This window comes from Actibacterium sp. 188UL27-1 (assembly GCF_016901225.1).
Taxonomy (GTDB): domain Bacteria; phylum Pseudomonadota; class Alphaproteobacteria; order Rhodobacterales; family Rhodobacteraceae; genus 188UL27-1.
Window position 1 is genome coordinate 278405 of record NZ_JAFEUL010000001.1, and the last position, 55837, is coordinate 334241.

The 55837-nt window shown below is 61.1% G+C and carries 59 protein-coding genes (2 of these 59 cut by a window edge); 30 read left to right on the forward strand and 29 right to left on the reverse strand.

Going from position 1 to position 55837, the window contains the following annotated elements:
• Positions 1 to 1191, forward strand: partial view of a hypothetical protein gene (locus IU397_RS01525; protein WP_204409896.1) — the 3' portion only. The gene continues 879 nt to the left of window position 1, outside the view; the window shows 1191 of its 2070 coding nt (coding positions 880-2070); its start codon lies beyond the left edge, outside the window; it ends in the stop codon at positions 1189 to 1191.
• A gap of 96 nt (positions 1192 to 1287) precedes the next feature.
• Here IU397_RS01525 and IU397_RS01530 read toward each other — a convergent pair whose 3' ends face one another.
• Together IU397_RS01530 and IU397_RS01535 are read right to left on the reverse strand one after the other, a co-directional pair.
• Positions 1288 to 1668 (reverse strand): VOC family protein, encoded by a 381-nt coding sequence (locus IU397_RS01530; protein WP_204409898.1) that lies wholly within the window; start codon positions 1666 to 1668, stop codon positions 1288 to 1290.
• 69 nt (positions 1669 to 1737) lie between these two features.
• Positions 1738 to 2568, reverse strand: a complete 831-nt coding sequence (locus IU397_RS01535) for an AraC family transcriptional regulator (protein WP_239479525.1) — start codon at positions 2566 to 2568, stop codon at positions 1738 to 1740.
• Between the two features lie 192 nt (positions 2569 to 2760).
• Between IU397_RS01535 and IU397_RS01540 the strand changes: the two genes are divergently transcribed.
• The gene (locus IU397_RS01540) at positions 2761 to 2997 is read left to right on the forward strand and encodes a hypothetical protein (protein ID WP_204409900.1); all 237 of its coding nucleotides are present in this window, start codon (positions 2761 to 2763) and stop codon (positions 2995 to 2997) included.
• The gene (locus IU397_RS01545) at positions 2994 to 3218 is read left to right on the forward strand and encodes a hypothetical protein (protein WP_204409902.1); all 225 of its coding nucleotides are present in this window, start codon (positions 2994 to 2996) and stop codon (positions 3216 to 3218) included. Before IU397_RS01540 ends, IU397_RS01545 begins: the two co-directional genes overlap by 4 nt.
• Before the next feature lie 61 nt (positions 3219 to 3279).
• On the opposite strand, the gene IU397_RS01550 is transcribed toward IU397_RS01545, so the two are convergent.
• The gene (locus IU397_RS01550; protein ID WP_204409904.1) at positions 3280 to 3642 is read right to left on the reverse strand and encodes a hypothetical protein; all 363 of its coding nucleotides are present in this window, start codon (positions 3640 to 3642) and stop codon (positions 3280 to 3282) included.
• 53 nt (positions 3643 to 3695) lie between these two features.
• A complete protein-coding gene (locus tag IU397_RS01555) occupies positions 3696 to 4406 on the reverse strand; it encodes a DUF599 domain-containing protein (protein WP_204409906.1) in 711 nt (236 codons plus the stop codon).
• 87 nt (positions 4407 to 4493) lie between these two features.
• Here IU397_RS01555 and IU397_RS01560 point away from each other — a divergent pair, with 87 nt between their 5' ends.
• The 6 genes from IU397_RS01560 (at position 4494) to IU397_RS01585 (ending at position 10924) form a co-directional block, all read left to right on the forward strand.
• Positions 4494 to 5942 (forward strand): FAD-linked oxidase C-terminal domain-containing protein, encoded by a 1449-nt coding sequence (locus tag IU397_RS01560; RefSeq protein ID WP_204409909.1) that lies wholly within the window; start codon positions 4494 to 4496, stop codon positions 5940 to 5942.
• 30 nt (positions 5943 to 5972) lie between these two features.
• The gene (locus tag IU397_RS01565) at positions 5973 to 7118 is read left to right on the forward strand and encodes an FAD-binding protein (RefSeq protein ID WP_204410575.1); all 1146 of its coding nucleotides are present in this window, start codon (positions 5973 to 5975) and stop codon (positions 7116 to 7118) included.
• The gene (locus IU397_RS01570) at positions 7115 to 7954 is read left to right on the forward strand and encodes a hypothetical protein (protein ID WP_204409911.1); all 840 of its coding nucleotides are present in this window, start codon (positions 7115 to 7117) and stop codon (positions 7952 to 7954) included. The genes IU397_RS01565 and IU397_RS01570 overlap by 4 nt, the downstream gene beginning before the upstream one ends.
• 24 nt (positions 7955 to 7978) lie before the next feature.
• Positions 7979 to 9298 carry a glycolate oxidase subunit GlcF gene (gene glcF, locus IU397_RS01575; RefSeq protein WP_204409913.1) on the forward strand — a complete coding sequence of 440 codons (1320 nt, stop codon included), beginning with the start codon at positions 7979 to 7981 and terminating at the stop codon, positions 9296 to 9298.
• A gap of 120 nt (positions 9299 to 9418) precedes the next feature.
• Positions 9419 to 10252 carry a serine protease gene (locus IU397_RS01580; RefSeq protein WP_204409916.1) on the forward strand — a complete coding sequence of 278 codons (834 nt, stop codon included), beginning with the start codon at positions 9419 to 9421 and terminating at the stop codon, positions 10250 to 10252.
• 213 nt (positions 10253 to 10465) lie between these two features.
• Positions 10466 to 10924, forward strand: coding sequence for an Hsp20 family protein (locus tag IU397_RS01585; protein ID WP_204409918.1), 459 nt, complete (start codon positions 10466 to 10468; stop codon positions 10922 to 10924).
• A gap of 84 nt (positions 10925 to 11008) precedes the next feature.
• Here the strand turns inward: IU397_RS01585 and IU397_RS01590 are convergent, their stop codons facing one another.
• From IU397_RS01590 to IU397_RS01650, 13 genes are all read right to left on the reverse strand, one after another.
• On the reverse strand, positions 11009 to 11509 hold the full coding sequence (locus IU397_RS01590; RefSeq protein WP_204409920.1) for a ClbS/DfsB family four-helix bundle protein: 501 nt from the start codon (positions 11507 to 11509) through the stop codon (positions 11009 to 11011).
• A gap of 69 nt (positions 11510 to 11578) precedes the next feature.
• Positions 11579 to 13573 (reverse strand): VWA domain-containing protein, encoded by a 1995-nt coding sequence (locus IU397_RS01595; protein ID WP_204409923.1) that lies wholly within the window; start codon positions 13571 to 13573, stop codon positions 11579 to 11581.
• The gene (locus tag IU397_RS01600; RefSeq protein WP_204409925.1) at positions 13570 to 14109 is read right to left on the reverse strand and encodes an RNA polymerase sigma factor; all 540 of its coding nucleotides are present in this window, start codon (positions 14107 to 14109) and stop codon (positions 13570 to 13572) included. The genes IU397_RS01595 and IU397_RS01600 overlap by 4 nt, the downstream gene beginning before the upstream one ends.
• A gap of 117 nt (positions 14110 to 14226) precedes the next feature.
• Entirely contained in the window at positions 14227 to 15219 is a 993-nt protein-coding gene (locus IU397_RS01605; protein WP_204409928.1) for an aldose epimerase family protein, read from the reverse strand.
• On the reverse strand, positions 15216 to 17123 hold the full coding sequence (locus IU397_RS01610; RefSeq protein WP_204409931.1) for a beta-galactosidase: 1908 nt from the start codon (positions 17121 to 17123) through the stop codon (positions 15216 to 15218). Before IU397_RS01610 ends, IU397_RS01605 begins: the two co-directional genes overlap by 4 nt.
• Entirely contained in the window at positions 17120 to 18055 is a 936-nt protein-coding gene (locus IU397_RS01615) for an SMP-30/gluconolactonase/LRE family protein (RefSeq protein WP_204409933.1), read from the reverse strand. The genes IU397_RS01610 and IU397_RS01615 overlap by 4 nt, the downstream gene beginning before the upstream one ends.
• A complete protein-coding gene (locus tag IU397_RS01620) occupies positions 18052 to 18657 on the reverse strand; it encodes a 2-dehydro-3-deoxy-6-phosphogalactonate aldolase (protein ID WP_204409935.1) in 606 nt (201 codons plus the stop codon). Before IU397_RS01620 ends, IU397_RS01615 begins: the two co-directional genes overlap by 4 nt.
• On the reverse strand, positions 18654 to 19565 hold the full coding sequence (locus IU397_RS01625; protein ID WP_204409938.1) for a 2-dehydro-3-deoxygalactonokinase: 912 nt from the start codon (positions 19563 to 19565) through the stop codon (positions 18654 to 18656). Before IU397_RS01625 ends, IU397_RS01620 begins: the two co-directional genes overlap by 4 nt.
• Positions 19562 to 20326, reverse strand: a complete 765-nt coding sequence (locus IU397_RS01630; protein ID WP_204409940.1) for an SDR family NAD(P)-dependent oxidoreductase — start codon at positions 20324 to 20326, stop codon at positions 19562 to 19564. Before IU397_RS01630 ends, IU397_RS01625 begins: the two co-directional genes overlap by 4 nt.
• Positions 20327 to 20471: 145 nt before the next feature.
• Positions 20472 to 22577, reverse strand: coding sequence for an alpha-galactosidase (locus IU397_RS01635; protein ID WP_239479526.1), 2106 nt, complete (start codon positions 22575 to 22577; stop codon positions 20472 to 20474).
• 3 nt (positions 22578 to 22580) lie between these two features.
• Positions 22581 to 23429: a carbohydrate ABC transporter permease gene (locus tag IU397_RS01640; protein WP_204409942.1), complete on the reverse strand. Its 849-nt coding sequence runs from the start codon at positions 23427 to 23429 to the stop codon at positions 22581 to 22583.
• Between the two features lies 1 nt (position 23430).
• Complete coding sequence (locus IU397_RS01645) at positions 23431 to 24363, reverse strand: carbohydrate ABC transporter permease (RefSeq protein ID WP_204409944.1); 933 nt, start codon at positions 24361 to 24363, stop codon at positions 23431 to 23433.
• 192 nt (positions 24364 to 24555) lie between these two features.
• Positions 24556 to 25824, reverse strand: a complete 1269-nt coding sequence (locus IU397_RS01650; RefSeq protein ID WP_204409947.1) for an ABC transporter substrate-binding protein — start codon at positions 25822 to 25824, stop codon at positions 24556 to 24558.
• Between the two features lie 167 nt (positions 25825 to 25991).
• Here IU397_RS01650 and IU397_RS01655 point away from each other — a divergent pair, with 167 nt between their 5' ends.
• Complete coding sequence (locus IU397_RS01655; RefSeq protein WP_204409949.1) at positions 25992 to 26807, forward strand: IclR family transcriptional regulator; 816 nt, start codon at positions 25992 to 25994, stop codon at positions 26805 to 26807.
• Entirely contained in the window at positions 26795 to 27853 is a 1059-nt protein-coding gene (locus IU397_RS01660; protein WP_204409951.1) for an ABC transporter ATP-binding protein, read from the forward strand. The genes IU397_RS01655 and IU397_RS01660 overlap by 13 nt, the downstream gene beginning before the upstream one ends.
• 78 nt (positions 27854 to 27931) lie before the next feature.
• Here the strand turns inward: IU397_RS01660 and IU397_RS01665 are convergent, their stop codons facing one another.
• The 4 genes from IU397_RS01665 to IU397_RS01680 form a co-directional block, all read right to left on the reverse strand.
• Positions 27932 to 29107, reverse strand: coding sequence for a hypothetical protein (locus tag IU397_RS01665; RefSeq protein ID WP_204409953.1), 1176 nt, complete (start codon positions 29105 to 29107; stop codon positions 27932 to 27934).
• A gap of 146 nt (positions 29108 to 29253) precedes the next feature.
• Positions 29254 to 29589: a DUF6525 family protein gene (locus IU397_RS01670; RefSeq protein ID WP_239479527.1), complete on the reverse strand. Its 336-nt coding sequence runs from the start codon at positions 29587 to 29589 to the stop codon at positions 29254 to 29256.
• Positions 29586 to 30221, reverse strand: a complete 636-nt coding sequence (locus IU397_RS01675; RefSeq protein WP_204409955.1) for a DUF1826 domain-containing protein — start codon at positions 30219 to 30221, stop codon at positions 29586 to 29588. Before IU397_RS01675 ends, IU397_RS01670 begins: the two co-directional genes overlap by 4 nt.
• On the reverse strand, positions 30218 to 31429 hold the full coding sequence (locus IU397_RS01680) for a GTP-binding protein (RefSeq protein WP_204409957.1): 1212 nt from the start codon (positions 31427 to 31429) through the stop codon (positions 30218 to 30220). The genes IU397_RS01675 and IU397_RS01680 overlap by 4 nt, the downstream gene beginning before the upstream one ends.
• Positions 31430 to 31533: 104 nt before the next feature.
• Between IU397_RS01680 and IU397_RS01685 the strand changes: the two genes are divergently transcribed.
• The 3 genes from IU397_RS01685 to IU397_RS01695 all read left to right on the forward strand — a co-directional run bounded on the left by IU397_RS01685 (position 31534) and on the right by IU397_RS01695 (position 34722).
• Positions 31534 to 31938 (forward strand): Rrf2 family transcriptional regulator, encoded by a 405-nt coding sequence (locus tag IU397_RS01685; RefSeq protein WP_204409959.1) that lies wholly within the window; start codon positions 31534 to 31536, stop codon positions 31936 to 31938.
• 112 nt (positions 31939 to 32050) lie between these two features.
• On the forward strand, positions 32051 to 33031 hold the full coding sequence (locus IU397_RS01690) for an ABC transporter substrate-binding protein (protein ID WP_204409961.1): 981 nt from the start codon (positions 32051 to 32053) through the stop codon (positions 33029 to 33031).
• Complete coding sequence (locus IU397_RS01695) at positions 33031 to 34722, forward strand: iron ABC transporter permease (RefSeq protein ID WP_204409963.1); 1692 nt, start codon at positions 33031 to 33033, stop codon at positions 34720 to 34722. The genes IU397_RS01690 and IU397_RS01695 overlap by 1 nt, the downstream gene beginning before the upstream one ends.
• On the opposite strand, the gene IU397_RS01700 is transcribed toward IU397_RS01695, so the two are convergent.
• The gene (locus IU397_RS01700) at positions 34719 to 35729 is read right to left on the reverse strand and encodes an ABC transporter ATP-binding protein (RefSeq protein ID WP_204409965.1); all 1011 of its coding nucleotides are present in this window, start codon (positions 35727 to 35729) and stop codon (positions 34719 to 34721) included. The genes IU397_RS01695 and IU397_RS01700 overlap by 4 nt on opposite strands.
• Positions 35730 to 35842: 113 nt before the next feature.
• A complete protein-coding gene (locus IU397_RS01705; RefSeq protein ID WP_204409967.1) occupies positions 35843 to 36829 on the reverse strand; it encodes an ester cyclase in 987 nt (328 codons plus the stop codon).
• A gap of 117 nt (positions 36830 to 36946) precedes the next feature.
• Between IU397_RS01705 and IU397_RS01710 the strand changes: the two genes are divergently transcribed.
• The 8 genes from IU397_RS01710 to IU397_RS01745 all read left to right on the forward strand — a co-directional run bounded on the left by IU397_RS01710 (position 36947) and on the right by IU397_RS01745 (position 45043).
• Complete coding sequence (locus IU397_RS01710) at positions 36947 to 38053, forward strand: ABC transporter ATP-binding protein (RefSeq protein ID WP_204409969.1); 1107 nt, start codon at positions 36947 to 36949, stop codon at positions 38051 to 38053.
• Positions 38054 to 38074: 21 nt separating this feature from the next.
• A complete protein-coding gene (locus tag IU397_RS01715) occupies positions 38075 to 39292 on the forward strand; it encodes an ABC transporter substrate-binding protein (protein ID WP_204409971.1) in 1218 nt (405 codons plus the stop codon).
• A gap of 61 nt (positions 39293 to 39353) precedes the next feature.
• On the forward strand, positions 39354 to 39683 hold the full coding sequence (locus tag IU397_RS01720; protein ID WP_204409973.1) for a hypothetical protein: 330 nt from the start codon (positions 39354 to 39356) through the stop codon (positions 39681 to 39683).
• Positions 39680 to 40702 (forward strand): carbohydrate ABC transporter permease, encoded by a 1023-nt coding sequence (locus IU397_RS01725; RefSeq protein WP_204409976.1) that lies wholly within the window; start codon positions 39680 to 39682, stop codon positions 40700 to 40702. Before IU397_RS01720 ends, IU397_RS01725 begins: the two co-directional genes overlap by 4 nt.
• Entirely contained in the window at positions 40702 to 41859 is a 1158-nt protein-coding gene (locus IU397_RS01730; RefSeq protein ID WP_204409978.1) for a carbohydrate ABC transporter permease, read from the forward strand. Before IU397_RS01725 ends, IU397_RS01730 begins: the two co-directional genes overlap by 1 nt.
• A gap of 305 nt (positions 41860 to 42164) precedes the next feature.
• Complete coding sequence (locus IU397_RS01735; RefSeq protein WP_204409981.1) at positions 42165 to 43079, forward strand: sugar ABC transporter substrate-binding protein; 915 nt, start codon at positions 42165 to 42167, stop codon at positions 43077 to 43079.
• Positions 43080 to 43153: 74 nt separating this feature from the next.
• Positions 43154 to 44266, forward strand: a complete 1113-nt coding sequence (locus tag IU397_RS01740) for an ABC transporter permease (RefSeq protein WP_204409984.1) — start codon at positions 43154 to 43156, stop codon at positions 44264 to 44266.
• Positions 44267 to 44269: 3 nt separating this feature from the next.
• The gene (locus IU397_RS01745; RefSeq protein ID WP_204409986.1) at positions 44270 to 45043 is read left to right on the forward strand and encodes an ATP-binding cassette domain-containing protein; all 774 of its coding nucleotides are present in this window, start codon (positions 44270 to 44272) and stop codon (positions 45041 to 45043) included.
• A 94-nt stretch (positions 45044 to 45137) separates the two neighbouring features.
• Here the strand turns inward: IU397_RS01745 and IU397_RS01750 are convergent, their stop codons facing one another.
• A complete protein-coding gene (locus IU397_RS01750) occupies positions 45138 to 46139 on the reverse strand; it encodes a polyprenyl synthetase family protein (protein ID WP_204409988.1) in 1002 nt (333 codons plus the stop codon).
• A gap of 57 nt (positions 46140 to 46196) precedes the next feature.
• On the opposite strand from IU397_RS01750, the gene IU397_RS01755 reads away from it, so the two are divergent.
• From IU397_RS01755 to IU397_RS01765, 3 genes are all read left to right on the forward strand, one after another.
• Entirely contained in the window at positions 46197 to 46418 is a 222-nt protein-coding gene (locus IU397_RS01755) for a DUF2007 domain-containing protein (protein ID WP_204409991.1), read from the forward strand.
• A 2-nt stretch (positions 46419 to 46420) separates the two neighbouring features.
• A complete protein-coding gene (locus IU397_RS01760; protein ID WP_370541592.1) occupies positions 46421 to 47164 on the forward strand; it encodes a tRNA1(Val) (adenine(37)-N6)-methyltransferase in 744 nt (247 codons plus the stop codon).
• A gap of 140 nt (positions 47165 to 47304) precedes the next feature.
• Positions 47305 to 47472 (forward strand): YdcH family protein, encoded by a 168-nt coding sequence (locus IU397_RS01765; RefSeq protein WP_204409993.1) that lies wholly within the window; start codon positions 47305 to 47307, stop codon positions 47470 to 47472.
• A gap of 21 nt (positions 47473 to 47493) precedes the next feature.
• Here IU397_RS01765 and IU397_RS01770 read toward each other — a convergent pair whose 3' ends face one another.
• The 4 genes from IU397_RS01770 to IU397_RS01785 form a co-directional block, all read right to left on the reverse strand.
• Positions 47494 to 48441, reverse strand: coding sequence for a transcriptional regulator GcvA (locus IU397_RS01770; protein WP_204409995.1), 948 nt, complete (start codon positions 48439 to 48441; stop codon positions 47494 to 47496).
• A gap of 296 nt (positions 48442 to 48737) precedes the next feature.
• Entirely contained in the window at positions 48738 to 49463 is a 726-nt protein-coding gene (gene phbB / locus IU397_RS01775) for an acetoacetyl-CoA reductase (protein ID WP_204409997.1), read from the reverse strand.
• A gap of 123 nt (positions 49464 to 49586) precedes the next feature.
• Positions 49587 to 50762: an acetyl-CoA C-acetyltransferase gene (locus tag IU397_RS01780; protein WP_204409999.1), complete on the reverse strand. Its 1176-nt coding sequence runs from the start codon at positions 50760 to 50762 to the stop codon at positions 49587 to 49589.
• A gap of 160 nt (positions 50763 to 50922) precedes the next feature.
• Entirely contained in the window at positions 50923 to 51750 is an 828-nt protein-coding gene (locus tag IU397_RS01785; protein ID WP_239479528.1) for an EAL domain-containing protein, read from the reverse strand.
• A 118-nt stretch (positions 51751 to 51868) separates the two neighbouring features.
• Between IU397_RS01785 and IU397_RS01790 the strand changes: the two genes are divergently transcribed.
• Together IU397_RS01790 and IU397_RS01795 are read left to right on the forward strand one after the other, a co-directional pair.
• On the forward strand, positions 51869 to 52438 hold the full coding sequence (locus tag IU397_RS01790; protein ID WP_204410001.1) for a DNA-3-methyladenine glycosylase I: 570 nt from the start codon (positions 51869 to 51871) through the stop codon (positions 52436 to 52438).
• Positions 52439 to 52714: 276 nt separating this feature from the next.
• A complete protein-coding gene (locus IU397_RS01795; protein ID WP_204410584.1) occupies positions 52715 to 53395 on the forward strand; it encodes a choice-of-anchor E domain-containing protein in 681 nt (226 codons plus the stop codon).
• 153 nt (positions 53396 to 53548) lie between these two features.
• Here the strand turns inward: IU397_RS01795 and IU397_RS01800 are convergent, their stop codons facing one another.
• A complete protein-coding gene (locus tag IU397_RS01800; RefSeq protein ID WP_204410003.1) occupies positions 53549 to 54106 on the reverse strand; it encodes a TlpA disulfide reductase family protein in 558 nt (185 codons plus the stop codon).
• A gap of 33 nt (positions 54107 to 54139) precedes the next feature.
• Here IU397_RS01800 and argH point away from each other — a divergent pair, with 33 nt between their 5' ends.
• The 3 genes in view from argH to IU397_RS01815 are tightly spaced (each overlapping or abutting the next) and all read left to right on the forward strand, a layout consistent with a single transcriptional unit that may run on beyond the window.
• Entirely contained in the window at positions 54140 to 55546 is a 1407-nt protein-coding gene (argH, locus tag IU397_RS01805) for an argininosuccinate lyase (protein WP_204410005.1), read from the forward strand.
• Positions 55543 to 55725: a hypothetical protein gene (locus IU397_RS01810; protein WP_204410007.1), complete on the forward strand. Its 183-nt coding sequence runs from the start codon at positions 55543 to 55545 to the stop codon at positions 55723 to 55725. The genes argH and IU397_RS01810 overlap by 4 nt, the downstream gene beginning before the upstream one ends.
• On the forward strand, positions 55725 to 55837 hold the beginning of the coding sequence (locus tag IU397_RS01815; RefSeq protein WP_204410009.1) for a DUF2834 domain-containing protein. Its footprint extends 211 nt past the window's final position; 113 of the gene's 324 nt are visible here — the first part of the coding sequence; it begins with the start codon at positions 55725 to 55727; its stop codon lies off the right edge, out of view. The genes IU397_RS01810 and IU397_RS01815 overlap by 1 nt, the downstream gene beginning before the upstream one ends.

The following is a 55837-nucleotide window of genomic DNA, read 5'->3' on the forward strand; positions in this document are numbered from 1 at the left end:
CGCAACCTGCTGAAATCCGACAGCTCCGTCGATCTGGTGCATTTCACCATCCTGCGCCCACCCGAAAAGCAAGACGGCGTGCCGGTGAGCGAGTTGAGCCTCATTGCTTTTCCGACGCGGGAGTTGTTCCTGGAAAAGGTGGATGAATTCGATCTGATCATCTTTGATCGCTATAAAAAGCGTGGGATCCTGCCGCGAAGCTATCTGGAAAACGTCCGCAATTATGTGGAATCTGGTGGTGCGGTCTTGATCGCTGCCGGGCCGGATTACGCCACCGCCGACAGCATATATCAGTCGGACCTGGGGAATATCGTGCCGGGTGATCCCACGGGCCGTGTCATCGAAGAGGGGTTCGTCCCGCAGATCACGGATGTCGGCAATCGCCACCCCGTAACAGCTGGTCTTGATGAACTGTCACCCCCACCTGAGGAGGGGGACGGCCCGGGTTGGGGTCGCTGGTTCCGCTTGGTCGAGGTGGATGAGACGGGTGGCAATACCGTGATGTCCGCCATCGATGGGCGGCCGCTGCTGCAGCTTGACCGGGTTGGTGAAGGGCGTGTGGCCCTCATGGCGTCCGACCATGCCTGGCTCTGGAACCGTGGGTTCGAAGGGGGCGGGCCGCAACTGGAACTCCTGCGTCGCCTCGCCCATTGGATGATGAAGGAGCCCGAGCTTGAGGAAGAGGCGCTGACCGCCACTGCCGAAGGTCAGACCATGACCATCACCCGCCGTACCCTGGGCGAAGATCCCGGCGATGTCGAACTGACCGCCCCTGACGGCACAGTGACCGTCGTGCCGCTGGAAGAGGTGTCGCCCGGGCGCTTCACCGCCACGTTCGAAGGGCTTGAGATCGGCCTTTATCGTCTGTCCAACGGCGAAGAGGAGGCCGTTGTGGCCCTGGGCCCCTCCGCACCCAAAGAGTTCGAACAGACCATTGCCAGCGATGCCGTGTTGGAAGAGGCTATCGATGCGCGCCGCGGCGGCGCACCGCGGCTCGAAGATGGCACACCGGGCATCCGACAGGTCCGCGAGGGCCGCGTCGCCGCAGGCCGCAACTGGATCGGGATCACCCCGCGTCAAGCCTACCTGACCGCCGATGTCACCGTCATCCCGCTGGTCCAGGCCTGGCTTTTTTTGCTGATCGCCGCGATGCTGACGGTCGGCGCCTGGCTGATCGAAGGTCGCCGTTAAACCAAATGCCGGGGCAGGGGCACCGCCCCCATAGTAACGGCGCATGGAATGGGGCAGCCCAAAGCTTGCCCCTTGCCATGTGCGACGCACCGGCCTCTATTGCATCGAACTGATGCCAAATACATTGCCTTCGGTATCCTGACACAGGGACACCCAACCAAACTCCCCGATTGAGAATTTCGGCCGCAGGACAGTTCCGCCTGCCGTCTCCACCCGCGCCTGCTCAACCGCGCAATCCTCGGCCGAGAAATAAACGACCGTGCCGCCAATCCCCGGCTTGGCATGGGCCGATTTCGACAAGGCACCACCGGCACCATAGGCGCTCATATCCGCCGGAAAGCTCATCATCTGGGTTTCTCCGGTCGGATCGCCGATGGGGGCCAGCGTGCAGTTCAGCACTGCCTCGTAAAAGGCGACGGCCCGGTCCAACTCGTCGACATAGATATCAAACCATCCGATTGCGTTCATCTTGGTCATGTCCAACTCCTGCATGTGATAGGGTATGCAGATGAACTAACAAGCGAGAGGCGGTCGGTATTGTAGATATCAGACATCGAACTTTCGCGCATATTGACCGGGCGTATACCCTGTCGCCTTGCGAAGCGAATGGATGAAATGCGACTGATCCGCATACAACACCGATGGCTCACCCTCCAATGACTGTTGGAGGCGGAGCACCTTCAGGAAGTCATGGGGCGCAAACCCGGTCGTCCGTTGCAGAACCCGCTGCAACTGGCGGGGCGACAGGGCACAGACTGCCGCCATGTCGGCCACGGCATGGATCTCGTCGATATGTTGAAAGATCTTCTCGGTCACCGGGTTCGCGATGATCTGCCCGGTCCTCAGAAGCTCTTCGACAAACTGGGACAGCGCCGCAGACTGCCCCTCAAAATCCTGGGCGATCAGGGTTTTATTAAGCGCCAGCAATGGCAGATCCCCACCATAGGGATCCTTGATGATACCGTGGCAGATCTGATCACGATTCCCCTGCCAGACGCCCGGCAGGAACCGGACATTGACGAAGTGAAACATCTTGCCAAGGTTCAATTCTTCGGATGAGGCGCGCAATCGCGTCACCCCCGCGATCTCCGGGTGCCGCTGGTCAAAGACGATATAGGTGCACGCATCGGGTAATGCATGAAATCGGTAATCATCCACAAGCGGGGCTGGGGTGCGCAATTCCAAAAACCGATGCACGACGCCCCGCAAATGGTCGGGCGGTTCGGCTTCGTTAAACATGACGGTCGGCGCTGCCTTGTCTTTGCCGTTGCCCTTGGGATCGTACATCTTGCCTGCGCCTGCTCTATCCGCCAATTCGGTCAAGATGTCATCGTAACGGCACGGTTGAAAATGACCATCCGCAGCATCTGCTGACATCGCCCTTGACCACTCGGGGTTGGTTAAATGACTTGATTTACCTGCCATCTATGGCGTCAGACGGGATGCGATACAGCATTTTTGCTTCTGTTCAGCCCGGCCCAGGCCGATATTCCCAGACCTGATACGCTTCAGGATACATCAGGTCATCTTTTGGATGCGGTCCGGGCCACGGGCGCGCCTAATGCTGTCATGAAAGATGACAGCGTTGTGGCCGACCCCGCCACCGCGGACGGGCTGGTGTACCACCAGAACAACCTGCATCGCACCTTGCAAGGGGCCACCGATGATGCAGAGCGGCAGGACGTGCTCGACTCCTTCATCTCGGTCCTTTCCGGTAAAATGGGCGACCTCAACGAACTAGCGCCCGAACATGTCATGCCGGTCTCTGTTTCCTCACGCTGGACGGGTATTACGAGAATGCCGTGATGCTGCACAGCGCCTTGTGGGAGCGGATCGAGGCGCAGATTGGCCCCGTCGCGGTCAGTGTACTGGCCTGCGATCTTGTCGTGGTGGTGCTGCGGGACACCGCAGATCTTATCGCCGTCATGACGGACATTCGGGATCAGGTGTTGGCCGAAAGCGCCTATGTAAGGTCCGAACGACGGTTCACATGCCAAGACGGCGCCTGGTCCCAACTCGCCCCGTGACAGGCCCGTGACAGGCATACGCGGGCAAACGGCCCGCGCCACGCTTGGTTCGTCAGACGCTTTAGCTTTGGGGGAGTGTGTAGGCCACGGGTGTGCTGGTCCAACCATCAGGCAGGGTGCGCGCCTCGATCATCACCTCGGTCAGGCCATCGGGGATGGCTATACCGCTCAGGCTGCGGGTAAACGGCTGCTCGTTCACATGGGGGTGGGCCAGAACACGCGTGCCCAGCACCGTGCCGTCTGGTGCCATCACGCGCCACCCATCCGCATAGTCGTCCCAACCTGTATCGCCGTGGCTCAGTGTCACGGAAAAGGACCAGTCCGATCCCGACCTCTGGGCCTCGACCTTTTCGATCACGGCTGGATCCGCCGCCAGCGGCCCGGCAAGGGCAAGCACCGCGAGGGTGGCAACAAAACGTGTCATGGCAAACTCCTTGTCTTTCGGTTGACCTAGCATCGTCTGGTCGGTTCCATTGATCACCGTTTCGTGGGCATATGCTCGCCCAGCAGGATCGCGCGGGGGATCGAGGCGAATTCCCGGCTCCACAGCAACCAGATCGTGACCGCCGTGCCTACCAGCAAGGGCACCGGCCCGACCAGCCAGGCAAGCGACGCCAACGCAAAATAGATCGATCGCAAGCCGCGGTTGAAATTCAGCGCCGCACGGATGTTCAACTCTGCCGCCTGTGCCGCGCGCGGCTGCGCTGTCGGATCGTTGGCCTCGTTAGGCACTGCTGACATCACGACGGCGCAATAGCCGAACAACCGGTTCGACCAGACGAATTTCAAAAATGCATTGGTTAGGCACAGCCCCACCAATCCCAGTTTCAATTGCCAGATCAGCGCCGGAAACTCCCCCTCCGCCAGTTCCATCGCCACGCCTTGCAGCGGCGCGGTGTTCCCGGCCAGCGCCAATAGCCCGCCCAGCCCGATCAGGCTGCTGGATGCGAAAAAGGCCGTGCCCTGGCGCAGGCTGGCCAAGATTTGCGCGTCAAAGATCCGTGGTTCACGCGTGACGAAAGCTTTCATCCAGTCGCGCCGATAGTCCGACATCAGCGCCGTGACCGAGGGGCGCTGCTCCGCCGGATGCTCGATCCGCCAGCCGATCAGGTTCCAGGTCAGGATGAACAAGGCCACCGCCGTGGCATCGAACATGGTCAAAAGGCTCAAACGATCTGCTAATGTCATGGCGCGACAATAACGGCGCGGCCAAGACTTGCCAGATGGCAAAATTGGTTATATTAAATTACCAATTCACCGTGAAGGGAGATGTTGATGGAAATGCCGGTGCCCGACCCGACCGTGGTCGCCAAGAAATCGCAGATCGTCTCCCTTTTGAAAAAGGTTCTGCCGGCCGATGCCGTGATCGCGGATGAGGCCGAGACGCGGGCCTATGAATGCGACGCGCTGACCGCCTATCGCTGCCCGCCCTTGGCCGTGGTCCTGCCCGCCAGCACCGAAGAGGTCGCAGAGGTCCTGAAAATCTGCCACCGGGAAGGGGTGCCGGTGGTGCCGCGCGGGTCTGGCACCTCGCTGGCCGGGGGTGCACTGCCAACCGCTGACAGCGTGATACTCGGTGTCGCGCGCATGAATGACGTGCTGGAAACCGATTACGACAACCGCTTCATCCGCGTGCAGACCGGTCGCACCAACCTCAGCGTGACCGGCGCGGTGGAGGAGGACGGGTTCTTTTACGCCCCCGACCCGTCCAGCCAGTTGGCCTGCGCGATTGCGGGCAACATCGCCATGAATTCCGGCGGGGCCCATTGCCTGAAATATGGCGTCACCACCAACAACCTGATGGGCGTCAAACTGGTCCTGATGGATGGCACCATCACCGAAATTGGCGGCGCCCACCTGGATGCGCCGGGCTATGATCTGCTGGGCCTGATCTGCGGGAGCGAAGGCCAACTTGGTGTCGTGACGGAGGCGACGCTCCGTATCCTGCCCAAGCCCGAAGGCGCGCGACCTGTTCTGATGGGCTTTGACGACAGCGAAGTGGCGGGCGCCTGCGTCGCCGACATCATCAAGGCCGGTGTCCTGCCCGTTGCCATCGAATTCATGGACAAGCTCTGCATCCAGACATCGGAAAACTTTGCCCAGGCAGGGTATCCCGACTGCGAGGCGCTGTTGATCGTGGAGGTCGAGGGGTCGGAGGCCGAGATTGACGAACAGCTCGGCGTCATCCTCCAGATCGCGCGCAAGCACGATCCGGTCGAGCTGCGCGAAAGCACCTCGCCCGAGGAAAGCGCCAAGATCTGGCTGGGCCGCAAATCCGCGTTCGGCGCGATCGGCCAGATTGCCGATTACATGTGCCTTGATGGCACGATCCCTGTCTCAAGCCTGCCCCATGTGCTGCGCCGCATTGGTGAATTGTCCACGGAATACGGGCTGCAGGTCGGCAATGTCTTCCATGCAGGCGACGGCAATATGCACCCGTTGATCCTGTTTGACGCGAACAAGCCCGGCGATCTGGAAAAATGCGAGGCCCTCGGCGCCGATATCCTGCGGCTTTGTGTCGAGGTTGGCGGCTGCCTGACAGGCGAACACGGCGTCGGCATCGAAAAACGTGACCTGATGCATGACCAGTTTGACCCTGTGGATATGGAGCTTCAGATGCGGGTCAAGGACGTGTTCGACCCGGCCTGGCTGCTGAACCCGGCCAAGGTCTTTCCGCTCGCCACAACGGCCCCGCGCCGCGACGGCAACGCCCGGGCCGCCTGATCCAAACCAGAATTGACGGAGGCGCCCGTGCTGGCACCGGAAACAGAGGCCGAACTGGCCGCCATTGTCACGGCTGCAACCGGTCCCTTGCGCGTGGTGGGGGGCGGCACACAGCCCATCGGCGCCCCTGTGACGGGGGAACTTCTGTCGACCGCCCAACTGACAGGCATCTCGCTCTATGAATCCGGCGCGCTGACCATCGTTGCCCAGGCGGGCACGCCGCTGGAGGATATCACCGCCGCGCTGGACGGCGAAAACCAGCGCCTGCCGTTCGAGCCGATGGATTATCGCCCCCTTCTGGGCACTGGCACCACGCCCGCCCCCGGGGGCACCGGCCAGCCCACCATCGGCGGCACGGTCGCCGCCAATGCATCTGGCCCCCGCCGCATCCAGGCGGGCGCCTGCCGCGACAGCCTCATCGGCGTGCGCTTTGTGGATGGCAGCGGCGACATCATCAAAAATGGTGGCCGCGTCATGAAAAACGTCACCGGCTATGACCTAGTCAAACTGATGGCAGGCAGCCGCGGCACATTGGGGATCCTGACAGAGGTGGCGTTCAAGGTGCTCCCCGGGATCGCCGCCTCGGCCACGCTCCGCGCCACGGGCCTTAAGGATGCCCAAGCCATTGCCCTTTTGTCCAAGGCTTTGGGCTCCCCGTTCGAAGTGTCCGGCGCGGCCCATGACGCCACCGGCCCGGACCCCGTCACCCTGATCCGGTTGGAAGGGTTCGACGCCTCTGTCGCCTACCGCACCGAACAGCTGACCAAGCTGCTCTCCCCCCTGGCCGATATCACCGTCGACACGGGTCTCACCAGGGTCGCCTATACCTGGCGATCCATTCGCGATGCGGTTCCCCTGGCCGATCGTGATGGCGATGTCTGGCGCATCTCCGTCAAACCCAGCGACGGGCCGCAGGTCGCGGTGCGCCTGGGCCCCGTGCCGCGGCTTTACGATTGGGGCGGCGGCCTGGTTTCGGTTCTGGTGGCGCCCGGCAGCGATGTCCGCACCAAGCTGCAAGGTCTTTCCGGCCACGCGACCCTGATCCGCGCCTCGGACGCGACCCGTGCCGTCATTCCGCCGTTCCACCCGGAGCCTGCGGCCATCGCCCAGCTTTCCCAAGGGCTGCGCCAGCAATTCGACCCGCGCCAGATCCTCAATCCCGGCCTCATGGCATGACCGATTCCTACGACCTTGTCGCGCTGGCAATTCCGGCCACGATCCAGGACCTGGTCCAACGGTTCTGGTCCCGGTTTTCAGACGATGCCGACCGCTTTGACACGGCCATTTCAACCGGCAAGCCCGCGGATGCGATCCCAAACATGGAAACGCTCGCCGATATCTCTTCGGATCTGATGTGGGAATTTGGCCCCTCCGACCGCGGCCATGCCTTGATCGTCACCGCCGAATGGCGCGATGACCTGCGCCCCCTGGCCCGCGCCGTTGTGGCCACCGCACCGATCCTTGACCCGGCAGAGGCGGTCCCGCCTTGCATCGACGACCTGAAAGGCCAGCGCCCGGTCCAGCCGCGCGCCCAGCTCGATTCCGACGGGGCGTGGGCGATGCTCCAGCCCGAGGGGTTTGACGAACGTCATCCGCGCGCCGATCTCATCGCCTGTGCGACGCAAGACACCGTCCTTGCGCAGGACATGCTGGTGCATGGGCGCTTTGCCTCCGTCACCCATAGCCGCCACGGCGGATGGTTTTTGGGTCTGCGCCTGCCCAATGCCGGGCCCGGGCCTCTGGCTGTGGAAGATCGCAACAAGATCGAGGATATGATCCAAACCGCCCGCGCTGGTGCCGATCTTGGCGTGGTTGTGGGCAGCGGAACCGGCGAACACGCCGCCCATATCGATGTCGCCATGACCGATGTGGGGCAGGGGCTGGCCCTTCTTTTGCCGCAACACGGGGCCCTTCCGCGCGCAGACGATATCGAGGTTCTCTTTCTTGATAACGGTCTCAATGACCTGCGCATGACACTGACTGAGGCCGCACGGCTCGGTCAGGTCCATTGACCCAGGTGAGATAAGGAAACGTTCATGCAAACGACCTTCACCCCCGACCAGCTTAACGATCCCGGGACCGCCCGCGCGAACGAAATCTTGCGCACCTGCGTCCATTGCGGGTTCTGCACGGCCACTTGCCCCACCTATCAGGTGCTGGGCGATGAATTGGATAGCCCAAGGGGCCGCATCTACCTTATCAAGGATATGCTGGAGAAAGGTCGCCCCGCCGATGAGAAAACGGTCAAACATATCGACCGGTGCCTCAGTTGCCTGGCCTGCATGACGACCTGCCCATCGGGCGTGCATTACATGCATCTGGTCGACCATGCGCGCGACTATATCGAGCAGACCTATAAACGGCCCTGGTCCGACCGTGCCCTGCGCTGGGTCCTGGCCCGCATCCTGCCCTATCCAATGCGGTTCCGCGTGGCGCTCCTGCTGGCCAAGATCGGGCGCCCCTTCGCACCCCTGATGCCCGATCCCCGCCTGCGTGCGATGCTGGAAATGGCACCCAAGCAGATCCCGCCTGTCAGCCGCAATGACGACCCGCAAACCTTTGCGCCCCAGCACCCCCGCAAGAAGCGCGTGGCGCTGATGACCGGCTGCGCGCAAAAGGCCCTGAACACCGATATCAATGATGCCACCATCCGCCTGCTGACCCGATTAGGGTGCGAGGTCGTCGTGGCCGAAGGCGCGGGATGTTGCGGTGCGCTCACCCATCACATGGGCAAGACCGCCGAAAGCCACGCGACAGCGGCCAAAAACATCAAAGCCTGGCATGCGGAGATGCAGGACGACGGCCTTGATGCGATCGTCATCAACACGTCTGGTTGCGGCACCACGGTCAAGGATTACGGTCATATGTTCCGCAATGATCCCCTGGCTGATCAAGCCGCCGCCGTTGCTGCTATCGCCTGTGATATCTCCGAACTGCTGATCAAGCTTGACCTGCCGGAAGGCACCCCGAAACAGACAAAGGTTGCCTACCATGCGGCCTGCTCCCTGCAGCACGGCCAGCAGATCAAGACCTTCCCGAAGGACCTGCTGAAAAAAACCGGGTTCCAGGTGGTCGAACCCGCCGACAGCCATCTGTGCTGCGGCTCCGCGGGCACCTATAACCTGATGCAGCCCGAAATCTCCAAACAGCTCAAGGATCGCAAGGTCCGCTCGTTAGAGGCGAAACAGCCCGATATCATCGCCGCCGGCAATATCGGCTGCATGATGCAGATCGGCAGCGGCACCGATATCCCCATCGTCCACACGGTTGAACTGCTCGACTGGGCCACGGGCGGCCCCGTCCCGCCTGCGATCGCGGCTGAACCGGGCCTGTCCGGGATTCCCGTCTTGCGCTGACGGGCCGCTTCAACTTACCTCCCGAGACATGTTCCACTGGGGGTATTGGCCATCCCATCGCCACAGTTTTGCCGCTTCCCGCTGCTAGTTCGGCCACAGGCTGAATTTGGGGGTGCCAGCATGCGCGGTCTGTCTCTTTTCGCAAGTGCTTTGACCGTCTGTGCGTCATTGCTTGCCCCGGCCATCGCCGAAGAAAAGTCCAGTGCGCTCCGTAGCTTAACCACCGGTGACGAAACCAAGGGCTGGGAAGGCGTTGGCCGCCTGAACCTGGGCCATACCGGGTTTTGCACCGGCGCGCTGATTGCTGAAAACCTGGTCCTTACGGCGGCTCATTGCCTTTACGACAAGGCGACGGGCAAACGAATCGCAACGGAGGAGATCGAGTTTCTGGCCGGGTGGCGCAATGGCCGGGCTGAGGCCTATCGCGGGGTCCGCCGCGCCGTTCTACACCCGTCCTATTCATTCGGCGCTTCCGCCGACATGTCGCGCGTCGCAAATGACCTGGCCCTGCTGGAACTGGATCAGCCGATCCGCACCCACAGGGTCAGCCCGTTCGAGACCGCCGATAACCTGAAACGCGGGGATGTCGTCGGTGTCGTCTCCTATGCCAAGGACCGGTCAGAGGCGCCTTCCATCCAGGAAACGTGCCACGTCCTACGCCAGCAGAGCGGGGTGGTGATGCTCTCCTGCTCGGTCGATTTCGGCGCGTCGGGCGCACCGATCTTTATCCTTGGTGCCGTGCCGTCCATCGCCTCGGTCGTCTCTGCCAAGGCAGAGATGGACGGACAGCAGGTGGCCCTCGCCGCCAACCTGCGCAATCGGCTGGCCGTCCTACATGACGAAATGGCCAAGGCAGCACCTCCGGCCCAGATCAGCGACCGGACCGGCACGGCCCTGACCGCGCGGCGCACCACCAATAATCGTCAGACCACGGCAAAATTCGTGCGGCCTTGACAGGCAGCCCCTGCTGAAAATCACGCGATTTTAATGCGTTAGCGGGCTGGTTATGTCCGCTTTCCAAACGGGGCACAGACCTCTTGAAAGCCGCCTATCACTCCCCATATCAGCGGTGTTCGGATGCCAATGACGGGTCCGAACACCTGAAATAGGCGCCTGTCCAATGCGAAGGCGCCCCATCGTAAACCATCGCTCAATGGAGGATGACCCATGCGAACCTACGATTTGACCCCCCTCTACCGCGCCACTGTTGGCTTTGATCGCGTCGCCGATATGATGGACCGTGTCCTGTCGGCCGATATGGCCCAGCCCGCCTACCCGCCCTACAACATCGAAAAGACTGACGATGACAGCTACCGCATTTCCGTCGCGGTTGCCGGCTTCTCGGATGATGAACTGTCGGTCGAGGTTAAGGACGGCGCCGTCGTGATCGCCGCCAAAAAGGTCGAGGCAGAGGATACCCGCACCTACCTGCACCGTGGTATCGCAACCCGTGCGTTTGAACGCCGGTTCCAACTGGCTGACCACGTCCGCGTGACCGGTGCTGCCACCGTGGATGGTATGCTGCATATCAATCTGGTGCGCGAAGTGCCCGAAGCGCTGAAACCCCGCCAGATCGAAATCGCGAAAGGCAACAAGACCCTGGAAGCCCAGGCCGTCGACGCCTGAACCATCGCTTAACCGATACGGCGCGCGGTCCCCCGGGGCCGCGCGTTCTGCATGGGGCCCACTGCGCGTCAAAGATCTGCAGGCTCACCCCCGTTGAAGCTCTTTCAAACAGCTTGTGATGTATTTCCTGGCAGATCGGTAATGGCTGGCACCGGCTGCTTCCGCATAGCGCCCGGTTGTCCATTTGTCGTTCCCGACCATCACGGCGCCGTACAGTTCCATCTGTGACAAACCAGTGATGAAATCGATCAGCTTGGCATGGTTTCGGCGCAGCAAGGTGACCACGCTGGCCCATGGCAGATCCGCCTGCATCTCCCGCACCGCCGCGTTATAGGCTTTCAATTCGCTCCACTTGTACCCTTCGGCGGGGATGTGAACCGTCCGCCCGGCCTGGCCATCGGCATACCATCCCAGAAACAGGGTGATCCAATGGGCGCGATGTCCGATCGTGTCCTTGATCGAGGTTTCGTCATCCGCACCCGCCAGCGCCGTCTCTTCCGAGAGATCCCCAATCAGCTGATCAAGGCGGGCAAATTCTTTATGTGTAATGGTCAGCAACTCTGACTTGGTCGTTGCGCCGGGCATAATGGCCTCCTGATTATGCCCCAGACCTGCCGCATGGGCTGCGGCAGGTCTTTGATCTATGTCATGGGTTTACCGTGACAGGCTTTCGGCCAGGCGCATCAGGTTAATCGCCTCGGCCCGGTACCCAAATCTGTCGGTCCCGCGCCCTTCGGTGGCCAGCGCGATGGCATCGGCATAGCTCCAATCGCCCAGCTGATCAGATCCGCGCAGCAACTGACCAAAGCCCGCAATGGCGGTGGCAAAGCGTGTTTCGGTCGTGGCAGTACCCAGATCGGCGGTGATCGGCGTTTCGATTAACTGGCTCTCGGTCGCGCCCGGCTCTTTGTAGCGCAACCGCAGAAAGCCCAGCTCTTCCAATGGGTTGGCCACAGTCTCAGCAGCGCCATAGCGCAGCGGTTGCGTGGCCCGCGCGGGGGAGCCCACAGGCGTCACCTCATAAATTGCCGTCACCCGGTGCCCGGCGCCAATGTCGCCCGCATCGACCTTGTCATTGTCGAAATCCTCCCGCCGCAGGGCGCGGGTCTCATACCCGATCAGGCGATATTCGGCGATCTGTGCGGGGTTGAACTCCACCTGCACCTTCACGTCGCCCGCAATGGGAAACAGTGCCCCGGTCAGTTGATCGACCAGCACTTTGCGGGCCTCGTTCAGCGTGTCGATATAGGCGGCCTGGCCGTTGCCGTTCTGGGCCAGGGCCTGCATCGTGGCATCGTCCAGATTGCCGCGACCAAAGCCAAGGACAGACAGGTAGGTGCCGCCGTCACGCTTGTCGGCGATAAAGTCTTTCAATTGATCCACATCCGACAGGCCCACATTGAAATCCCCATCGGTGGCCAGCAGGATCCGGGTGACCTCACCGTCCTCCGCCATGCCTTCGGCCACGCTATAGGCTTGTTGCAGCCCGGCCTGTCCTGCCGTGCCGCCGCCCGATTGCAAATTATCCAGCGCTGTCAGTATCTTGGTCCGGTCCGAGGCCGGGGTTGGCTCCAACACCTGACCCGCGCTGCCCGCATAGGTGACGATGGCTACTTGATCCTCGGGGCGCAGCTCGCTCAGCATCAGGCGGAAGGATTGCTGCAGAAGCGGCAGTTTGTTGGCCTCGGCCATGGAGCCTGACGTGTCGATCAGAAAGACCAGATTTAGGGGTGGGCGTTCGTCAATCACCGGCATCTCGCCTTGTAACACAACATGTACCAGTTGCGTGCCGTCCCGCCACGGGGTCTCGGTCACTGTGACCGTTGGCTGGAACGGTGCGCCGCCCGCTTCGGGGGCCGGGTAGTCATAGGGGAAATAGTTCACCATCTCCTCGACCCGCACCGCATCCCGCGGCGGAAGCTGCCCCGCCATCAGGGATTGCCGCACGACGGCATAGGAGGCCGTGTCCACATCCACCGAAAAGGTCGAGACCGGATCCTCCGCCACAACCTTCAGCGGATTTTCCGCAGCATTGGCAAAGGCTTCGGTGTCATTTTCCGGCGCTATCATCAGCCGGTCCAGGTGTGGGGCCGGTTCGGCCAGGGCCTCCCGATCCGTGGTGAAAGGCTCCTGAAACACCTGTGGTGCCGGGGCTGGCGCAGCATCCTCGGTCGCGGTAGTCCTCGGCTGCGGCTGGCTTTGGAGCGCTTCCGCGGCAGGGCGGGCACCCTCGTCAGCGAATTTCTCAAGCCTCAACTCGCGCCTTTCAGTGGTCGTTTGAACGCCGCTGGTCGGCGCTGCGGTGGTCCGTGCCGGGTCCCTGAGCGTCATGTCGGCGGGGACGCCGACCTGTTGCATCGGCAGGAAAACCGCGACGGCCAATCCCGCGGTGACGATCCCTGTGGTGACCGTCAGGCCGGCCTTGGTGGTCAATGTGTTAAACATGCGTTTCGCTCCTTGCGTCAGCCGCCCCCAAATCGGGCGGTCAATGCTAGGACGCGGCGCATCCTCGGATTCTTGGGCAGGCGTGTGAATTTTTTCAAACGCCACCATCGCGGCGGACAAATCGGCCTGTTTGCGGGCCGGGTCGGGGGCAGGGCTGGCCTTCAAGGCGGCGCGCAAGGCGTCGAGGTCGTCATCGTCGGTCATGGCGTCATCTCCTCTGCGGCGCGGGCGCGGAGCGCTTTTTTGACTTCTGACATCCGCCACGCGATTGTCCCCGCGGGGACACCCAGGATCTCTGCCGCCTCCGATTGGGTCAAATCCTCGGCCAGGATCAGGGTGGCGGTGTCGCGCAGGTCGGGCTTCAACTGCGCCATGGCCCGGGTCAACCAATCGGTCCGGTCGGCCTCTTCGGCATTGGCATGGCGGCGGTTCACCTCCCAATCGCCCCACCCATCGGCGGCGCGGCCCCGGCTGGCCATGCGGCGGCGGCGGTCATGGGCGGCATTCATGGCGACCCGGTAAAGCCAGGTGGTGAACTTGGCCTCCGCCCGGTAGCCTTGCAACTTGGCTGGAAGGGCCACGCAGATATCCTGGGTCAAATCCTCAGCCTCGGCCCGGTTGCCCAGCAGACGGCAAGCCAGCCCAAACAGCCGGTCGTAATGCCGCGCCAGAAGGGCGGCAAAGGCATCGCGGTCACCGCTGGCGGCGGCCTGGGCCAGGGCCTCGTCTGAGGTTGTCATGCGCATCACAGTTCATATGACGCAAGCGAAGCGTCAATCCTTGGCCGCGTTTGCGAAAAAAGTTTTGTCCCCGCGGGGACAGCCGTTCAAACCGGGGGGCCGATGTGAGGTGAACGATCAGGCCGGGCGGGAAAAGGTCCAACTGGTGACGTGTTCCCACGGGATGCTGGGGTCGAGGCGGATGGAGGGGAAATGCGGGTTCTTTGGCGCGTCGGGCCAGAATTGTGCCTCTAAGGCCAAACCGGCCTGGAGGTCGTAAGGTGCACCGCGGTGGCCGGGGAAGTCATCTGAGCGGATCGTGCCGCCGTCATAGACCTGGAGGCCGGGTTCGGTTGTTGCCATCTCCATCATGAGACCGGAGGTGCCGGTGAGCCAGGCGACGGGCCGCAGGGGTGCGCGGGTCTGCGAGAGGCAGAAATTGTGATCGACCGCCGTGTCGGGGCCGAGGGTCTGACCCTGGCGATAGTCAAAGGCGGTGTCCTTGACGGGCGCGACCTCGCCGGTGGGGAGCAGGCTGTCATCCACAGGCAGGTAATGTTCGGCGGCGAGGCGCAGGATGTGGCCCGCATATGTTGGCGTGCCGTCGAGGTTCCAGTAGCTGTGATTGACCGTGTTCATCAGGGTCGGCGCATCGGTCGTTGCAGCGAGGGTCATGGTCAGTGTCCCCGCGGGGACAATGTAGTACGACACGCGCCACCTGCGGTTACCGGGAAAGCCCCCTTCGCCATGGGCGGCGGTGACGGTGAGGGTAATGCGGTCCGGCTGGTGATCCGTGACCTCCCACATTTTGCGCCGCAAGCCGCATGCTCCGCTATGGAGTGTGTGTTTGCCATCCATGTTGGGTTCGAAATGCAATGTGGCACCGCCCAAAGTGGCAGTGGCATTGCTGATCCGATTGGCCACGGGGCCGATGACGGAGCCGAAGGAATTGTAGGGCCCTTCATAGGCGGCAAGTTGATCCGATCCCAGGGTCAGGCCGTGGTCGATCCCGGCGAGGCGGACATCCTGCAGGATCGCGCCGAAGGTCAGGATGGCGGCGGTCAGATCCCCCGCGGCGATGGTCAGCTTTTCGACCCGCTGGCCGGTGTTCAGGGTGCCGAAATGGGTCATGAGCTGCGCCGTTTCACCGCGACGCCGGCCCCGGGGACAGTCAGGCCATCGACGGTCTGGGCCGTGGCGGAATAGTTCACATAGACCCGGTGATAGGTCAGGTCGCGCTGGCGCAACCCTTCGGGCATGCGGGTGATGGGCAGTTCTGCCGCCTCAAGCGCGCGGGTGAGGATGCGGGTCATTGCGGCCTCGTCCGGCCAACCTGCCAGGTAGGACAGGCCACCGGAGCGGACCATGGCAGGCAGGCCGTCAGTGGTGCGTTCCATGACCTCTGCATCGCCTTCGAGATGTTCGAACCACTTGATCAGGGTGCCGCCATTGGCGAGGCCGATGGGCCCCTGGGGGGGCAGGCTTTCGGTCTGGAAGATCTTGATATCGAGATCGGGCAGGTTTGGCGGCAGGGGCACGGGGATGGCGAAATTGGCGGTCCGGGTGTTGGTGCGTGGACCGATCAAGGCGGTGCCGTCAAAGCTGGAAAGGGCGGCCATCAGGTTCTGGTCCAGCTCAAACAGGCCGGGGGCCAGAACAAGGTCGTAGCCGGACAAGTCGGACTGATCGGGCGGCAGGATGTCGATGTTCTGGCCGAGTTTGCGCAGGGTGCGATACACCTCGAACACCAGGCGGAAATAGTCGAAATCGGCGCCATGGGGCTGCACCTGCCAGGCCCAGGCGGAGACGTAGTCGAAGACGATACCGATGCGGGCCTGCAGGGGGGTATTGTCCTTGAGCTGGACGACCTCCTGGGCGAGTTGGGCGATCTCTTCCATGACGGGGGCGTCTTCGTTGTCGGGGCGGATCAGGGCCGCATGCATCTGTTCCTGGGCCATGGGGGCCTGGCGCCAGCGGAAATAGCAGACCGCATCGGCGCCATGGGCTATTGCTTCCCACGCCCAGAGGCGGGCCATGCCCTTGAGCGGGGCAGGGTTGTGGGGCGCCCAGTTCACGGGGCCGGGCTGCTGTTCCATCACCCACCAGCGGCCATGGCCCACGGCGCGGTAGAGGTCGTGGTGGAAGGCCTGAAAATCGGGATCGCCCTGGCGGAGATAGCGCGCCTTGTGTTCGGGCGGATCCTCCAACCGGTCGCTGAGAAAGCCGATTGGGTAGCTGTCCCAGGTGGCGATATCGAGATCTTCGCCCACGGTGAAATGGTCGAACGCGGTTTCGCGGCCCATGTAATTGTGGAGGATCGGTGCCTCGGTCAGGTTGCGCAGCTCTTCGACCTGGGCGCGGTTGAAGGTGGCGACCTGGTCGCTGGAGAAGCGGCGGAAGGCCAGGGCATGGGCCGGGTTCGGTTCGGTCACGGTTTGGTTGGGCAGACCGATATCGAACCAGTTGTCGGCGGTCATGGACCAGAAGACATTGCCCCAGGCGCGGTTCAGTTTTTCAATGCTGCGGTAGTGGTATTTGAGCCATTCGCGGAACGCATCGGCGGCGGCGGGGGAATAGCTGAGGGTGGTGTCGTGGCAGCCGAATTCATTGTCGATCTGCCAGGCGGCGATATGGGGGTTCTTGCCGTAGCGGTCGCCCAGGATGCGGACGATGCGGATACAGGCATCACGGTAGCCCTGGTGGCTAAAGCAGTAGTGCCGGCGGGAGCCGAAGGTGCGGGGTTGGCCGGTTGCGTCCAAGGCCAGCATGTCGGGATGGCGGTTGACCATCCAGCGCGGCGGTGTTGCGGTCGGCGTGCCAAGGACGACGCGGAGACCGTTTTTGCCCAGGATTTCGATGGCGCGGTCGAGCCAGTTGAAATTCAGCTCTCCCGGTTCGGGTTCCAGTTCGGCCCAGGCGAATTCGCCGATGCGGACATAGGTTAGGCCGGTGGCGACCATGCGTTTGGCATCTTTGGCCCAACGCTCTTCGGGCCAGTGTTCGGGGTAATAGCACACGCCAAGTTTTGGACTCACAAGATCACCTGATGTTCTCGCACCCCCTGCGCCACGTTGGATAGCGCAAAGGTTTGGCCAGTGGAAGGATGCTGTTTGCGGTGATCTGCGGTGACCCCATCGGCGGCGGAAGTGCAGTAGAGCGTGGTCAGGTCGGACGGGCGGGACGGACGCTGTTGCCCGTCCGGCCTGCGCCGGTCGGGCAAGGCGCCCCGCCCGCCGTCCCAAGGCGCCCCGAAGGCAGGGCAGGTGGTTTGGGCGGCGGGCATTTGGATGGCCCGTAGGAAGGTACCATCGGGCGCATAGGCCGCCACGCGGAAGCCACCCCACTGGGCGTTCCAGATCGTGCCAGCCGCGTCGGTGACGGCGCCGTCGGGGATCCAGGGTGTGTTTTGCAGGTTGATCAGCGGCACGGGGTCGCCTTTGGGCCAGCCGTGGGTTTGGTCGAGCGGTTGGCGGTGGATGATCTGGGTCGGCGTGTCGGTGAAGTACGCGTAAAGGCCATCGGGGGAAAAGCAGATGGCGTTGGGGATGGTGATCCGGCCGCGGAGTTTGCGCACCTCGCCCTGGTAGAGGCGGTAGATCGCGCCGGTCTTGGGTTCGGCCTTGCGGCCCATCGTGCCAATCCAGAAGCCGCCCCAGGGATCGGCGCGGCCATCGTTGCTGCGCGTATGGGGTTGGTCGGCTTCCAGCGGGGCGAGGTCGGTGTTTTGGCCGGTTTGCAGGTCATGGATCAGGAAACCGCGGTCGGAGGCGATGAGCAGGGTGTTTTCGTCGACCCACCCGGCGGCTGAGACGGTGCGGTCGAAGGTGGTGGTTTGCGGGCCAGCGGCGCTGCGGGTCAGAAGCTGGTTCTGGAGGATATCGAACCAGTAGAGCTGGCTGCGTTCGGGGTGCCAAAGTGGCCCTTCACCCAGGGCGCAGGCCCGGTTGTCGACGGTTTGGGCTGTCACCCCATGGCCTCGTCGAAGGCGGCGACGATGTCGATTGCGCGGGCCGCGACATCTGCGGTCGACAGGCCGGGCGCGTAGAGGGCGGAGCCGATGCCGAACCCGTCGGCGCTGGCCCGGGCCCAATCGGCGAAGTTCGCGGGACCGGCGCCGCCCACGGCATAGACCCGGGTGCCGGGGGGGAGGACCGCGCGGAGGGCCTGGAGACCGGCGGGGCCCGCCATGGCGCCGGGGAAGAGTTTGAGGCCGTCAGCCCCGGCGGCGAGGGCGGCGAAGGCTTCGGTTGGCGTGAAGATGCCCGGCCAGCTTTGCATGCCGAGCGCCTTGGTCGCGCGGATTACTTCGGGCACGCAATTGGGCGAGACGATGAGCTGCCCCTTGGATTGGTAGACATGGGCAACTTGTTCGGGCGTCAGGACGGTGCCAGCGCCGATGAGCGCGTCCGTGCCGTGGGCATTGGCCATCGCGTTGATGCTGACATAGGGGTCGGGGGAGTTGAGGGGAACCTCTATCCGGGTGATGCCTGCATCGATGAGGGCGGCGCAGACCGGGACGGCGTCAGTCGGGGTGATCCCGCGGAGAATGGCGATCAGGGCTCGGCTCATGCGGCAGGCTCCTTGAGGTGGGCGCGGGTCTTGACCAGGCCCTTTAGCGTCATCGCGTCGACATCTGCAATGGTGGCGGGCACGCCCTGCTGCGCAAGGGCGGTGGCATAGTGGCGGGAGATGTCTGTGGCACCGATCAGGGCGACATCCTGGCCCAGCCAATAGGGTCGGGCGGCAGCGAGTTCGGCCCCGATCAGGGTCCCGGACAAACGGGCGGCCGCAGGGGCGGGCGGCAGGTCATTCAGTAATGCCTCGGCCCGCAGAGTGAAGAGGCGGGCGGCGAGGCGTTCCGGGCGCGAGAGTGCGTCGGATATGGCGGTGGCAAAGGCCGCATCGTCCCAACGGTCGCTTTGCACGGTGTGGCGCAGGACGGTGTGCTGGCTGAGGGCGGCAAACATCTCGCCCGTCAGGAAGGTCTGAAAGCTGACGACTTCGCCGGCGCTGATGCGGGCCCATTTGGAGTGGCTTCCGGGCAGGCAGATCACGCCGTCGAAGTCCGGATTGAGGGCAAGGAAACCGGCGATCTGGGTCTCCTCGCCGCGCATGACATCCGCCGGGTCGATCTGTTTGAGGCCTCCGATGACTTTGACGGTGAGGCGGAGATCACCGCAGGGGGCCTGGGTCAGGGTGTCGGCATCAAGGGGCGGGCAGGGAACAGCGCGATAGGCGGCCTCCACCCAGCCCTGGCGCGCACCGACCATGCCGCAGGCGATGACCGGGATTGGCCCATGGCCCAGCGTGTCGCCGACCAGGTCAAGAAGCGCGTCTTCGAAGGCGTCCCGGGCAAGCTGACCCATGCCGTTTTCCGAACAGCGCTGCCACAGCTCGGTGCCCGAGGCGGTCATGCCCCAGGCGCGCAGGCGGGAGGTGCCCCAATCGACGGCGATCCAATCGGGCGTTCCGGTCATCCGGTCACCACGACCCCGCCATCGATGACCATGGCCTGGCCGGTCATCCGTTTGCTGGTGTCGGAGGCCAGAAAGAGCGTACCGCCGACGATGTCTTCGGGCGCGAGATGGTCCTTGAGGCAAGCGCGTTCCAGATGGGCAGCAAGGGCCTCGGGCGTGGCCCATTTGTCCATCTGTTTGTCGGTCAGGACCCAGCCGGGCATCAGGGCGTTGACACGGATCCGGTCGGGGCCGAATTCACGCGCGAGGCTGCGGGTCATGCCGTTGATCCCGGCATTGGCCGTTGTGTAGGCGGGGTAGCCTGCATTGCCCATCATGTAGCTGATGGACGAGAAGTTGATGATCGCGCCACCGCCAACTGCGCGCATGCCCGGCACCACGGCTTGGCAGGCAAAGAAATAGGCCTTGAGGTTGATGGATTGAGACCAGTCCCAAAAGTTTTCATCGACCTCTTCGGTTGTATGGCGCTGATCATTGGCCGCGTTGTTGACGAGGGCGGTGACGGGGCCGTGGGCGTCGGAGGCCTGAGCGACGGCACCTTTGAGGGCGGCGATATCGGTGATGTCGCACGGAATGAAAAGCGGGCGCGTGCCTGTCTCATCCGCCATCCGGTCACAGAAAGCTGTTGCATCGGAGCGTTGGACAAAGGCGACCTTCGCGCCCTGGCGCAAGAAACCTTCGGTCAGTGCCGCGCCGATGCCGGAGCCGCCACCGGTGATGAAGACCGATTTTCCTGCCAGATCTGAATAGGTGGCGGTCATAACGGCAGGCCTTTCGGGGCGGTGGGCTGTGCGTCGCCATCAGGCGCCGTCGCGGGTGCAAGCCATCCCCCCCTCGGTCCCCCCCACATTGGGGGGGAGGCGCCAACGGAGACACCAGTGCATCGGTTGAAAAGGGGGGGTCGGCTCATAGCTTGGTTCCTTCGATGACCCACATCGTTTCAGGGAAGGACCATGGCAGGACCATACCGTGGCCCATGAGCCAGGCGCCCGAAACCTCGATCGGGCCTTCTTTCAAGGCCGGTGCCCCGCGCGACAGGATATGGGCCGTGCCGCGATTGATCACTTCGATCCGGTAGCGCGCCGCAGGATCCAGGCGCGCGAGCCGCAAGGGACGGGGCGCGATCTGGGCCGATGTCGTGGCCTTACCGGCAAAGACGACGAAGCGGGTCCCATCGCGCACCATCTGCTGTTCGGCCAGGACCGCTGGATCTGCGCTGTCGAGCCGCAAGATATCGGCATCAATCATCCAGTCCCGATTGGCTTTCCACCAGGTGGTGACCTCGCGCAGGACCGTCGCCTCGTGATCCGTCAACTCCCTTGGATCCATCTCGAACCCCATATGGCGCTGGGCGGCCACCCAGGCCCGAAAGCTGATATCCAGCGTCCGGCCCGAGGTGTGGCAATAGCGCGGTCCCACATGGCTGCCGGTCACCGCAAGCGGCAGGAACAGCGCCGCATTATGTTGCATCTTCAATCGTTCCAGCGCATCATTGCTGTCGCTGAGCCATACGCGTTGGGTCCGGCTGAGGATGCCGAAATCGATCCGCCCGCCGCCCGACGCGCAGCTTTCGATCTCCACCTTTGGGAAATCGCGGCGCAGCCGGTCAAGCAGGGCATAGGAGCCCCGGGTCTGGGCCGCGTCGGGCATGGGCAGCACGCGGTTATGGTCCCATTTGATATAATCGATTTCGTGCGCCGACAAGATCGCGGCCATCCGGTCATAGATAAAATCCCGCACCTCGGGCAGGGCGACATTCAGGGCCTTTTGGTGCCGGCCGAGCGTCTGATCCTCGGACCCCAGCGCCCAATCGGGATGGGCCCGGTGGATGTTGGATTCGGGGTTGATCATTTCGGGCTCAAACCAGATGCCAAAGGTCATGCCCAGCCCATGGACATGGGCGATAAGCGGGCCCAGCCCGTCGGGATATTTGCGGGGGTCGACCTCCCAGTCACTCAACGAAGTCGTGTCGTCATCGCGCTGGCCAAACCAGCCGTCATCCAGTACAAACCGTTCGGCGCCCAGGTTGGCGGCGCGGTCGGCGATGTCTTTCAGCACATCCAGGTTGTGGTCGAAATAGACGGCTTCCCAGCAATTGTAATGCACAGGCCGGCGGCGGTCCGGCGTGGTCCAGTCGACGATCTGGTCGCGGACATGGCGCTGAAACGCGACGGCGCAACCGTTCAGCCCGTCGCTGGAATAGGTGATATACAGCGGGGCGGTTTTGAAATGGATGGCGGGGTCCTGCTCCATCCGCGCGGCATGGCCAAACTGGATCTGGCGGCGGCCATCGGGCAATTCTTCGGCGATCATCCGGTGGCCGCCGGACCAGCCGTAATGGAACCCCCAGACCTCCCCCACTGCGTTTGTGGCTCCGCGCGCCGGGATCAGGAGACCCGGGAAATGTTCATGCCCCGTGCGGCCCGTGCGGTTTTCGCGGTAGCGCATGCCAGCGGACCAGGGTGTGCGGTTCAACTGGAACTCCCCACACCAGCGGCCCGAGACATCGATCATGTCGTCGGAATATTGCGGCGCGGGCAAGACGGGAGCCGACAGCCAGTGGAGATGGACGGGGCGAGAGGCCTCAATCTCCGCCTCGGCCATGATGATGCGGGTGTCGGGGCTGCTGATGAACCGCGCGCGGTAGGTCAGAAGGTTGGTCGTGTCCTCAAAGGTCAGGGTCAGGCCGTGGTCATCCTGCACCTCCGACGCGAAACAGAATTTCGGCAAAAGCGGCGTGCCATCACTGTCGCGCAGGATCAGGCCGGGCTGACCGGGGAAGGTCCGCGTCGCTTCGGGGCAGATCGACAATTCGGGATTTTCGTCCAGCATGCCCCCGGTCACGTCGAGGGTATGGGCCTCAAGCAGGGTGTCGGCATCGTCATCGGGCAGGGGTGCGCCCCAGTAGATGACCTGGGGCAACCGGTTGTGGCGCGCAGCCAGGATGAGGGTCTGTCGCCCGTCATCCAGCCGCCAACTTTGCGTCAGGGGCAACATCTGTCCGTCGGGCATTGGTTATTTCACGGCTCCAAGCGTAAGGCCTGCGATGAAGTGTTTCTGCATCAGAAAGAACATCGCGACGGGTGGCAGGGCGGCGACGATACTGCCCGCGCTCATCAGGTGATAGGCGGCGCGGTATTGGGCGTTAAAGCTGGTGATCCCGGCGGTCACAGGCTGGCTTTCGACGCCCTGGGTCAGGACAACGGCCCAGAAGTAATCGTTCCAGATGAAGGTAAAGATCAGCACGGCAAGGGCGGCGAGGGCCGGTTTCATCAGCGGCAGGACGACAAACCAAAAGATCCGCCATTCGGCGACGCCTTCGACCCGCGCGGCCTCGATCAGCTCAAAGGGCAGGGCACGGATGAAATTGCGCATGAAGAGCGTGCAGAACCCGGTTTGGAAGGCGATGTGGAACAGGACGAGCCCCGGGATCGTGTTATACAGCCCCATGCTGAGCGTCAGGTCGCGGACGGGGACCATAAGGATCTGAAATGGTACGAAATTCCCGGCGACGAACATGAAAAAGATCCACAGGTTTGCCTTGAATTTGTAGATCCCCAGGGCAAAGCCGGTCATCGATGACAGGATCATGCAGCCCAGCACAGTGGGCACGGTGATGAACACGGAGTTTAGCAGGTAGCGGGGCATGTCGCTTTCAAAGAAGACCCGGCCGTAATTGGCGAAGCCGTTGAATTCCGACGGCCAGCCCCAGTAGTTCCCCGCGGCAAAGTCGCCCTCCGGCTTGATGGAGAAGATGGCCACGGCGATGAGCGGCAACAGCCACAAGATCAAGGAAAGCGGCAGCAGGCCTTGGTAGGTGATCTGCCACTGGCGGGAGGTTTTCTCGATCGGGGTCGGGAACATCTCAGCGGCCCCCCTTGTCTTCTTGGTACATCGACCAGAGGAAATAGGCGATGAAACACAGCATGATCAGGAAAAGGATCACGGCGATGGCGGCCCCGTATCCCATGCGGAAGCCGTATTCGGACAGGGCGACCTCGAACATGTAGAAACTGAGGACCCGGCTTTCGCCGAAGGGGCCACCCGCCGTCATGATCGAGATCAGGTCAAACGACCGGAGCGCGCCGATGATCGTCACGACAAAGGCAATGAAAGTGGCGGGTTTAAGCTGCGGAATAATGATGTACCACAACATCTTACGCCCCTTGGCGCCGTCCAGGCGCGCGGCCTCGATCTGTTCGGGATCCACGGCATTCAGGCCGGTCAGATAGAGGATCATGCAATAGGCGGTCTGGGGCCAAAGCCCGGCAAGGATGATGCCATAGGTGACGTATCGTTCGTCGCCCAAGATGTTGACGGGGCCCAGACCGAATACCCCGAGAAACTGGTTCAGCAGGCCGAATGTCGGGTCGTAGAACCACGTGAACACCAGACCAACCACGATTTGCGAGATGACAAAAGGGAAGAAAAACAGTGACTTATAAAGCCGGATGCCGGTCACCGTCTGGTTCAGAAAGAGCGCAATGAACAAACCCGCCGGGATCGCCAGCAGATACAGGACCAGCCAGATCAGGTTGTTGCGAAGCGAGATGTAGAAGGCGTCGTCGTCGAACAATTCGCCGTAATTCTCCAGGCCGATATATTCGGCCTCGCCAAGGCCATCCCATTGATAAAGGGAGATATTGAAGCTCTGGAAGATCGGGAAAATCACATAGAACGCAAAGAACAAAACCCCCGGCGCAAGGAACAACCACGGCGTGATCGCGATCTCGTTGCGACGAAACCAGCCACGTCCGGCGGTGCTGGCCCGTACATCTGACAGGGTGGTTTCAGCCATGGGAGCGATCCACTTTTTGGGGGCTGCAGGAGAGGCACATCACATGCACAGACCATGCATAAACCATACATACGCGTTTTTCGCACAACGTACCGCCAAGTCGCTATGTTCTGTGCGGGGCGGCGACAGGGGCGGGCGCGGAGGCGCGCGCCCCTGGACATGTCGTAAGGGGGCAGAAGGCCCCCTTGCTGTTTACTTGTAGATCCTGCCGCGGGCTTTTTCCAAACGGCCCAGGATCCGGTCCAGGTTGTCGGGCTTGACCATGAATTCCTGGAAACCCTCCATGGCGACTTTGGCCATCTCGGCAGGTGCGTCCCGGTCAAAGAACTGGGCGACACCGCCGGGGCTGTTTGATGACAGCATCTCGAACCCTTCTTGCAGGAACTTGTCGTCATCCACCGAGGAGGAGGCATTCACGGGCAACTGGCCCAGATTGTCGCCATTGTTGATGAGCGTCTGGTTATCCGCCGACACGACGAATTTCAGAAAGGCGCGTGCCGCATCCTTGTTGGCCGCATTGGCCGGGATGTGGAACGTGTCAGTTGGTGCATCCTCGGCCAGTTCCACATCCGCGTTGATCGCCGGGAACTGGTGGAAGTCCAGCTTGTCGTCATCCAGGCCACCATCGCGCAGGGGTGCCACGGCAAAGTTGCCTTTCAGGATCGCACCGGCACTGCCATCGACGATAAAGGGCAGCGATTCCTGCCAGCTATAGGCGGTGTGGTTGTCGATGAAGGCGCCCATATCGATCAGTTCGCGCCAGTTGGCAAAGGTTGCCAGCACGCGCTCATCGGTCCATTCGATCTCGCCATTGGTGAGCTGCGCGTGGAAGTCATAGCCGTTGGTGCGCATGTTCAGGTAGTCGAACCAGCCGGCCGTGGGCCACTGGTTTTTGGACCCAATGGTGAAGCATTTGCGGCCCGAATCCACCATGGCCTGACAGTTGGCCTTGAAGCTCGCCCAGTCGGTGGGTTCTTCCAGACCCAGCTCTTCGTAGATGTCTTTGCGGTAATAGACGCCCCACTGATAATAAGTGTAAGGCACGCCCCATTGTTTCCCATCCAGGGTCATGGCCCCTTTGGTGGAAGCGAGGTTTTCAGAAATTTCGGGATCTTCCCACAGATCGGAGATATCCTCGAACAGACCTGCCTCGACATAGGGCAGCATCCGGTTGGCGGCATACCAGTTGGCGACATCGGGTGGGTTGGCTGTCAGAAAGTTGCGGATCTGGGTTTTGTAGGCTTCCCGGTCAATCACCGTCAGTTCGATGTTCAGATCCGGGTGCATTTCCCCGAACCGCTCCACCATGCCTTCCATCACCGCGCGGGGGGCGGGGTTGGACATGTCGGAGAAGATCTTCAGATCCCCGGAGAGTTTCGCATGGCCGTCTGCCAGGGCGCTGCCCGCGACAATCGCAGACGCGGCAAGCGCCGCGAACGACGCTTTGAGTATGGAATGCATTGGATCCTCCCTAGATCGCATTCTGTAATTCAGCCCAGCGTCTCATTATTTGAAACCTGGTTTTGTATATTGAAATTGTAAGCGCGACTCACCTATGCTTGTCAACAGTGGCCAGCACAGAGCGCGATTAAACCGCCGGCGCTGGGTCACGATATGGGAGGATCACAATGGCGTCCGGTGATGGGACGGTCGGCAAAGCGTTAGAGGTTCTGGACCTGATAGCCCGGTTCGGACGCCCCGTGAAGTTTGCCGAATTGCAGGGCGAAAGCGTCCATCCCAAGGCAACCCTATACCGGCTGGTGCAGACCTTGGCCAACCAGGGCATGCTGACCCATGATCCCGATACGGGCACCTATTCCCTGGGCATCCGCCTGGTGCGGTTGGCCCATGCTGCCTGGCACACCACGTCACTGGCGCCGGTCGCGCGGCCTCATCTGGATGCCCTGGCCCGGGCGGCAGGCCAGACCGTGCACCTGGCCCAGTTGGACAATGCCCAGGTCCTGTATGTCGATAAGCGATCGGCCCGTGATCCGGTCGAGATGTTCAGCCAAGCGGGCAAGGTTGGCCCCGCCTATTGCACCGGCGTGGGTAAGGCCATGTTGGCCTGGCTGCCTGAACAGGTGCTGCAACGGTTCTTGCCTCAGCAATCGTTCCATCAGTTCACCCCATCGACGCTTACAAGCGAGGCGGAGTTGCGCGCGGAATTAGAGGCGATCCGGGACCGCGGCCATGCCTATGACCGCGAGGAGCATGAGCCCGGCATCGTCTGTGTGGCGGTTCCGGTTTTGAGCCCGTCGGCCCGGGTTTTGGGGGCGATCAGCGTGACGGGATCGACCGCGCGCACGGATCTGGGCCATCTGGAGGCGCTGTTGCCGGAGCTGAAAAAAACCGCGGCGCGGGTCGCCGAAGAAGCCACGGCATGGGCCTTTCCCGTGCCGGTTGCCGCCAATTCAAAAAGGGAGGGACCGTCATGTCCGGTGTGACGCTAGAGAATGTGGTCAAGCGCTATGGGGATGTTCAGGTCATCCACGGGGTCGATCTGGATATTGCCGATGGGGAGTTCTGTGTCTTTGTCGGCCCATCAGGCTGCGGAAAGTCCACATTGCTGCGGATGGTGGCGGGGTTGGAGGAGACGACGGGCGGGGCGATCAATATCGGCGCCCGTGACGTGACCCGGATGGACCCGTCAGAGCGCGGCGTGGCGATGGTTTTTCAGACCTACGCCTTGTACCCGCATATGACGGTGGCGGAGAATATGGGGTTTGGCCTGAAGATGACGGGCCATCCGAAATCGGAGATCGATGAAAAGGTCGGCAAGGCCAGCGAGATCCTGAAGCTGGATGATTACCTCAAGCGCAAGCCCAAGGCCCTGTCGGGCGGCCAGCGCCAGCGGGTCGCCATTGGCCGGGCCATCGTGCGGGGGCCGGAGGTGTTTTTGTTCGATGAGCCGCTATCGAACCTGGATGCGGAATTGCGGGTCGAGATGCGGGTAGAGATTGCGCGCCTGCACAAGGAGATTGGCGCGACGATGATCTATGTGACCCACGACCAGGTGGAGGCGATGACCCTGGCCGATAAGATCGTGGTGCTGCGTGCGGGCAATATCGAACAAGTGGGCGCGCCCATGGACCTGTACCGCGACCCCGATAACCAGTTTGTCGCAGGTTTCATCGGCAGTCCGGCGATGAATTTCGTGGCCGGGACGGTGAATGGCGCTGGCGTGGACACGCCGGGGGCCGGTGGCGCGCTGGCCCTGCCCATGAACCTGCCCGAAAGCGGGCGCAAGGTGACGGTCGGGATGCGACCCGAGCATGTGCAGATCGACCCGGCGGGCGACACCCATCTGGTGGAACTGACCGAGGCGTTGGGCGGCGTCTCCTATGCCTACCTGACCGCGCCGACGGGCGAGAAGCTGATCGTGGAAGAGCGGGGCGACGAACGCTCAAGCATCGGCGACCGGGTCGGCCTGACTGTCCCGTTGGAGCGTGTGCTGCTGTTTGATGCGGAAAACGGATTGCGCCTGCGCTGAGCCAATCGGGATATCATGCAAAAAGGCCGGAGCGGTGGGCGCCGGCCTTTTGTGCGCATCTGGTCCGCGCAATCGGGATCAGACGATGAAAAAGTCGATTGCTTCCTCGACCACGACGGGGCCGGAGCCACCGCGCCCGGCATAGCCGGTCAACGCAATCTCGTAGCTGCCCGGCGCGTCGAATGGGTCACCGCCTGCATAATCATCGCCGTTATTGCCGAACAGTGCGTAGGGCGTGACGTTTTCGATCTTTGATGGACCGCCTGCGAGGGTCAAGGCGACGCTGGCCAGTTCCACGCCGTCCACCTCTGCCACGAGGGAGACATCACCATCATCGACGAAATCGAACGGGATATCGCTGCCATCGGTGATGGTGGCCAGTTTGGTATCCGTCGCCGCGTCATACAGGAACAGGGAAAAGGCGCTGTCGGGTTCCGGGGCAGGGGGTGTTGGTTCGGGGATGGGCGCAACCGGTTGCGGCGCGGGGGCCGGTGTGTCGGCGATGGAAAAGCTGAACGTCTCGGCCCCGAGGGTGGCACCGGTGGCGCGGTTACCTGCATATCCGGTGAGGGAGATGCTGACATCCTGACCCGCCGACAGGAAATCACGCCCGTTCAGATCGCCCCGATTGTCACCGAACAGGGCGAAGGGCACCACGTTTTCCACTTGGGAATGGCCGCCTGCCACGTTCATCGCGATGCTTTCGACGCTGCCATTTGCAGCCTCGGCCACCAGCGTCACGGATGTGCCATCGACCAGATCGGCCGCGATCTCATCACCATCGGTGATCTCGGCCAGACGTGTGTTGGTCGTGGCGTCATAGAGGAACAGTTTGAGGTCGACCTCTGCCGGGGGCGGTGTCGGTTTGGGTGTGGGAGCCGGGGCAGGCGCGCTGCCTTCCAGCTCAAAACCATAGAGCGGACGGTTGCCATTGGCATCGTCGGTCAAGGTGAAGGACAGCCCGTTTGACAGGTCCTGATCCTTGCCGATGAAGATGCGGAACTGATCTTCGACGGTGTTTTCATCATAGATGTAACGCCCGCGGCTGTCGCGCGGCCCGTCATCGGCGTGCAATTCGATTTCATAGGCGCGGCCCTTGAACACGACGGCATCGATGTGGCGCGCATTGCCAAACGCATTGTTCCGGAGCACGTCATCATAGCTGAAATTCAGATCCAGAAACCCGGTTTCTGAATCGTAGGTTGCGCTTTCAAGGGGCGATGACCCGTCATCATTCAAGACAGCTTTGACCATGGTTCACATCCTGTTTTACAGCACTGGGTTAGCGTTACCCCAATGCATCCGATAGATGTGCCCCGTGCCGACAGCCTCGAACGTCGTGCTGCAAAACACCGGCAGGCTTTGGCTTACGGGACAGGTCAAGGGCGGAGATTGGCTGATCACTGTTGGCGAAACGGCAACAGTGATGGCCTGCCGGTGAGATAGGTGCGGGTCGGCCACCGGTCGATCCCCGGCTCGTTTTCGAGCCTGACCATCGTCTTGTCGCGGGCGAGCGTTCGTGCCTCAGCCCGGGTGAGGGACAGCAGCGTTTCCTCTGCCGTCAGACCCTTGGCGAGGGAGGCCGACCAAATCCGACGCGCCGATGCAGGCGACCACGGCAACGCCGCTTGCGACAGCCAGTGCCGCAAGGGGGCGGGCAGCCCGTCAAAGGTGGTCATGGGATCGGCCGACCGCCTTTTTCTAGGCAGGCTGCTTTGCCCCAGATTGCGGTTCATCCATCATCTTCCGGGTCGAAGACCGGGTCCAAGACCAGGACAAGCCGGGTTTCCCCGGTGCCTTCGATCGGTGGCGAACGATGCAACAGGCCGGATCGCGGCTGTTCCGGCCAAAGGGTGCCCCGCAGCAAAATAGGCGCGCCGGTTTGAACTGTGAACACGCGCCGTGGATCGGTCCCGTCTGTGGAGAGCCCGTATTGCGTTCCGGTGCCCCGATAGGTGCAGACAAGCCGCGCCGTTATGGCATCGATGTGGAACTTGCGGCAGGCATTGTTCGTCACGACATCCATCCGAAGCCTCAGAAACTTGGCCGAAAGCAGGTTTGCGAACATGTCTGCCAGTAGGATGACGTCTGACTGGAACCAGTCCCGTTCGGAACCGGCGGGCAGACAGGCCAGATCGCAGAGATGTTCGATGGCATCCGGAACGGCGTTGGGCGGCAGAATGACCCGGCCGCGCGGCAGAAGATCGGGGTGGAGCCGATCGAGCCAGTTTTGGACCCCCCGCGGCGTTTGCCGCCGCCAGATCGCAGCCGCACATCCCGGTTGAAGGAAGGTGCTGAGCGATGCCAGATCATCCGCGAGCCCCACACCGACAGCGCCATCCCGGACAGTTTCCCTGACGAAACTCATGCCGCATCCTCGACCCGACGCCAGATCGGGAATGGATCGGGATAGTCTGGCAGGTTATCCGGGCCCATGGTGGCAACGGCGGGCACAAGGCAGGCATCCAGCCGTGCCTTGAGGGATGGCCAGTCTATTCCGGCCCCGATGAACACGATCTCCTGCCGGCGATCCCCCCAGGGTTCTTGCCAATGGGCTTGCATATAGGTGCGGGCGCTTTCGTGGGTGGGGCGCCGATCTTCGGGCACTGCAGCCCACCATGTGCCCAGGGGTTTGACGCTGGACAGCGCGCCGGCCAGGGAAAATTCGGCCACCCATTGGGGCCGGGTCGAAATCCAAAAATGACCCTTCGCGCGGATCACACCGGGCAGATCCCCGTTCAGCACTTCAAGGATGCGTTCTGGAACAAAGGGCAGGCGCGCCCGATAGACAAAGGAGGCGACGCCGTATTCCTCTGTCTCGGGGACGTGGTCGGCAAATCCATAAAGCTCCTTGGCCCACATCGGATGTTCGTGGGCCTGTTCAAAGTCGAACAATCCTGTATCCAGGATCTTTTCTGCGGCAACTGCGGATTGGTTGGTCTCTATGATCTCGGCATCGGCATTGAGGCTGCGAATGATCTTGCGGGCGGCATCGACCTTTTCCGGGCCCGCATCGGCGACCTTGTTCAGGATCACGACATCGGCAAATTCGATCTGGTCCGTGAGCAGGTGAACGAGGGTCCGCTCGTCCTCGTCCCCCATCGTCTCCCCACGGTCGCGCAGGAAATCATGGGAGGCATAGTCATTGAGCAGGTTGGCGGCATCGACCACCGTCACCATCGTGTCAAGCCGGGCGACATCGGACAGGCTGTCCCCGCCTTCGTCCCGGAAATCAAAGGTCGCGGCGACGGGCAAGGGTTCTGAAATCCCGGTGGATTCGATCAGCAAGTAGTCAAACCGCCGTTCGGCCGCGAGGCGCCGCACTTCATCCAGCAGGTCATCGCGGAGTGTGCAGCAGATGCACCCATTCGACATCTCGACCAGTGTTTCATCGGTGCGGGAAAGCTCGGTATCGGCCCGCACGAGGTCTGCATCGATGTTCACTTCGGACATGTCGTTGACGATCACCGCGACGCGGCGCCCTTCGCGATTGTTCAGCACCCGGTTCAGCAGCGTGGTTTTACCCGCGCCAAGAAAGCCGGAAAGGACCGTGACCGGTAGACGAGTATCTGACATAGAACGCTCCATTGCCTGCGTTGACCATCACGCAACTTACGTGGTTACTAGATCAATGCAACACCAAAGGTTACATTTAGCCTGCATTTGGAGAAAAACTGCGAATGAAGCGAAACAGTCGCCTGTCTTTGGCCCTGCACACGGTGAGCCACATGGCCACGGATCCGGATCGGGTGCGGACATCGTCTGATATCGCGGATCATGCGGGGACCAACCCGGTTGTGGTGCGCCGGGTCCTGGGAAAACTGCGCGAGGCCGGTCTGCTGACATCTGAAAAGGGCCATGCGGGTGGCTGGCGCCTGGCACGATCACCCGAAAGCATCAGTTTGGCCGATGTTTATCTTGCCTTGGATGAGCGGTTGGTGGCGCATGATGCGACGGGTGGGCCCTCGAATTGTTCGGTGGAGCAAGCGCTTCAGGCGCGCGTGGCGGGTGTTTTGGACGACATCGAAAAGACCCTGGTCGAGCGGTTGGGCGAGACATCGATTGCCGAGGTGCAAAACGGCTAGCCCTGGATTGCATTTGACGGCTGATGCGTTGGCAGGTCCGGATACACCGTCCTGTCACATTACCATGGTAGCGCATCGGGGCTGAAACCTGCCAATCATTCCGAGGCTTTAGATGTTCAAACCAGTTCTGACCGCTGCCCTTTTGTCCTTGTCCGCGAGCGTGGCTTTCGCCGCTGACATTTCCGGCAAATTGGTCCTTTACACGTCACAGCCGAATGCGGATGCGCAACAGACCGTGGATGCGTTTGTTGCCAAATATCCCGATGTTGAGGTCGAGTGGATCCGCGACGGCACCACCAAGGTGATGGCCAAGCTGCGCGCAGAGTTCGAAGCGGGCGCGCCCCAGCCGGATGTCCTGTTGATTGCTGACATGGTCACCATGGAAGGGCTGGAAGCCGAAGGACGGCTGATGCCGCACCGGGAGGCGGATGTGTCGGCCTATGACCCGTCCCTGATGGATGCCGAGAAGCACTATTTTTCAACCAAGCTGATCACGACCGGCATCGTCTATAACACGTCTGCGCCCATGGTCCCGACATCCTATGCCGATCTGCTCGATGAGGCCGCTAAGGACAAGCTGGCCATGCCATCGCCGCTGACATCCGGCGCGGCCACCATCCACATGGCTGCCATCACAGCGCACCCGGATCTGGGATGGGCGTTTTACGAAGGTTTGGCCGACCAGGGCGCAAATCCGCAAGGCGGCAATGGCGGCACCTACAAGGCGGTTGCCGGTGGTGAAAAGCTGTACGGATTCGTCGTGGATTTCCTGCCCATTCGCAACAAGCTTGAAGGCGCACCGGTCGAATTCGTGTTTCCCGAAGAAGGGGTTTCGGCCGTGACCGAACCTGTGGCCATCCTGTCGACCGCGCAGAACCCCGATGCGGCCAAGGCGTTCGTAGATTTTCTGATCTCTGCCGAGGGGCAGCAACTGGCCGCAGATATGGGATATCTTCCCGCGCATCCGGATATCGCATCCCCTGAAGGTTTCCCGCCGCTGAGCGAGATCAAATTGCTGGACTTTGACCCGGCCGCCGCCCTCGCCAGTGACCAGGATAACAAAGCCCGCTTTGTCGACATCTTCGGCGGCTGATGCGGCGCCGTCTTTGGGGCGGCGAAGGGATCGCCTTTGCCGTCCTTATCCTGATCTGCCTCGCCCTGTTCGTCGTTCCGCTGGGGCTTTTGGCGCGTGTGGCAGTTGGAGAGGGCTTCGCGGCAATTTCCGCCGCGCTTGACAGCCGGTCGGTCCCGAGGGCGATCTGGAATTCATTTGAAAGTGCGGCGCTGTCCGCATTGCTGGCGCTGATCGGCGGAACGTTGGCCGCGTTGGTCATGGGCCTGACCGATATCCGACTGAAAGGTTTGCTGACCTTTTTGTTACTGGTCCCGATGATGGTGCCGCCGCATGTCACGGCCATTGCGTGGGTGCAGGCATTGGGCCCGTCATCGGCCCTGCTGCAACTGCTGGGAATCGCGCCTGAGGTTGGGTCGACTCATCCGCTATATTCGCGCCAAGGCGTGATCTTTCTGCTGGGCATTCAACACGCCCCGCTTGTCTTTCTTGTTGTTTTGGCTGCCCTTCGGAGCCTTCCGCGGGAAATGTCGGATGCGGCACGGGTCGCCGGGGCGCGTCCCGGGCGTTTGCTGACCCGTATCCTTTTGCCGCTGCTGGCGCCGACCTTGATCGCCGGATATGCACTTGCCTTTGTCTCCGCGCTTGGCAATTTCGGGATCCCGGCGTTGTTGGGGATCCCGGCGCGTTACACGACGCTGCCTGTCCTGATCTGGCAGCGCCTCGCGAGTTTCGGGCCATCCGTGCTGACGGATATGGCGGTGATTGCGAGCTTGGTGGCCTTGATCGCTGTTGCCGCCGTGGTGTTTCAGATGTGGCTCGCCGGGCGAAGGCGAAATGCGCTGATCGGGCCGCCCCAGCCACCGCTGGACATTAAGTTGCATGGCCTGCGCATCGCGGTCGAATGCGCCGTGGTTCTGGTTATCCTGGCCACCCTGGTCTTGCCGATCACTGCACTTTTTGCGACAGCGCTGGTGCCGACCTATGGGGTGCCCCTGACGCGGGACACCGTGACGTTCGAAAATTTTGCCGAGATCCTGTTTCGTCAATCGGTCACGGCGCGGGCCTTTATGAATTCAACGCTTGTGGCCAGCGTGGCGGCGGTTGTCATCGCTATCCTGGCGACCTTCGTGGCGCGATATGCCGCCGCGCGCCATGGTATCACGCGCCGGATCGGCACGGTCATGACCGCCCTGGCAGAAATGACCTATGCGATCCCCGGCCTGGTGATCTCGGTTGCGTTCATCCTGGCCTTTATCCGGCCCCTGCCTGTCCTTGGCTTTTCCATCTACAATACGCTGACGATTATTCTGCTGGCCTATCTCTGCGCGTTCTTCTCGATCGCGCTGAAGCCGGTCACGGCTGCGACGCTTCAACTTGACCAAAGCCTGGATGAGGCGGCGCGGGTTGCGGGGGCGGGATTTTACCGCCGCATGACGCGCATCACCTTCCCCTTGATTGCGCCTGCGGCGGCATCGGGCGCGATCCTTGTGTTTCTGACGGCTTATAACGAGGTCACGGTATCGGCTCTGCTGTGGTCCAGCGGGACGGAAACGATCGGGACGACAATCTTCAATTACGAAGACGGAGGATATACGACGCTTGCTTCGGCCATGGCGGCGGTGACAATCATTGCCACGGTGTTTTTGATGGTCGTCCTTGATTATCTGGGCAGGCGTGCCCCACCGGGCGTCGTGCCCTGGCGGCTTTAGCCGGGTAACACCCATCCGCCGGAAAACTGCACATTTATGCGGTCCCTGATCCTGGCGGGCCGATCCAGATCCAGGGCGACGGGATCTGGCAGACCTTGGATCTGCGCCTCAACCTCCCAATATCCGCCGCGATACTGCACCGCGCTGATCTGCGCAGGTATCCCGTTTTCCGAGATCGACACAAATTTCGGACGGATGAAGATTTTGCCGGGCCCTGTTCCCTGAACCGGGAATTCATGGCCGTTTATCCGTGCCAGCCCGTTCTGCAGATCGGCATTGACCAATGTGCCGCGGCCAATGAACCGGGCGACCGTTTCGGTTGCAGGGCGCGTGTAGACCTCCTGCGGCGTGCCCAATTGCAGGAACCGCCCTTTATCCATCACGGCCATGAGGTCAGCCAGGGCCATGGCTTCGCGCTGGTCGTGGGTGATGTAGAGGGTCGTAACCCCTGATTTGTCATGGAAGGCGCGCAATTCACCTTCCATTGCGCCGCGCAGATGCGGGTCGAGATTGGCCAGCGGTTCGTCCATCAATATCGTTTGCGCATCGCCTGCCAGGCACCGCGCCAATGCCACGCGTTGGCGTTGACCGCCCGACAACGCCTCGGGCCGCCGGTCGGCAAACTCCGTCAGGGCCACGCGTTCCAGATGATCGGCAACGCGTGCGCGCGCATCCGTAGCGCCATATCCCCGGGCCTCGTAGGGAAAGGCCACGTTCTTTGCCACGCTGAGATGCGGCCAAAGCGCATATGACTGAAAGACAACGCCAACGTTCCGGTTTTCTGGAGGAACGTTCTGGCCTGCACCAAACACGGCGCGCCCGGAGAGGGCGATCTGACCGGTATCCGGCGCCTCCAATCCCGCAATCAGCCTCAGAAGGGTGCTCTTGCCGCAGCCCGATGCACCGACCACGCAGAAAAACGCGTTTTTCGGCACCTCGAACGAGACATCGTCTATCGCGCGCTGCCCCGAGAACGCCTTGGAGAGCGCTGAAACGCAAATGCTCATGATCCACCCGTTCCCCGCACCCCGTTTGGCCCCTCAGTGGCAGATCTTTGTGCCATTGTGAAACGATGATCGTTCCAACCGCCGGACGCGGCAGAACTGCGTGGCGGACCGTGTCAGCGCGGCGCCAGCAGATCGACCCCCAGTTGTTGGAACAGGTCGATATAATCGAGCAGAACCCAGTTTTCGGCAATGCGGCCCCCGGGGTCCTTGCTGAAATCACAGCGGTAGAAATCCATGACCCGCAGGGTGAGCGCCTTGTCGGTGGGGGGCACGCCCAGATATTCGGCCCGGTGGGTCATGGTGATCGACGGCCAGCCCGAGATCGCGGCATAATCGCCATCGCCAATCCGGCAATAATGATTTCCGCCCTTGCGGTCAGGGAAGGCGTTCAGAAAGGATTTGCGGTGATCTTTCACGAACCCGTCCCACAGGTAGTTTGACCCAATGCCACCCGGCCCGTACCAGAACATGTCGTCGGCCCAGGTTCCGCCATCGCCGATCTGCCCCTTTGAGGCGCCGGTATCGGGGTCATAGCTGTGCAGATCGCTGAGCATCCTTTGGACCAGGTTGATGGAGTCTGCGCTGCGCTGTGGCCGGTCGGGCAGAACGCCATCATGGGTGGCGGGGCCCGGAAACAGCATCTCGGTGCCCAAGGGATACGGGAAGGGGCTGCGACCTGTGGCCTGTCGGATAAGGTCCGGCAGGTCCAGTATGATGCGCGCCTTGATGATCTGCCCGTCATCGATGCGGTAGAATTCGCCTGCGCGCAGAAAGGCAAGGTGACCGGTGCCTTGGATGCCCCAAAGGTTGCCTTCGAAATTTCCGACGTAATGGGTGATGCTGGCGACCCACTGGCCGCCTTCGTCGCGGATATTGTCGCCACCGATAAAGATCTCATCGCGCCGGTGTAGGCCGGTCAGTGCGGCAGCCATCGTGCCATAAAGACCGTCCTGAACCGCTGCCGCGCCCTTTAAGCTGCCGACCGGCGCGCTGATGTCCCAAACGGCGGTGTCAGGAATGTGGGCGCGGGCCAGATCAGGGGCGATGGCCCGGGACAGTTTTGCCAAAATGCTGTGCGCGGTGTCTCGAAAAGCTGTCATCTTGGGCCTTGTCCTTCTAAGCTTCTGAAAAAAGGGCTTGGCAAAGCGTATCGCGCCTGTCTAGCCTTTTTGCATTCGTTTGCAAAAACGTGTGGTGATCAGGGAAGGGGGCTTTCCGTGGCCGAAATTCAGCTGAACAGTGTCTCAAAGCGGTGGGGCAGCTTTGTCGGGGTCGATAACTTTGATCTGACCATTGCCGACCAGGAATTTCTGGTCCTGCTCGGCCCGTCTGGCTGCGGGAAGACAACGACGATGCGGATGATCGCCGGTTTGGAGGATGTCACCGAAGGCGAGATCAAGATCGACGGGCGCGTTGTGAACGACCTGGACCCCAAGGATCGCGACATTGCGATGGTGTTCCAGTCCTATGGTTTGTATCCGAATATGAACGTTTATGAGAATATCCGCTTTCCCCTGAAGGTGCGCAAAGTCGACCCCGACAGCCATGATGAACGGGTCACCCGCGCCGCCGAGATGGTGGAATTGACGGATTTCATGCACCGCAAGCCGGCCGAACTGTCGGGCGGGCAGCGCCAGCGCGTCGCCTTGGCACGGGCGATTGTGCGGGAGCCGAATGTGTTTCTGATGGATGAGCCGCTGTCGAACCTTGACGCCAAGTTGCGGGTCAGCACGCGGGCCCAGATCAAGAACCTGAGCCATGCGTTGAAAGTCACCACCATCTACGTCACCCATGACCAGATCGAGGCGATGACCCTGGCAGATCGCGTGGTGGTTATGAAAAGCGGGATCGTCCAGCAAGTGGGCACCCCGACCGAGATTTACGACAACCCCGCCAACACATTCGTCGCCGGGTTCATCGGCAGCCCTGCCATGAACCTGATGGACGGCACGCTGGAGGGTGGCACCTTCCGCGGTGACAAGGTTGAGGTTACGGGTCTTTCTGGCCCGGACGGGCCTGTGACGCTGGGCTTTCGGGCCGAAGATGCCGAGGTCACCGATACCGGCGGTCAGATTGACGCTGCGGTTTACACGCTGGAATTGCTGGGTGACGCCACGATGATCACGGTACGGGCCGGTGGGGCCCTGGTCGCAGTCAAGGCCTCCAAAGAGTATCGCACGACCATTGGTGCGGCGGCGCAGATCAGCATTCCTGCCGACATATGCCATCTTTTCGACCAAACGAGCGGGGCGCGTATCTCTGCGCCGCACGGCCAATCTGACCAAACGAGTGGGGCGCCGATATCTGCCGCGCACGGGCAATAATGAGATAAGGGAGACACGACCATGATGATGACACGACTGGTGGCCGCCGGGGCCATTTCGCTACTGGGGACGGGCGCATTTGCGGAATGCGCCTTTGAAAATACGGTGCCGTTGAAATCACTCAGCGCCGGGTTCGAGGCCTGGAAATCCGTGACCGATGCCATGGCGGAATGCGGGAACTTTACCGCTGAGCTGGACCAGGAGTTCCGGACCAAGCAGCCTGCCGCGTTTGAGGCCAACCCATCGCTGTATCAAATCGGGGGTGTGTCGAATGGCACGTTCACGCCGCTGTTGAATGCGGGCACCATCCGGCCCCTGGATGATCTGGTGGAGAAATACGGGGGCGGCCTGGCGCCCAACCAGCTGATCCGCGTCGATGGCAAGATCATGGCGATTGCCATGATGGTGAACACCCAGCATCTGATGTATCGCGAGGATGTGCTGGCCGATCTGGGGATCGAGACACCTACGACCTATGACGCCGTTCTGGCCGCCGCCGAAAAGATCAAGGAGGCTGGCGTCGTCGAATATCCCGTTGGCGCCACGATGAAATCTGGCTGGAACATCGCCCAGGATTTCAACAACATGTTCCTGGGTTATGGCGGCACCTTTGTGAATGCCGATAATACGCCAGCCGTGAACACCGAGGCTGGTCTTCAGGCGCTGGAGACAATGAAGGCGCTGACGGTCTATATGGATCCGGAATACCTGGTCAGTGACTCGACCTATGTTCAGCAACAGTTCCAGCAAGGCAAGATCGCCATGGCGAACCTGTGGTCCAGCCGCGCAGGCGCTATGGATGATCCGGCCGAAAGCACCGTGGTCGGCAAGGTCAAAATGGGCATGGCGCCTTTGGCCGTGGATGGCGGCACGCCGGCGACGACATTGTGGTGGGATGGCATGGTGATTGCCAAGAACATCACCGATGAAGAAGCCGAGGCTGCGTTCCAACTGATCATGGAAGGCATGGACGAGGATATGGTCACGGCCGCCAATGATCAGGCGATCTGGCTGATCGGCGGCTATGTGCCCGGCGATGTGGCCCAGGGTGTTGTCGCCACAGCGACCCATGATCCTGCGCCGCTGGCCTACCCCTCGACCACACAGATGGGTTTGATGCACACGGCCCTGGGCAACGAGTTGCCTGCCTTCTTCACCGGGGAACGCGACGCCGCCGCGACGCTGGAGGCGGTTGAAGCCGCCTACACCACCGCCGCCAAGGAAGCCGGCATCCTCTGATCACACATTGCACCGGGCCCGCCATTTTGGCTGGCCCGGTGCCGCTGCTGGGGGCCCTGACATGTACTACTCGATCTCTGGGATCATCACGTTTGGTGCGCTGGTCGGATTGCTGCTGACCACCGATCCGGCCATGGACATCGTGTGGGGCCTCATCCTCTTTGCGTCTGGGTTTTTTCTGGGGGCCAAGCTGTGGGATCGCGATGTGGCGTTGGAGCAAACGGCGCAGGACGATCTTTCCGATCTGTCTGCGCAAGACCGCGCGCGCCTCGACGAACTATTGGCCGATGATCGCAAATTGGATGCGGTTAAGCCGTTATACCGCGATGGCGAGCGGCCGCTTGTGCGCGCCAAAGGCATCGTTGAGGCAAGGGAACAGGAGCCGGCATGAAATTCCGCACTTTCGCCAGTTTTGTCGGGCCATCGGTCTTTTTGATGCTGCTCTTCATCGCCTTCCCGCTGGTCAGTGTGTTTACGCAAAGTTTCCAACTGACCCAACCGGTCATGACCACGGTCGAGGTCGAGACCTGCACACCTGGTTTTCTGACCCAGACCTGCACGACTGAAACCAAGACCGTCCCAAAACTGACGGCCACCGGTGGTGTTGAAACGACCACGACCTGGGTCGGATTTCGCAGCTACCAGAATGTTCTGCAGATGGACAAGGTGTGGAGTGCCGTGGGAGCCGGACGGCTGGGCGATATCCTCCAGATTGATTTTTGGAAGGCGCTGCGGTTCACCCTAACCTTCACCTTGATCACGCTACCCCTGGTGCTGATCGTGGGGATGGGGATCGCCCTGGCTGTGAACAATGCCGCAGCATCGCTCAAGGGTCAGATCATCTTTATCTCGCTCTTGCCCTTTATCATCACCCCCGTGATCGGCGCGCTCAGTATCAGGTGGCTGTTCATCGGCGACGGCATCCTGACGGTCGCGCTGGAAAACCTGCTGGAGCGCGACATCGCGATGTTCGCCCAAGGGTGGACGATAGAGATCCTGATGCTGTTCTACCGGGTCTGGCATGTGGCACCCTTTGCCTTTGTGATCTTTTATGCGGGTCTCCAAACCGTCAACCAGGATACGTTAGAGTCCGCCATTATCGACGGTGCATCGCGGTGGGAGCGGCTGCGCTTTGTCGTGATCCCACATTTGATGCCACTGATCATCTTTATCTCTTTGATTCACCTGATGGATTCGTACCGCGTGTTCGAAGAGATCGTGGGCTTCACCAGCCAAGCCCATGTGATCAGCCTGCAATGGTTGACCTACGATTTCCTGCAGCCGGACGACTCGGGCAACCGCGCCATCGGGCGGGCCTCTGCCTCGGCCATGTTGACGATGATCGGCATCGTGATCCTGCTGGTCCCGCTGCTGCGCCGCACGTGGCGCGACCATAGGGGGAGCAACTGATGGCCACGCCGCGCGCATTGCAGCAATCGCTGCCGTTGAAAATGGCGTCTGCCGGGTTCCTGATCTTCTGGTGCCTGCTGGCGGCGTTCCCGATCTTTTGGATCGCGGTGATGAGTTTCAAAACGCCCGTGGATGCCTTTGCCGCCAACCCGCTTTCCGTGATCTTCGGGCCAGAAACACGGGCGCGCGGGTCAGGCCTGTCGATCCTGGATATCGTCTTTGGTCTGACGGTGCTGATTGTAGCGGGGCGGATGGCGTTCCGCCGCTTGCCGGGCTGGGTGGCGCGGTTCACGCCGCCGCATTTGCTGGTTCTGGGTTGGCTGATCGGCGCGTTGGCCTTTGCCATCGTCTTTCTGGTGGTGTTCTTTGGGATCCTACCGCCGGTCATGGGCGTCTTGAACGCGATTCTTGGGCCGCTGGGCAATCCGGTGATCGGGCTGACGACCGAACATTACGTGGCCGTCTGGGGCGAGAATGCCTTTTACCGCAATTTCCTGAACTCTCTAATGGTGACGGCGGGCGTGGTGACCGTCTCGCTAACCGTGGGGACCTTGGCTGGCTACGGCCTGGCGCGGTCCGGTGCAGGCATCGCATTCTGGATCTTGATCATCGCGCTGATCTTCCGCGCGCTGCCCCATTCGGTGCTGGTGGCGGGCTATTTGCCTGTGTTCATCAACTCGGCTGAGATCCTGCGCCCTATCCTGGGGGAGAATGCGCCAACGCTCTACGGTCAGCCGCTGGCGGTGATCGCGGTCCTGGTTTCCATCAACCAACCATTCACAATCTGGATGTTGCGCAGCTTCTTCCAGAACATCCCGACCGACCTGGACGAGGCGGCCCGGGTCGATGGCTGCACTCATTTCCAGGCGTTTCGCTGGGTGATCATGCCGGTCATGTGGCCAGGGGTGATCACGACTGGCCTGTTCAGCTTTTTGTTGGCCTATAACGACTTCCTGGTGACATCCCTGCTGCTGGACGCCCAGAACCAGACCATGGTCCCGGCCATTGCCAGCTATTTCAACCGCGAGACGACGACGACCGATCAGGTCGAAGCGGTGGCGGCTGCTGTGTCGATCACCGCACCGTTGTTCTTGTTGGTCATGGTGTTCCAACGCCAGATCGTCAGCGGGTTGACTGCAGGTGCTGTCAAAGGATGAAGACACGTATTGCAGAGGATTGCCAGTCGGTCGAGCGCGATCCAAGGGTGTGCAATCCCTTTTTGCAACCGGTTGCAATATGCGCTGACTTCTGTTTTATCGGTAACACGGGAGCGTTTCCAAAGCCTTGCCTAGCGCTTTCGTAAACGATTACGCTTGTGTGCAGGAGTAATTTGATAGCGCAATCAGTTTATAGGTTGCCTTGTCAGGAATTAGTTGCAACCACTAAGCGGTGCATTCCGGGGTCGCCTCCGGAGGTTACTTTAGGCGCAGGACAAGCGCTGGTTCAAATGGGAGGAAAGTTCATGAAAAAATTGATCGCGACGGCGATGGCAACGGCTCTGCTTGCAGGAGTCGCCATGGCGCAGGAGCGTTATGTGGTCATCACGCACACCCAGGGCACTGACCCGTTCTGGCCGGTGGTTGAAAAGGGGGCACGCGATGCGGCTGAAGCCGTTGGTGCCACCATCGAATACAACTTTGACGCATCCGGCGACATGGCTGGCATGGCCAAGCTGATCGAGGCCGCTGCTGCGACCCAGCCCGACGGCATTGTCGTGTCGTTGCCCGATGCCGCGGCGCTTGGTCCGGCGATCAAATCGGCATCCGATTCAGGTGTGCCTGTGATCACGATCAATTCGGGTCTTGAATCTTCCAAAGAGGTCGGCGCGTTGATGCATGTCGGTCAGCCGGAATATGACGCGGGTAAAGCCGCAGGTGACCGCGCCAAGGAAGAAGGCGTAACAACCGGCCTGTGCCTGAACCAGGAAGCGTTTAATACGGCTTTGGTCGACCGTTGCACCGGCTATTTCGAAGGAATAGGCCAAGATCTGAACATGATCGACGTGTCGAATGACGTGACACAGATCGAAACCCGGACCGCCGCTGCGTTGCAGGCTGATGAATCCATCGATGGTGTTTTGGCCGTGGGGCCCCATGTCTGTGAAGCCGCCGTCAAGGCCATCGCCGATGTTGGCGCTGACGTGCATCTGGCCTGCTTTGACCTGAGTCCGGGTGTGATGGACATGATCGAAGCCGGTCAGGCCGCCTTTACCATCGACCAGCAGCAACGTTTGCAGGGCTACATGCCGATCATCGCGCTGCACCTCTACAATAACAGCGCGGGTCTGCTTCCTGGCGCCAACATTCCATCCGGCCCCGGTTTCGTGGACAAGTCCAATGCCGCCGCCGTCAAGGAACTGGCTGGCGTCGACCGCTAAGCGTTACACGGAAACAGGCGGGCTGGTCCCGCCTGTTTCTTTCTGGGTAGAGGATTTCAAAGCAAGAGGTTGGCATGTCAGGACGGAGCGAATCCGATCGCCTGAAACAAGAGACGAGACTCCAGCGGCTGGTACGGCGGCCCGAGATCGGCACATTCGTCGTGATGGTGATCATCATCGTGGCGCTCGCCTTTTTCTCCAGCGGCAAGGCCTATAACGCTTTGGGTCTAAAGAATAACATCGCCATTATCGCGCAATACGGTATCATCGCCACCGGCGCGGCCTTGCTGATGATTTCGGGCGAGTTCGACCTGTCGATTGGTTCGATGATCGGCTTTGCGGGCATGTCCATGGCGATGATGCTGAAATGGGGTCTGCCCTTTGGCTTGGGCGAGGCGACACCCATTACCGCCTTCATCTTTACGATGGCCATGACACTGGCCTTGGGGTGGTTGATCGGCACAATCGTGGTCCGATCTGGCCTGTCCAGCTTTATCGTGACACTCGCATTCCTGTTCTTCCTGCGCGGCGCGACCGAGGTTGCCTATCGCTACATCAACAAATCCACCCAGATCTCGGGTCTGCCCGACTACAAGCAGAACAGTTGGTTCGCCGAGATGATGGGGGGCGAGGTCTTTGGCTGGTTCTACGATGTCTGGTTCATGTTGGGTGGCAACCTGAACCGCCGCGGCGAACAGTGGGTCACCGGCTTCGACGCGCGGTTCCTGTGGTGGATCATCATTGCGGCTGCGGCCTATTTCATTCTCAGCCGCACCCGGATCGGCAACTGGATCTTTGCCACGGGCGACAACAAGGAGAGCGCGCGGGCCAATGGTGTGCCGGTCAATGCTGTAAAGGTCGGCTTGTTCATGTTCACGGCGTTCTGCGCCACGATGTTTGCCGCCTGCCAGGTCTTTGACACCAACACGTCGGACGCGGCCAAGGGCAACCTGATGGAGCTTTACGCCATTGCCATCGCCGTGGTTGGCGGCACGCTGATGACCGGCGGTTTCGGTTCGGTTCTGGGCGTGGCCTTCGGGGCCGTGACCGTTGGGCTTGTGGCCAATGCGGTGTTTTTTATTCCGCAGATCGATGGGTCCTGGTTCCGGGTCTTCTTGGGGGGTATTCTGCTGGCGGCCGTGTTCGCCAATGAACGCATCCGCAAACGCATCACGGGGGGGATTTGAGCCATGGCGGATCAACCCTTTTTGCGCTGCGAAAAGCTGGTCAAGAGGTTCGGGCCATTCACGGCCCTGGGCGGCGTGGATCTGGATGTCTATTCCGGGGAGGTCCATGCCTTGCTGGGCGACAACGGCGCGGGCAAATCGACCCTGATCAAAACCTTGGCAGGCGTCCATGCGCCCACCGAAGGACAGATCTACATCGAAGGGGCGCCGGTGACGTTTCGCACCCCCCGCGATGCCTCCAATGCGGGGATCGGGACGGTCTATCAGGATCTGGCCGTCAACCCGTTGATGAGTGTCACGCGCAACTTCTTCATGGGGCGCGAGCTGACCAATAGCTTCGGCGTGCTCAACATGAAACAGATGGACGAGATCACCCATGATGAGATGCTGAAGATCGGGATCGATATTTCGGACCCGTCCCAGGCCGTGGGCACGATGTCAGGCGGTCAACGCCAGACCCTGGCCATCGCACGCGCGATCCATTTCGGTGCTAAGGTCCTGATCCTGGACGAGCCGACCTCGGCCCTGGGGCAAAAGCAGCAGATGGAAGTGTTGAAAACGATGATGCGGGTCCGCGCTCGGGGCGATATCGCGATCATCTTCATAACCCATAACGAGATCCATTCCAAGCTGGTGGCCGATCGGATGACGTTTCTGGCGCTGGGTCAGGTCATTGGGTCCGGTACGAAGGCTGAATTGGAAGGTGAGGATATCCGCCGCCTGATGGCCGGTGGCGCCGAGATGGCGGATCTGGAACAGGAGCTGGCGGCGATCTGATCCCGATTGGAATGCTGGATTGTATGCCTCCGGCGGGGATATTTTAGGACACATGATGAGGGTGGGTTAGTCCGCAGGGTCGGCCCATCGGCGTTTATCTGACCCGGGCGACGACGTAATCGGCCAGGTCGACCAGCATGTCCTTTAACTCGCTGGAGGGGAGGGACGTAAGGGCCGATTTGGCCAGATCCGACCAGCGGACAGCTTCGATGCGGGTGGCCTCCATCGTGCCGTGATGGGCGATCAGGGACAGGGCCTGGTCCAGATCACCATCCCGTTGATCCCCTTTCTCGATCACGCGTTGCCAAAAGGCGCGTTGTTCGGCATCGGCAACAGCGACGGCTTTGATCACCGGCATCGTCAATTTGCGCTCGCGGAAATCGTCGCCGATGTTTTTGCCCGTTGCCTGGGTGTCACCGCCGTAATCCAGTAGGTCATCGACGATCTGGAAACTGATGCCAAGCGCGTCGCCATAGGTGCGCAACGCATCGACTTGATTGGCGTCGACCCCGGCGATGACCCCGCCCACCTCGGTGGCGGCAGCGAAAAGTGCCGCGGTCTTGCCACGGACGACCTTCAGGTAAATCTCTTCATCTGTGGACAGGTCCTGGGCCGCGGTCAATTGCAGCACTTCACCTTCGGCAATGGTGGCCGACGCATTGGACAGGATGTCCAGCACGCGTAAATTGCCGGTTTCAACCATCAACTGAAAGCTGCGGGCGAATAGATAGTCGCCCACCAGAACGCTGGATTTGTTATCCCAGAGCAGGTTCGCCGTTGGGCGCCCGCGGCGCTGGCCGCTTTCATCCACGACATCATCATGGAGCAGCGTGGCCGTGTGGATAAACTCTACCGTCGCTGCCAGATTGATGTGGAACGGCCCCCCATAGCCGCACATCCGCGCGGTCGCCAAGGTCAGCATCGGGCGCAAGCGTTTGCCACCGGCCTCGACCAGATGGGCGGTTACTTCGGGGATGCGCGGCGCATGCTCCGAGGCCATGCGCGCCCGGATCAGCGCGTTGACCGCAACCAGGTCATCGGCCAGCGCTTTGGCCAAACGTTCATGCGGTTTCTCGGTAGCGTGGTCCAGGCCCATCACGGTCTCGTCACTTGGCTCGACATCCGGGTCAAACTGCCCTTAAGTCCTTGGGTTATGAGGGAAGTCTTGCGCACAACAGATCCGACGATCATTGCCTATGCACAGGCTTTGCTCAGTGGCGAAGATATAGACTGCTTCACCATGGACGTCCACATGAGCGTGCTGGAAGGCAGCATTGGCGTATTGCCGCGGCGGCTGATGGTGCGGTCGGCCGATCTGTTCATCGCGCGGGCTATCCTGGTGGATAACAACATCGCCGTGACCGAGGACCGCTGAGGGTGGATCTGACACAGGATGCGTTTTTGGGGGGGCGGGTTCGGATCTGGCAGCCCGAGCGCGGCTACAGGGCTGGGGTTGACCCGGTTTTGCTGGCGGCCGCTTGCCCGGCAGAGGCAGGTGAGACTGTGCTGGAACTGGGATGCGGCGTTGGCACGGCGAGCCTATGTCTGGCGGCGCGGGTTCAGGGCGCGGGCTTGACCTGCATCGAAATTCAGTCCGACATGGCCGCTTTGGCCCGGCGGAATGCCGTCGAGAATGCAGTGGATCTTGGCGTGCATGACGGTGATCTGACCAAACCGCCGCCTAATATTCGCGATCGGAATTTCGATCACGTGATCGCCAACCCGCCATATTTTCGGCGGGAGGCGGGTAGTGCGGCCGCCGATGGCACCCGCGAAACTGCGCTGGGTGAAGTGACCCCGCTGGCGGATTGGTTGGATGCGGCGCGGCGGCGGTTGAAACCCAAGGGCTGGTTGACACTGATACACCGGCCGGAGCGGTTGACGGATCTTTGTGCTGGCCTGTCTGGTTTCGGTGATATCCGCCTGTTGCCGATCGCGCCGCGCGACGGGCGAGAGGCCAGCCTTGTTGTGATCCGGGCCCGCAAGGGGGCCCGGGGGCCTTTGCGCTTGTTGGCGCCATTCATCATGCATGACGGCGCAGAGCATGTTCTGGACGGGGATGATTACACGGCAATGGCCAAGTCGGTCCTGCGCGACGCGGCGGCTCTGCCGGGCTTTTAGGCGCCGCCGCCACCCGGTGATTAACCTAACGTCAATCTTTTCGGCGACAGTTTGTGCTGACCAGCATGTGTAACGCTCGCGTGACACGACTCGGAAAGTGTGTTGGGATCGAAATGTTTGCAACGAAGAGAGGATCAACGATGTCAGTTAGCGCGCATATCCAGGAACTCCGCAAAAAACATCAGTATCTCTCGGAACGAGTCGAACAGGAACAGCGCAGCCCCGGAACCGATGCCCTACAGATTGCCGAACTGAAAAAGCGCAAGCTCCAGCTGAAAGAAGAGATTACGCGGTTGTCGCAGGTCTAGCGACACCCCTTGATGTGGCGCTCACGGTGCCACATCCGCCGCTGGGATCAAGATCTTGCTGGCTTCGTACGATGACAGATCCGCGGTTTCCGCCTCCATCCATTCCAGAAATGCTTTGACCTGTGGCCGCATCTCGGCTCCCTTGGGGCAGACGAACCGGTAATGTGCCTCGGTCGTCAACGCGGTCGCGTAGGGTGCGACCAGCCGCCCCTCTCGCAACGCTTTCTGTGTCAGAGAAATTCGTCCCAAAACCACGCCCGCCCCCTCCAATGCGGCATCAATCGCATGATCGGCCTGGCTGAACGTCGGGCCACCATGGCTGGGGGCAACACCGATATCCGCGGCCCGGAACCAGGCTGCCCAGTCGATGGGGGGCTTTAAAAACCGGGTATCATCCTGGTGCAGCAATGGCGCATGATGCAGATCGGCGGGTGTGGCAAAATCTGCGGCCAGGGCCGGGGTCATCATCGGTGTCAGCCATTCCCGGATGATCGGCACGGAATAAAGGCCGTCATCCGCGGTCAGGCCAAAGCGGATTGCGACGTCGACCTCGTCCCGGGCAAAGTCCAGGATCCGCAAAGTCGCCGTGAACCGAAGTTCGATTTCCGGATGCTTTTGGGCAAAGTGAAAAAGCCGGGGCGCCAGCCATTTGGCCGTAAAGGCCGGGCCTGCCGTGATGGTGAGAGCCGTCTGATCGCCCATCCGCCGCGCCGCGCGCCAGCTATCGGTCAAAGCGGCGAACCCGTCGGCGGTGCCGGGATAGAGCATTCGGCCAACCTGGGTCAGTTCCACCGCGCGGTTCAAGCGGCGAAAGACCGGTTGGCCCAGATGCTCTTCCAGGGATTTGATTTGAAAGCTGAGTGCGGCCGGAGTGACGTTCAGTTCGGCTGCTGCCTTGCTGAAGGATAAATGACGGGCTGCCGCCTCAAAGGCGCGCAAGGCGGTCAGGGGCGGTAGGCGATCATTCATATTCGAACAAGTATTACTTAACTGAAGGCCGGTAAAGTCTCGTTTGTCGCTTGGGATGTGCGGGTCCATATTGGGATCAGATAGAAAAATTTGACCCTTGAAAGGACGTTCTGATGTTCGAGGCACCGACAAACTTGATCACGCGCGACGCTATCCGTAAGGCCCATGCCGAGCGCGCCCGCGCGTTCAATGCCGCGATTTACTACCTGTTTCACCCCTTTGCCAAATAACAGGGCACACCACAAAAAAGGCCTGTCCCCGCGGGGACAGGCCTTTTTTTGAGTCTGTAAAACCGATCAGGCCAGGTACTGACCACCATTGGCCGAGATCGTGGAGCCGGTGATGAACCCCGCATCATCCGAGGTCAGGAAGACGACAGCGCGCGCCATCTCTTCCGGCTCACCTAGGCGGCCGACGGGGATTTGCGGCAGGATCACCTCGTTCATGACTTTCTCGGGGATGGTGCTCATCATCTCGGTGTTGATGTAGCCGGGGCACAGGATGTTGACGGTGATGCCGGCGCGCGCCCCTTCCTGGGCCAGGGATTTGGTAAAACCAATATCGCCGGCTTTCGAGGCAGCGTAATTGGCTTGGGCAAACTGACCCTTTTGACCGTTGATCGATGAAATCGTCACGATTCGCCCGAACTTGCGCTCCCGCATGCCGCCCCAAACGTTATGGGTCATGTTGAAAACGCCGGTCAGGTTCGTGTCGATCACTTCGTGCCATTGCTGGGGGGACATCTTGTGGAACGGCGCGTCGCGCGTGATGCCCGCATTGTTCACCAGAATTTCGACAGGGCCCAGATCGGCCTCCACCTGTGCGATGCCATCCTTGCAGGCATCGTAATCGCCGACAGACCATTTATAGGTCTTGATGCTGGTTTCTGCGGTGAACTTGGCCGCCGCTTCGTCATTGCCGCCATAGGTTGCCGCAACCGCGCACCCCTCTGCAGCCAAAGCCTTTGCAATGGCCGCGCCGATGCCGCGCGATCCTCCGGTAACCAGTGCAACACGTCCCATGGATGTCCTCCTTCTTATGTCCTGTCAGGCCCGGTTTCATTCTGTGACCGGTGCCAACAGATAGGCGGTGCAGGATCGCATCGCCTTGATATATATCAGAAAAGTACGGTTTCGCGCGCCGGGTTAGCCGCGCTCCACACAAAGGGCGACCCCCATGCCACCACCGATGCACAAGGTTGCAAGGCCCTTCTTGGCGTCGCGGCGCTTCATCTCGAACAGCAAGGTGTTCAGGACGCGGCAGCCCGAGGCGCCGATGGGGTGACCGATGGCAATCGCGCCGCCATTGACATTCACGATGGCCGGATCCCACCCCATATCCTTGTTCACAGCACAGGCTTGGGCGGCGAAGGCCTCGTTCGCCTCGACCAAGTCCAGATCATCGACCTTCCAGCCGGCCTTTTCCAGCGCCTTGCGGGACGCATGGATCGGCCCGACACCCATGATCGAGGGGTCCAGGCCTGCTGTCGCGTAGCTTGCAATCCGGGCCAGGGGCTCAATCCCGCGCTTTTCGGCATTGTCGGCGGTCATCAGCAGGGTCGCCGCCGCACCATCATTCAGGCCGCTGGCATTGGCAGCGGTCACTGAACCGTCCTTAGCGAATGCCGGGCGCAGCTTGGCCATGGCCTCGATCGTGGCACCGTGGCGGATATATTCGTCCGCATCCACCGTGATGTCGCCTTTGCGATGCTTGACGACAAAGGGGATGATCTCGTCCGCGAACTTGCCAGCCTTTTGGGCCTCTTCGGCTTTGTTCTGAGATTTGACGGCAAATTCGTCCTGCATGTCACGGCTGATTTGCCACTGTTCTGCAACGTTTTCAGCGGTTTGACCCATATGGTAGCCGTTGAACGCATCCCACAAACCGTCACGGATCATGGTATCGATATAGGACATGTCGCCCATCTTCTGGCCCTGGCGCAGCGTGGCGGCATGGGGGGCGAGGCTCATGCTTTCCTGGCCACCGGCCGCGACGATATCGGCGTCGCCCAGTTGGATATGCTGGGCCCCAAGGGCCACCGCACGCAGGCCCGAACCGCAAACCTGGTTGATGCCCCAGGCCGCACTTTCCTTTGCTAGACCGGCATTGATATGGGCCTGACGGGCTGGGTTTTGGCCCTGTGCAGCGGTCAGAACCTGTCCCAGAATCGTTTCGGAGACCTCTGCCTTGTCGATGCCAGCGCGGGCAATCACACCTTCCAGAACAGTTGCGCCCAGATCATGGGCCGGCGTATTTGCGAAAGATCCAAGAAAGCTGCCAACAGCGGTGCGGCCCGCCGAAGCGATGACGACATTGGTCATGTGAGGCTCCTATCCCACAGGTTTGGGCGGAGCCACGCGATGAATCGCTGCATTTTAACCCCACCAGATGGGGAACACAGGTAAGGCACAGCGCGGCAGGGGCGCAACCGCCCCCTTTGGCTTATTTCATGGGGCTGAGTGACGCGGGGGCATATGCCGCCTAGGCAGAGCGCCTGTCAGGCATTTCAAGCCCATCGGGGTGGGGCAGGGTGGCGGGTTTGCTGAAGTGATATCCCTGCAGGCAATCGATGCCCAACTCGGCCGCGATCTGCGCCTCGGCACCCGTCTCGACCCCTTCGGCGACGGTGAACAGATCGAAATGGCGCGCCACATCCCGCAGCGCGGTAACCAAGGCGCGATTGTCTGGATCAGTATCGAGATTGCGGATAAAGCACTGATCTATCTTGAGAATATCGAATTTGAAATCCTTGAGATGCCGCAGCGACGTATAGCCTGCGCCAAAGTCATCCAAGGCGAAGCTGGTGCCATGGGTTTGCATCTCTTCCATAAAGAGCGCCGTGATATCGGGCGAGACCATTGCGGAGCTTTCGGTGATTTCGAGGATCAGGCGCTCTGCCAGGGTGGGGTCATCGTGGATCCCCCGGCGAAAGGTCTCGATCCAGGGATCGTGATAGATTGACCGCGCCGACATGTTAATCGAAAGGCGGATATCGGGACGGGCCTGCAAGGTCTGCAGGCCGAGTTCAAGCGCTTTGCAATCGATGATTCGACCAAGATCATCCGCCTCACAGGTCTGCATGAAATCACGGGCGGGAATGACGCGGCCCATATCGTCGGTGATACGGATAAGCCCTTCATAGAAGGCAGTTTTCTCGGGTGATCGGGCATCTACAACGGGTTGAAACAACAAGAAGGCGTCGCCGCGGTCCAAGGCTTCCCGCACAGTGCGCAGGATGTGGCGATTTCGCAGGGCGAGCGCTGCAGAGATCGGGTTGGGCAAAGTGGGGTCGGTGGGTTGGATCATCATGACAGGCAACTCTCAAAATGGGCGTTCTCTGATTGTTCTGATACCCTTGAGATGGTAAATGTAAGATAAATTTTCGATATTTGTTCCGCTTTTCGGAAAGCTTGAAGAAAGAAGGTCCATGTCAGACAGATGCGGCTGGGTGGGGCAGGAGCCCATTTACATTGAGTACCACGATACCGAATGGGGGGTGCCGGAATATGATAGTCGTGCGCTATGGGAAAAGCTGATCCTGGATGGATTTCAGGCCGGGCTGTCCTGGATCACCATATTGAAAAAGCGGGATAATTTCCGAGAGGCCTTTGCCGGTTTTGCCCCCGATATCATTGCGGGTTGGGGGGAGGCAGAGGTTGAGGTTCTGCTGCAGAATGCGGGTATCATTCGCCACCGCGGCAAGATCGAGGCGACCATCGGCAATGCTCAGGCGTGGTTGCGAATTGAGCAGGCGCAGGGTTTTGACCGTTTCCTGTGGGATTACATGGGCGGCGGGCCGTTGCAAAACCGGTGGGTCACCCTGTCAGATGTGCCGACTCATACGCCGCTATCCGTGCAGATCTCCAAGGACCTTAAGGCGGCGGGTTTCAAATTCTGTGGTCCCACGATTGTCTATGCCTTCATGCAGGCTGTAGGTATGGTGAACGATCATCTGGTGACCTGTCCACGTCATGCCGAGCTGTCGCCGCCCGATTAGCATGCCGGTCCTGCGAAATTGATGCCAATGCCACACATTTGCACGCTGCTTCACCGCGCTGTCAGTTAAGGCGATCAGAAGAATCTTGCCGTCTTTGGCGAGTTATTTCGCTTTGTCTTGACAAAAGCCAATTCTCTTGTGGGCAACTTCGCGATTTTTACCAGAAGTTAACTTTAATGGCTTTTTAGAAGCGTTGTGCGGTCAACAATGCGGCTGCTTAAAGATTTTCGTTGACGATAATGCCCGTGACCCGGGTTGATATCAGGAGTGAGCCATATGTTTTTGAGAATGCTCGTTGCGGGCACGGCGCTGCTTTGCGCGACCAGTGTTTCTGCTGCGACGGTGTCCTATTCGGACAGCATCAGCCTTCAAACAACCAACTGGGAAGAGCAGCTGTCCTTGCCGCAGTTCGATACCACGTTTGGTTTCTTGAACAGTGTGACACTGACGTTGACGGCTATGATTGAAGGAGGCGCCGCGGCCGAGAGCAAGGATGCGGCGGCAAGTACCGTCGTCTTGGATCTTAGCGCGACACTCACTGCAGCAACCAATCTGATCCCCGAGATTGCCAAAGCCATCCCGTTGGTGGTTGAGCAGTTCAACGCCACCGCTTTTGATGGCACTGTGGATTACGCAGGATCGTCCGGTTTGACATTGGATGACTTGCAGGCCAGCGACAGTGGAAGCGGTGTTGTGACCGGATCAGACCTGGATGAATTTATCGGCGACGGCACTGTCGAGATTTTGCTGACGGCCCTGGGAACGGCATCGGGGACGGGTTCGGGAAATCTGTCAACCGACTTCAATATGGATGCCTCTGCGGCTGTCGAAATCACATACGATTACACGCCATCGGCCATTGCAGTCGTGCCGCTCCCGGCCGGTGCTGTGTTGATGCTCACCGGGTTGGGCGCTGTTGGTTTTGTCGGACGTCGGCGCCGATTGAAAGGGTTGTGAACGTAACGAGTTGATACGAGTAGGGTCGCAACAGCACATGGATCATCACTCATGAGATCAGCGCCTGCCGCGACCGCGGGCGCTGATTTTCTATGGCCGCGCGGTTGATCGGACCGCTCACAGCACCCCGGCGAGTGGTCTTGTGTCCTCGGTTCAGCTTTCGGCGGCCAGCGCGTTCAGGATCGCGATGGCGCTGTCGCTATCCCACTGCGCATCCCCGCGCAGGCGCGCGATCTCATTGCCGTCGGGATCAAGAATGACCGTGATCGGCAGACCAAGGACCGCCATTTGCCGGGCCAGCAGTTGTTTGGGGTCGCGGTAGAGGGGCAGGTTATCGACCCCGATCTCTTCAAAGAACTTTTTCATACCGGTCAGCGAATTCCGACCCGTCGCAATGGTCACCACCTCGACGGGTTTGCCCTCCATCTCGCGCGCGAGATTCGACAGCATCGGCATTTCGTGCCGGCAAGGGGCGCACCAAGTGGCCCAGAAGTTGAGTACGATGTATTTCCCTTGGAACTTGCTCAATTGGTGCGGCGCCTCGGCTTCGTCGATGAATCTTATATCCAGCGGTGCAGGTTGCGGGTCGCTGACGAAATTCAGCTTTTTCATATCGCCGGTCCGCAATGCCTCGATCTGGGACATGTCGGCATGAGCTGCATTTGCAGACAGGGCGAGTGCGATATAAAGGATCGCGGATCTGAGCTTCATCTCGTTTCCTCTTTCTTCGGGAGCCTTGCCCGCATGACCAATTCCAACGACGCGCCCAAGGGCGCCAACCAGATGTGGGGCGGCCGGTTCGCCGCCGGGCCCGATGCGATCATGGAGGCGATCAATGCCTCCATCAGTTTCGACCAGCGGTTGGCCCGGCAGGATATTGAGGGCTCTCGTGCCCATGCTGCCATGCTCGCCCAACAAGGTATCATCAGCATTACCGATGCGGAAGCGATCCGGGAAGGGCTTCTCACGGTGTTGTCAGAGATTGAGGCGGGAGACTTCGCCTTCAGCACAGCGTTGGAAGACATACATATGAATGTCGAGGCGCGCCTGACTTCGCTGATCGGCGAACCGGCGGGGCGGTTGCATACGGCACGGTCGCGCAATGACCAGGTGGCGCTGGATTTCCGGCTGTGGGTGAGAGAGCAATGCGACGCAGCCGTGGAGGGGATTGAGGCGTTGATGAAAGCCTTGGTGGCCCAGGCGGAGGCAGGTGCGGACTGGGTGATGCCCGGCTTCACCCATCTGCAAGTTGCACAGCCCGTCACCTGGGGTCATCACATGTTGGCCTATGTGGAGATGTTGGCGCGCGATGCTGCGCGGTTTCGCGATGCGCGGATCCGCATGAACACGTCGCCTCTGGGGGCTGCTGCGCTGGCAGGCACGTCCTTTCCGATTGATCGGGAGATGACGGCACGGGCTTTGGGGTTCGACTGCCCGGCGGCGAACTCACTGGATGCGGTCAGCGACCGGGACTTCGCCTTGGAGTTCCTGTCGGCCAGTGCGATTTGCGCCACCCATCTGAGCCGGCTGTCGGAGGAATTGGTGGTCTGGTCCTCGGCCCAGTTTCGGTTCGTGGCGATGTCGGACCGGTTCTCAACCGGATCATCGATCATGCCACAGAAGAAGAACCCCGATGCGGCGGAGTTGATCCGGGCCAAGGTGGCGCGGATCACCGGCGCCATGGTCGCGCTGTTCACCGTGATGAAGGGCCTACCGCTGACTTATTCCAAGGACATGCAGGAGGACAAGGAACAGGTCTTTGATGCCGCCGACACGCTGATGCTCAGCCTGGCCGCGATGACCGGTATGGTGTCGGACATGTCCGCCAATCGCGAAGTCCTGTCTCAGGCGGCCGGACAGGCCTTTTCAACGGCGACGGATCTGGCGGATTGGCTGGTGCGCGCTTTGGGCCTGCCTTTCCGGAAGGCGCATCATATCACCGGTGCCCTTGTGGCTTTGGCCGAAGCGCAAGGGGTGGATCTGGCAGATCTGAGCCTGGCGCACATGCAGGGCGTGCATGGCGGGATCACCGATGACGTCTATACGGTGTTGGGGGTGGACAATTCCGTGGCCAGCCGCACCTCTTATGGCGGTACGGCGCCCGAAAATGTGAGGGCGCAGGTGGTGCGGTGGAAGGAACATTTGGGATGAGATACGTGGCAGCTGCCTTGGCGCTGATCGGATTGACTGGATGCGGCGTGGATGGCGAGCCCAAGCGGCCTGAATTGTCTGGCAATGTCACCATGGGGGTCGGCTCCGATGGCGATGTGCGGGTGCGGACCCGGACGACACTTGCCAATGACCGGTTTGGCGTGAGCCTGGATCTGTGATGTCACCGATGCGATGGATTTATCTGGCATTGGCGATCTGGGGGTCGATCCACCCGATGTATTACTTCGTCAGTTGGTTCAATGCGAATGGTTGGTCGCTGGGTGGTCTGGT

Excerpts from the sequence above, each read along its gene's own strand:
- IU397_RS01530 (WP_204409898.1), bottom strand. The coding sequence starts at position 1,668 with ATGACCAAGATGAACGCAATCGGATGGTTTGATATCTATGTCGACGAG.
- IU397_RS01535 (WP_239479525.1), bottom strand. The coding sequence starts at position 2,568 with ATGTCAGCAGATGCTGCGGATGGTCATTTTCAACCGTGCCGTTACGAT.
- IU397_RS01540 (WP_204409900.1), top strand. The coding sequence starts at position 2,761 with ATGAAAGATGACAGCGTTGTGGCCGACCCCGCCACCGCGGACGGGCTG.
- IU397_RS01550 (WP_204409904.1), bottom strand. The coding sequence starts at position 3,642 with ATGACACGTTTTGTTGCCACCCTCGCGGTGCTTGCCCTTGCCGGGCCG.
- IU397_RS01555 (WP_204409906.1), bottom strand. The coding sequence starts at position 4,406 with ATGACATTAGCAGATCGTTTGAGCCTTTTGACCATGTTCGATGCCACG.
- IU397_RS01560 (WP_204409909.1), top strand. The coding sequence starts at position 4,494 with ATGGAAATGCCGGTGCCCGACCCGACCGTGGTCGCCAAGAAATCGCAG.
- IU397_RS01570 (WP_204409911.1), top strand. The coding sequence starts at position 7,115 with ATGACCGATTCCTACGACCTTGTCGCGCTGGCAATTCCGGCCACGATC.
- glcF (WP_204409913.1), top strand. The coding sequence starts at position 7,979 with ATGCAAACGACCTTCACCCCCGACCAGCTTAACGATCCCGGGACCGCC.
- IU397_RS01580 (WP_204409916.1), top strand. The coding sequence starts at position 9,419 with ATGCGCGGTCTGTCTCTTTTCGCAAGTGCTTTGACCGTCTGTGCGTCA.
- IU397_RS01585 (WP_204409918.1), top strand. The coding sequence starts at position 10,466 with ATGCGAACCTACGATTTGACCCCCCTCTACCGCGCCACTGTTGGCTTT.
- IU397_RS01590 (WP_204409920.1), bottom strand. The coding sequence starts at position 11,509 with ATGCCCGGCGCAACGACCAAGTCAGAGTTGCTGACCATTACACATAAA.
- IU397_RS01595 (WP_204409923.1), bottom strand. The coding sequence starts at position 13,573 with ATGACCGACGATGACGACCTCGACGCCTTGCGCGCCGCCTTGAAGGCC.
- IU397_RS01600 (WP_204409925.1), bottom strand. The coding sequence starts at position 14,109 with ATGACAACCTCAGACGAGGCCCTGGCCCAGGCCGCCGCCAGCGGTGAC.
- IU397_RS01605 (WP_204409928.1), bottom strand. The coding sequence starts at position 15,219 with ATGACCCATTTCGGCACCCTGAACACCGGCCAGCGGGTCGAAAAGCTG.
- IU397_RS01620 (WP_204409935.1), bottom strand. The coding sequence starts at position 18,657 with ATGAGCCGAGCCCTGATCGCCATTCTCCGCGGGATCACCCCGACTGAC.
- IU397_RS01625 (WP_204409938.1), bottom strand. The coding sequence starts at position 19,565 with ATGACCGGAACGCCCGATTGGATCGCCGTCGATTGGGGCACCTCCCGC.
- IU397_RS01630 (WP_204409940.1), bottom strand. The coding sequence starts at position 20,326 with ATGACCGCCACCTATTCAGATCTGGCAGGAAAATCGGTCTTCATCACC.
- IU397_RS01635 (WP_239479526.1), bottom strand. The coding sequence starts at position 22,577 with ATGCCCGACGGACAGATGTTGCCCCTGACGCAAAGTTGGCGGCTGGAT.
- IU397_RS01640 (WP_204409942.1), bottom strand. The coding sequence starts at position 23,429 with ATGTTCCCGACCCCGATCGAGAAAACCTCCCGCCAGTGGCAGATCACC.
- IU397_RS01645 (WP_204409944.1), bottom strand. The coding sequence starts at position 24,363 with ATGGCTGAAACCACCCTGTCAGATGTACGGGCCAGCACCGCCGGACGT.
- IU397_RS01650 (WP_204409947.1), bottom strand. The coding sequence starts at position 25,824 with ATGCATTCCATACTCAAAGCGTCGTTCGCGGCGCTTGCCGCGTCTGCG.
- IU397_RS01655 (WP_204409949.1), top strand. The coding sequence starts at position 25,992 with ATGGCGTCCGGTGATGGGACGGTCGGCAAAGCGTTAGAGGTTCTGGAC.
- IU397_RS01660 (WP_204409951.1), top strand. The coding sequence starts at position 26,795 with ATGTCCGGTGTGACGCTAGAGAATGTGGTCAAGCGCTATGGGGATGTT.
- IU397_RS01665 (WP_204409953.1), bottom strand. The coding sequence starts at position 29,107 with ATGGTCAAAGCTGTCTTGAATGATGACGGGTCATCGCCCCTTGAAAGC.
- IU397_RS01670 (WP_239479527.1), bottom strand. The coding sequence starts at position 29,589 with ATGAACCGCAATCTGGGGCAAAGCAGCCTGCCTAGAAAAAGGCGGTCG.
- IU397_RS01675 (WP_204409955.1), bottom strand. The coding sequence starts at position 30,221 with ATGAGTTTCGTCAGGGAAACTGTCCGGGATGGCGCTGTCGGTGTGGGG.
- IU397_RS01680 (WP_204409957.1), bottom strand. The coding sequence starts at position 31,429 with ATGTCAGATACTCGTCTACCGGTCACGGTCCTTTCCGGCTTTCTTGGC.
- IU397_RS01685 (WP_204409959.1), top strand. The coding sequence starts at position 31,534 with ATGAAGCGAAACAGTCGCCTGTCTTTGGCCCTGCACACGGTGAGCCAC.
- IU397_RS01690 (WP_204409961.1), top strand. The coding sequence starts at position 32,051 with ATGTTCAAACCAGTTCTGACCGCTGCCCTTTTGTCCTTGTCCGCGAGC.
- IU397_RS01695 (WP_204409963.1), top strand. The coding sequence starts at position 33,031 with ATGCGGCGCCGTCTTTGGGGCGGCGAAGGGATCGCCTTTGCCGTCCTT.
- IU397_RS01700 (WP_204409965.1), bottom strand. The coding sequence starts at position 35,729 with ATGAGCATTTGCGTTTCAGCGCTCTCCAAGGCGTTCTCGGGGCAGCGC.
- IU397_RS01705 (WP_204409967.1), bottom strand. The coding sequence starts at position 36,829 with ATGACAGCTTTTCGAGACACCGCGCACAGCATTTTGGCAAAACTGTCC.
- IU397_RS01715 (WP_204409971.1), top strand. The coding sequence starts at position 38,075 with ATGATGATGACACGACTGGTGGCCGCCGGGGCCATTTCGCTACTGGGG.
- IU397_RS01720 (WP_204409973.1), top strand. The coding sequence starts at position 39,354 with ATGTACTACTCGATCTCTGGGATCATCACGTTTGGTGCGCTGGTCGGA.
- IU397_RS01725 (WP_204409976.1), top strand. The coding sequence starts at position 39,680 with ATGAAATTCCGCACTTTCGCCAGTTTTGTCGGGCCATCGGTCTTTTTG.
- IU397_RS01730 (WP_204409978.1), top strand. The coding sequence starts at position 40,702 with ATGGCCACGCCGCGCGCATTGCAGCAATCGCTGCCGTTGAAAATGGCG.
- IU397_RS01735 (WP_204409981.1), top strand. The coding sequence starts at position 42,165 with ATGAAAAAATTGATCGCGACGGCGATGGCAACGGCTCTGCTTGCAGGA.
- IU397_RS01740 (WP_204409984.1), top strand. The coding sequence starts at position 43,154 with ATGTCAGGACGGAGCGAATCCGATCGCCTGAAACAAGAGACGAGACTC.
- IU397_RS01745 (WP_204409986.1), top strand. The coding sequence starts at position 44,270 with ATGGCGGATCAACCCTTTTTGCGCTGCGAAAAGCTGGTCAAGAGGTTC.
- IU397_RS01750 (WP_204409988.1), bottom strand. The coding sequence starts at position 46,139 with ATGGGCCTGGACCACGCTACCGAGAAACCGCATGAACGTTTGGCCAAA.
- IU397_RS01755 (WP_204409991.1), top strand. The coding sequence starts at position 46,197 with ATGAGGGAAGTCTTGCGCACAACAGATCCGACGATCATTGCCTATGCA.
- IU397_RS01765 (WP_204409993.1), top strand. The coding sequence starts at position 47,305 with ATGTCAGTTAGCGCGCATATCCAGGAACTCCGCAAAAAACATCAGTAT.
- IU397_RS01770 (WP_204409995.1), bottom strand. The coding sequence starts at position 48,441 with ATGAATGATCGCCTACCGCCCCTGACCGCCTTGCGCGCCTTTGAGGCG.
- phbB (WP_204409997.1), bottom strand. The coding sequence starts at position 49,463 with ATGGGACGTGTTGCACTGGTTACCGGAGGATCGCGCGGCATCGGCGCG.
- IU397_RS01780 (WP_204409999.1), bottom strand. The coding sequence starts at position 50,762 with ATGACCAATGTCGTCATCGCTTCGGCGGGCCGCACCGCTGTTGGCAGC.
- IU397_RS01785 (WP_239479528.1), bottom strand. The coding sequence starts at position 51,750 with ATGATGATCCAACCCACCGACCCCACTTTGCCCAACCCGATCTCTGCA.
- IU397_RS01790 (WP_204410001.1), top strand. The coding sequence starts at position 51,869 with ATGTCAGACAGATGCGGCTGGGTGGGGCAGGAGCCCATTTACATTGAG.
- IU397_RS01795 (WP_204410584.1), top strand. The coding sequence starts at position 52,715 with ATGTTTTTGAGAATGCTCGTTGCGGGCACGGCGCTGCTTTGCGCGACC.
- IU397_RS01800 (WP_204410003.1), bottom strand. The coding sequence starts at position 54,106 with ATGAAGCTCAGATCCGCGATCCTTTATATCGCACTCGCCCTGTCTGCA.
- argH (WP_204410005.1), top strand. The coding sequence starts at position 54,140 with ATGACCAATTCCAACGACGCGCCCAAGGGCGCCAACCAGATGTGGGGC.
- IU397_RS01810 (WP_204410007.1), top strand. The coding sequence starts at position 55,543 with ATGAGATACGTGGCAGCTGCCTTGGCGCTGATCGGATTGACTGGATGC.